This window comes from Cellulomonas hominis, assembly GCF_014201095.1.
Classification (GTDB): Bacteria; Actinomycetota; Actinomycetes; order Actinomycetales; family Cellulomonadaceae; genus Cellulomonas; species Cellulomonas hominis.
The window spans coordinates 4378848-4435427 of record NZ_JACHDN010000001.1 but is presented as its reverse complement, the minus strand read 5'-3'; the positions used below and the strand labels follow the sequence as shown (position 1 = coordinate 4435427).

Annotated in this window: 51 protein-coding genes (2 of these 51 running past the window's edge); 28 read left to right on the top strand and 23 right to left on the bottom strand. The window is 74.9% G+C overall.

The window, feature by feature from the left end:
- Both HNR08_RS21005 and HNR08_RS21000 read left to right on the top strand, forming a co-directional pair.
- A protein-coding gene (locus tag HNR08_RS21005; protein WP_146839883.1) for a quinone-dependent dihydroorotate dehydrogenase crosses the window boundary here: on the top strand, positions 1 to 848 show its 3' portion. Its footprint begins 202 nt before the window's first position; 848 of the gene's 1050 nt are visible here — the last part of the coding sequence; the start codon falls outside the window, past its left edge; its stop codon occupies positions 846 to 848.
- Entirely contained in the window at positions 845 to 1090 is a 246-nt protein-coding gene (locus HNR08_RS21000) for a hypothetical protein (RefSeq protein WP_146839881.1), read from the top strand. The genes HNR08_RS21005 and HNR08_RS21000 overlap by 4 nt, the downstream gene beginning before the upstream one ends.
- Before the next feature lie 19 nt (positions 1091 to 1109).
- Here the strand turns inward: HNR08_RS21000 and yczR are convergent, their stop codons facing one another.
- Positions 1110 to 2585 carry a MocR-like transcription factor YczR gene (yczR, locus tag HNR08_RS20995; protein ID WP_146839880.1) on the bottom strand — a complete coding sequence of 492 codons (1476 nt, stop codon included), beginning with the start codon at positions 2583 to 2585 and terminating at the stop codon, positions 1110 to 1112.
- 61 nt (positions 2586 to 2646) lie between these two features.
- Here yczR and yczE point away from each other — a divergent pair, with 61 nt between their 5' ends.
- The 4 genes from yczE (at position 2647) to HNR08_RS20975 (ending at position 5988) form a co-directional block, all read left to right on the top strand.
- Positions 2647 to 3291, top strand: coding sequence for a membrane protein YczE (gene yczE / locus HNR08_RS20990; protein WP_146839878.1), 645 nt, complete (start codon positions 2647 to 2649; stop codon positions 3289 to 3291).
- Between the two features lie 88 nt (positions 3292 to 3379).
- A complete protein-coding gene (locus HNR08_RS20985) occupies positions 3380 to 3697 on the top strand; it encodes a hypothetical protein (RefSeq protein WP_146839876.1) in 318 nt (105 codons plus the stop codon).
- The gene (locus HNR08_RS22860) at positions 3694 to 5376 is read left to right on the top strand and encodes an alpha/beta hydrolase (protein WP_183835258.1); all 1683 of its coding nucleotides are present in this window, start codon (positions 3694 to 3696) and stop codon (positions 5374 to 5376) included. The genes HNR08_RS20985 and HNR08_RS22860 overlap by 4 nt, the downstream gene beginning before the upstream one ends.
- Positions 5377 to 5427: 51 nt before the next feature.
- On the top strand, positions 5428 to 5988 hold the full coding sequence (locus HNR08_RS20975) for an LppA family lipoprotein (RefSeq protein ID WP_168431080.1): 561 nt from the start codon (positions 5428 to 5430) through the stop codon (positions 5986 to 5988).
- 85 nt (positions 5989 to 6073) lie between these two features.
- Here HNR08_RS20975 and HNR08_RS20970 read toward each other — a convergent pair whose 3' ends face one another.
- Both HNR08_RS20970 and HNR08_RS20965 read right to left on the bottom strand, forming a co-directional pair.
- Entirely contained in the window at positions 6074 to 7084 is a 1011-nt protein-coding gene (locus tag HNR08_RS20970; protein WP_146840893.1) for an aldo/keto reductase family protein, read from the bottom strand.
- 32 nt (positions 7085 to 7116) lie between these two features.
- On the bottom strand, positions 7117 to 7731 hold the full coding sequence (locus tag HNR08_RS20965; RefSeq protein WP_246803232.1) for a DUF3043 domain-containing protein: 615 nt from the start codon (positions 7729 to 7731) through the stop codon (positions 7117 to 7119).
- Positions 7732 to 7763: 32 nt separating this feature from the next.
- On the opposite strand from HNR08_RS20965, the gene HNR08_RS20960 reads away from it, so the two are divergent.
- The gene (locus tag HNR08_RS20960) at positions 7764 to 9143 is read left to right on the top strand and encodes a dipeptidase (protein WP_168432173.1); all 1380 of its coding nucleotides are present in this window, start codon (positions 7764 to 7766) and stop codon (positions 9141 to 9143) included.
- A 67-nt stretch (positions 9144 to 9210) separates the two neighbouring features.
- Here HNR08_RS20960 and HNR08_RS20955 read toward each other — a convergent pair whose 3' ends face one another.
- Positions 9211 to 9810, bottom strand: coding sequence for a DJ-1/PfpI family protein (locus HNR08_RS20955; RefSeq protein WP_146840173.1), 600 nt, complete (start codon positions 9808 to 9810; stop codon positions 9211 to 9213).
- 33 nt (positions 9811 to 9843) lie between these two features.
- A complete protein-coding gene (nadA, locus tag HNR08_RS20950; protein WP_146840171.1) occupies positions 9844 to 11058 on the bottom strand; it encodes a quinolinate synthase NadA in 1215 nt (404 codons plus the stop codon).
- Between the two features lie 71 nt (positions 11059 to 11129).
- On the opposite strand from nadA, the gene HNR08_RS20945 reads away from it, so the two are divergent.
- A complete protein-coding gene (locus HNR08_RS20945; RefSeq protein WP_246803165.1) occupies positions 11130 to 12413 on the top strand; it encodes a glycerate kinase in 1284 nt (427 codons plus the stop codon).
- Between the two features lie 166 nt (positions 12414 to 12579).
- Complete coding sequence (gene erpA, locus HNR08_RS20940) at positions 12580 to 12930, top strand: iron-sulfur cluster insertion protein ErpA (protein ID WP_146840169.1); 351 nt, start codon at positions 12580 to 12582, stop codon at positions 12928 to 12930.
- Positions 12931 to 13008: 78 nt separating this feature from the next.
- On the opposite strand, the gene HNR08_RS20935 is transcribed toward erpA, so the two are convergent.
- Positions 13009 to 14178, bottom strand: a complete 1170-nt coding sequence (locus HNR08_RS20935) for a cysteine desulfurase family protein (RefSeq protein WP_246803164.1) — start codon at positions 14176 to 14178, stop codon at positions 13009 to 13011.
- A gap of 240 nt (positions 14179 to 14418) precedes the next feature.
- Between HNR08_RS20935 and ctaC the strand changes: the two genes are divergently transcribed.
- From ctaC to HNR08_RS20920, 3 genes are all read left to right on the top strand, one after another.
- Positions 14419 to 15309 carry an aa3-type cytochrome oxidase subunit II gene (gene ctaC / locus HNR08_RS20930; RefSeq protein ID WP_146840167.1) on the top strand — a complete coding sequence of 297 codons (891 nt, stop codon included), beginning with the start codon at positions 14419 to 14421 and terminating at the stop codon, positions 15307 to 15309.
- Positions 15309 to 17126, top strand: coding sequence for an aa3-type cytochrome oxidase subunit I (gene ctaD / locus HNR08_RS20925; RefSeq protein ID WP_146840165.1), 1818 nt, complete (start codon positions 15309 to 15311; stop codon positions 17124 to 17126). Before ctaC ends, ctaD begins: the two co-directional genes overlap by 1 nt.
- A gap of 124 nt (positions 17127 to 17250) precedes the next feature.
- Entirely contained in the window at positions 17251 to 17649 is a 399-nt protein-coding gene (locus HNR08_RS20920; RefSeq protein ID WP_146840177.1) for a cytochrome c oxidase subunit 4, read from the top strand.
- Positions 17650 to 17827: 178 nt separating this feature from the next.
- On the opposite strand, the gene HNR08_RS20915 is transcribed toward HNR08_RS20920, so the two are convergent.
- The 5 genes from HNR08_RS20915 to ctaE all read right to left on the bottom strand — a co-directional run bounded on the left by HNR08_RS20915 (position 17828) and on the right by ctaE (position 22907).
- Positions 17828 to 18457: a superoxide dismutase gene (locus tag HNR08_RS20915; RefSeq protein WP_146840163.1), complete on the bottom strand. Its 630-nt coding sequence runs from the start codon at positions 18455 to 18457 to the stop codon at positions 17828 to 17830.
- A 185-nt stretch (positions 18458 to 18642) separates the two neighbouring features.
- A complete protein-coding gene (qcrB, locus tag HNR08_RS20910; RefSeq protein ID WP_146840161.1) occupies positions 18643 to 20394 on the bottom strand; it encodes a cytochrome bc1 complex cytochrome b subunit in 1752 nt (583 codons plus the stop codon).
- Entirely contained in the window at positions 20391 to 21413 is a 1023-nt protein-coding gene (gene qcrA / locus HNR08_RS20905) for a cytochrome bc1 complex Rieske iron-sulfur subunit (RefSeq protein ID WP_146840159.1), read from the bottom strand. Before qcrA ends, qcrB begins: the two co-directional genes overlap by 4 nt.
- Positions 21410 to 22213, bottom strand: coding sequence for a cytochrome bc1 complex diheme cytochrome c subunit (gene qcrC, locus HNR08_RS20900; RefSeq protein ID WP_146840157.1), 804 nt, complete (start codon positions 22211 to 22213; stop codon positions 21410 to 21412). Before qcrC ends, qcrA begins: the two co-directional genes overlap by 4 nt.
- Before the next feature lie 55 nt (positions 22214 to 22268).
- Positions 22269 to 22907, bottom strand: a complete 639-nt coding sequence (ctaE, locus tag HNR08_RS20895) for an aa3-type cytochrome oxidase subunit III (RefSeq protein ID WP_443092584.1) — start codon at positions 22905 to 22907, stop codon at positions 22269 to 22271.
- Positions 22908 to 23121: 214 nt separating this feature from the next.
- On the opposite strand from ctaE, the gene HNR08_RS20890 reads away from it, so the two are divergent.
- Positions 23122 to 23562 carry a response regulator transcription factor gene (locus HNR08_RS20890; protein WP_146840153.1) on the top strand — a complete coding sequence of 147 codons (441 nt, stop codon included), beginning with the start codon at positions 23122 to 23124 and terminating at the stop codon, positions 23560 to 23562.
- Positions 23559 to 24608: an anthranilate phosphoribosyltransferase gene (gene trpD, locus HNR08_RS20885; protein ID WP_146840151.1), complete on the top strand. Its 1050-nt coding sequence runs from the start codon at positions 23559 to 23561 to the stop codon at positions 24606 to 24608. Before HNR08_RS20890 ends, trpD begins: the two co-directional genes overlap by 4 nt.
- A 220-nt stretch (positions 24609 to 24828) precedes the next feature.
- Here the strand turns inward: trpD and HNR08_RS20880 are convergent, their stop codons facing one another.
- Both HNR08_RS20880 and HNR08_RS20875 read right to left on the bottom strand, forming a co-directional pair.
- Positions 24829 to 25110, bottom strand: coding sequence for an Lrp/AsnC family transcriptional regulator (locus HNR08_RS20880; RefSeq protein ID WP_146840149.1), 282 nt, complete (start codon positions 25108 to 25110; stop codon positions 24829 to 24831).
- Between the two features lie 7 nt (positions 25111 to 25117).
- Positions 25118 to 27007: a DEDD exonuclease domain-containing protein gene (locus HNR08_RS20875; RefSeq protein ID WP_146840147.1), complete on the bottom strand. Its 1890-nt coding sequence runs from the start codon at positions 27005 to 27007 to the stop codon at positions 25118 to 25120.
- A 68-nt stretch (positions 27008 to 27075) separates the two neighbouring features.
- Between HNR08_RS20875 and HNR08_RS22500 the strand changes: the two genes are divergently transcribed.
- Entirely contained in the window at positions 27076 to 28362 is a 1287-nt protein-coding gene (locus HNR08_RS22500) for an NYN domain-containing protein (RefSeq protein ID WP_146840145.1), read from the top strand.
- Here the strand turns inward: HNR08_RS22500 and HNR08_RS20865 are convergent.
- Positions 28359 to 29354, bottom strand: coding sequence for an IS481 family transposase (locus tag HNR08_RS20865; RefSeq protein WP_183835256.1), 996 nt, complete (start codon positions 29352 to 29354; stop codon positions 28359 to 28361). The two genes, HNR08_RS22500 and HNR08_RS20865, sit on opposite strands and share 4 nt — an antisense overlap.
- Positions 29355 to 29527: 173 nt before the next feature.
- Positions 29528 to 31339: an AMP-dependent synthetase/ligase gene (locus HNR08_RS20860; protein ID WP_146840710.1), complete on the bottom strand. Its 1812-nt coding sequence runs from the start codon at positions 31337 to 31339 to the stop codon at positions 29528 to 29530.
- 291 nt (positions 31340 to 31630) lie between these two features.
- On the opposite strand from HNR08_RS20860, the gene HNR08_RS20855 reads away from it, so the two are divergent.
- Positions 31631 to 32575, top strand: a complete 945-nt coding sequence (locus HNR08_RS20855) for an ROK family glucokinase (RefSeq protein ID WP_146840709.1) — start codon at positions 31631 to 31633, stop codon at positions 32573 to 32575.
- 44 nt (positions 32576 to 32619) lie between these two features.
- On the opposite strand, the gene HNR08_RS20850 is transcribed toward HNR08_RS20855, so the two are convergent.
- A complete protein-coding gene (locus HNR08_RS20850) occupies positions 32620 to 33255 on the bottom strand; it encodes a hypothetical protein (RefSeq protein ID WP_146840708.1) in 636 nt (211 codons plus the stop codon).
- Positions 33256 to 33341: 86 nt separating this feature from the next.
- Here HNR08_RS20850 and HNR08_RS20845 point away from each other — a divergent pair, with 86 nt between their 5' ends.
- The 3 genes from HNR08_RS20845 to HNR08_RS20835 all read left to right on the top strand — a co-directional run bounded on the left by HNR08_RS20845 (position 33342) and on the right by HNR08_RS20835 (position 36825).
- Positions 33342 to 34118: a lysophospholipid acyltransferase family protein gene (locus tag HNR08_RS20845; RefSeq protein WP_146840711.1), complete on the top strand. Its 777-nt coding sequence runs from the start codon at positions 33342 to 33344 to the stop codon at positions 34116 to 34118.
- 134 nt (positions 34119 to 34252) lie between these two features.
- Positions 34253 to 35473 (top strand): pyrophosphate--fructose-6-phosphate 1-phosphotransferase, encoded by a 1221-nt coding sequence (locus tag HNR08_RS20840; RefSeq protein ID WP_146840707.1) that lies wholly within the window; start codon positions 34253 to 34255, stop codon positions 35471 to 35473.
- Positions 35473 to 36825 carry a class II 3-deoxy-7-phosphoheptulonate synthase gene (locus HNR08_RS20835; RefSeq protein WP_146840706.1) on the top strand — a complete coding sequence of 451 codons (1353 nt, stop codon included), beginning with the start codon at positions 35473 to 35475 and terminating at the stop codon, positions 36823 to 36825. The genes HNR08_RS20840 and HNR08_RS20835 overlap by 1 nt, the downstream gene beginning before the upstream one ends.
- Before the next feature lie 84 nt (positions 36826 to 36909).
- On the opposite strand, the gene pknB is transcribed toward HNR08_RS20835, so the two are convergent.
- The gene (gene pknB / locus HNR08_RS20830) at positions 36910 to 38892 is read right to left on the bottom strand and encodes a Stk1 family PASTA domain-containing Ser/Thr kinase (protein WP_146840705.1); all 1983 of its coding nucleotides are present in this window, start codon (positions 38890 to 38892) and stop codon (positions 36910 to 36912) included.
- A gap of 48 nt (positions 38893 to 38940) precedes the next feature.
- Positions 38941 to 40347 carry a lytic transglycosylase domain-containing protein gene (locus tag HNR08_RS22495; protein WP_183835254.1) on the bottom strand — a complete coding sequence of 469 codons (1407 nt, stop codon included), beginning with the start codon at positions 40345 to 40347 and terminating at the stop codon, positions 38941 to 38943.
- 237 nt (positions 40348 to 40584) lie between these two features.
- On the opposite strand from HNR08_RS22495, the gene HNR08_RS20820 reads away from it, so the two are divergent.
- Positions 40585 to 41010: an Rv2175c family DNA-binding protein gene (locus HNR08_RS20820; protein ID WP_146835336.1), complete on the top strand. Its 426-nt coding sequence runs from the start codon at positions 40585 to 40587 to the stop codon at positions 41008 to 41010.
- Between the two features lie 17 nt (positions 41011 to 41027).
- On the opposite strand, the gene HNR08_RS20815 is transcribed toward HNR08_RS20820, so the two are convergent.
- Complete coding sequence (locus HNR08_RS20815; RefSeq protein ID WP_146835334.1) at positions 41028 to 42146, bottom strand: polyprenyl synthetase family protein; 1119 nt, start codon at positions 42144 to 42146, stop codon at positions 41028 to 41030.
- A gap of 17 nt (positions 42147 to 42163) precedes the next feature.
- Entirely contained in the window at positions 42164 to 42691 is a 528-nt protein-coding gene (locus HNR08_RS20810; protein ID WP_221286400.1) for a hypothetical protein, read from the bottom strand.
- Between the two features lie 127 nt (positions 42692 to 42818).
- Here HNR08_RS20810 and HNR08_RS20805 point away from each other — a divergent pair, with 127 nt between their 5' ends.
- From HNR08_RS20805 to HNR08_RS20795, 3 genes are all read left to right on the top strand, one after another.
- Positions 42819 to 44264: a DUF4192 family protein gene (locus HNR08_RS20805; RefSeq protein ID WP_146835332.1), complete on the top strand. Its 1446-nt coding sequence runs from the start codon at positions 42819 to 42821 to the stop codon at positions 44262 to 44264.
- A 127-nt stretch (positions 44265 to 44391) separates the two neighbouring features.
- Positions 44392 to 44790, top strand: a complete 399-nt coding sequence (locus tag HNR08_RS20800; RefSeq protein ID WP_146835329.1) for a universal stress protein — start codon at positions 44392 to 44394, stop codon at positions 44788 to 44790.
- Between the two features lie 213 nt (positions 44791 to 45003).
- Positions 45004 to 46566 carry an RNA polymerase sigma factor gene (locus tag HNR08_RS20795; RefSeq protein WP_146835326.1) on the top strand — a complete coding sequence of 521 codons (1563 nt, stop codon included), beginning with the start codon at positions 45004 to 45006 and terminating at the stop codon, positions 46564 to 46566.
- 70 nt (positions 46567 to 46636) lie between these two features.
- On the opposite strand, the gene HNR08_RS20790 is transcribed toward HNR08_RS20795, so the two are convergent.
- The gene (locus HNR08_RS20790; protein ID WP_246802988.1) at positions 46637 to 47368 is read right to left on the bottom strand and encodes a TetR/AcrR family transcriptional regulator; all 732 of its coding nucleotides are present in this window, start codon (positions 47366 to 47368) and stop codon (positions 46637 to 46639) included.
- A gap of 99 nt (positions 47369 to 47467) precedes the next feature.
- Here HNR08_RS20790 and HNR08_RS20785 point away from each other — a divergent pair, with 99 nt between their 5' ends.
- Positions 47468 to 48226, top strand: coding sequence for a DUF4386 domain-containing protein (locus tag HNR08_RS20785; protein WP_146835323.1), 759 nt, complete (start codon positions 47468 to 47470; stop codon positions 48224 to 48226).
- Between the two features lie 70 nt (positions 48227 to 48296).
- Here the strand turns inward: HNR08_RS20785 and HNR08_RS20780 are convergent, their stop codons facing one another.
- The gene (locus tag HNR08_RS20780) at positions 48297 to 48527 is read right to left on the bottom strand and encodes a DUF7455 domain-containing protein (RefSeq protein ID WP_246802987.1); all 231 of its coding nucleotides are present in this window, start codon (positions 48525 to 48527) and stop codon (positions 48297 to 48299) included.
- Between the two features lie 135 nt (positions 48528 to 48662).
- Between HNR08_RS20780 and HNR08_RS20775 the strand changes: the two genes are divergently transcribed.
- The 3 genes from HNR08_RS20775 to HNR08_RS20765 all read left to right on the top strand — a co-directional run bounded on the left by HNR08_RS20775 (position 48663) and on the right by HNR08_RS20765 (position 52566).
- Entirely contained in the window at positions 48663 to 50855 is a 2193-nt protein-coding gene (locus HNR08_RS20775; RefSeq protein WP_210737386.1) for a DNA gyrase/topoisomerase IV subunit B, read from the top strand.
- 74 nt (positions 50856 to 50929) lie between these two features.
- Positions 50930 to 51997 carry a GNAT family N-acetyltransferase gene (locus HNR08_RS20770; protein ID WP_146835314.1) on the top strand — a complete coding sequence of 356 codons (1068 nt, stop codon included), beginning with the start codon at positions 50930 to 50932 and terminating at the stop codon, positions 51995 to 51997.
- Positions 51998 to 52086: 89 nt separating this feature from the next.
- Positions 52087 to 52566: a MarR family winged helix-turn-helix transcriptional regulator gene (locus HNR08_RS20765; RefSeq protein WP_146835310.1), complete on the top strand. Its 480-nt coding sequence runs from the start codon at positions 52087 to 52089 to the stop codon at positions 52564 to 52566.
- Between the two features lie 210 nt (positions 52567 to 52776).
- Here the strand turns inward: HNR08_RS20765 and HNR08_RS20760 are convergent, their stop codons facing one another.
- On the bottom strand, positions 52777 to 55290 hold the full coding sequence (locus HNR08_RS20760) for a DNA gyrase/topoisomerase IV subunit A (RefSeq protein WP_146835307.1): 2514 nt from the start codon (positions 55288 to 55290) through the stop codon (positions 52777 to 52779).
- A gap of 106 nt (positions 55291 to 55396) precedes the next feature.
- Between HNR08_RS20760 and HNR08_RS20755 the strand changes: the two genes are divergently transcribed.
- Positions 55397 to 56580, top strand: the start of a protein-coding gene (locus HNR08_RS20755) for a bifunctional acetate--CoA ligase family protein/GNAT family N-acetyltransferase (protein ID WP_146835304.1). It continues 1597 nt past the right edge of the window; 1184 of the gene's 2781 nt are visible here — the first part of the coding sequence; it begins with the start codon at positions 55397 to 55399; its stop codon lies beyond the right edge, outside the window.

Below are 56580 nucleotides of genomic sequence, written 5' to 3'. Positions count from 1 at the left end.
TCGACAAGAACGCCGAGGGGGTCCCGGGGCTGACGATGCTCGGCTTCGGGTTCGTCGAGGTCGGCACGGTCACCGCGTGGCCGCAGCCCGGCAACGAGCGCCCGCGGCTGTGGCGGGTCGTGCCCGACCGCGCGCTGCGGAACCGGATGGGCTTCAACAACGAGGGCGCCGTGGCCGTCGCGAAGCGGCTGAAGCGGCTGCGCTCGACCGCGTCCGGCCGCGCTCTCGTCGTCGGGGTGAACATCGGCAAGACGAAGGTCACCCCGCCGGAGGAGGCCGCCGACGACTACGCGACCAGCGCCGGCCACCTCGCGCCGTACGCCGACTACCTGGTCGTCAACGTGTCCTCCCCGAACACGCCGGGCCTGCGGGACCTGCAGTCGGTGGACGCGCTGCGCCCGATCCTGCAGGCCGCCCGCGCCGCCGCCGACGAGGCCGCGTCCGCCGCGGGCCGCCCGCGGGTGCCGCTGCTCGTCAAGATCGCACCGGACCTCGCGGACGCGGACGTCGACGCCGTGGCGGACCTGGTCGCCGAGCTCGGCCTGGACGGCGTGGTCGCCGTGAACACGACGATCGCGCACGACCTCGGCGAGGGCGGGCTGTCCGGCCCGCCGCTGCTCGACCGCGGGCTCGTCGTCGTCGCCCGGCTGCGGCACCGGCTCGGCGCGGGCCCCGTCGTCATCGGCGTCGGCGGCATCACCAGCCCGGCGGACGCCCGCGCGTACCTCGCAGCCGGAGCCGACCTGGTGCAGGGCTACACCGGCTTCATCTACGAGGGCCCGTTCTGGGCGTCCCGGGTCGGCAAGGCCCTCGGGCGCGACGCCGCGACACGGAGGGCGGCCCGGTGACGGCGCTGCGGCCGCAGTGGGCCTGGGAGCTCACCGGCGCGCGGGGCGAGGTGCTCGACCGGCCGTTGTCGCCCGTGTTCCCGACACGGTTCGACGCCGAGGAGTGGCTGGGGCTGCAGTGGCGCGCGCTCCGGGACCAGGGCGTGCACGGCGCCGGGCTGCGCAACGACGGAGCGGCGGTGCCGCCGGTGCACGACCTCACGGGCGTGCCGGAGCAGATGACCTGGTCCGCCCGGGCCTGACGGGCGCACGGGCCGGGGCTCAGACCAGCGCGCCCGGGGCCGCCAGGGCGAGCCCCGCGCCGGCGCCCGCACCCGCGCCCGCACCCCGCCCCAGCGCCGACCACGCCAGCGCGAGCCCGTCGACGGCCCGCCGCAGGTCGGCTGGGTCGGACGTGTAGGGCACGCGCAGCCGGTCCTCCAGCCCGCCGTCCACCCCGAACGCCGGCCCGGGGGCGACCCGCACGCCGTGCGCCAGCGCGAGCGCGCTCAGCGCCGACGACACCGGCGCCCCGAGGTCCACCCACAGCGACTGCCCGCCGGCGGGCACGGTGAACCGCCACTCCGGCAGCGCCGCGGCCAGCAGCGCCGCGAGCAGGTCCCGGCCGTCCCGCAGCCACGCGCGCCGCTCGGCCACGGGGTGCGCGCCGAGCGCGAGGAGCTCCGCCGCGACGAGCTGGTCGAGCACCGCCGTGCCGAGGTCCGCGGTGCGCCGGGCGAGCGCGAGCCGGGTGACCAGGTCGGCCGGCCCGCGCAGCCAGCCGACCCGCAGCCCGCCCCAGTGGCTCTTCGACATCGACCCGATCGCGACGACGCGCGGGTTGCGCCCGTCGCCGGCCCAGGGCGCGGGCTCGGGCCCGTCGAGCGTGAGGTCGGTCAGCGCCTCGTCGCCGACGACGACGGTGCCGGTCCGCCGGGCCAGGTCCCGCACCCGGGCCCGGCCGGCGGCGTCGAGGGTGGCGCCGGTCGGGTTGTGGTGGTCGGGGATGAGGTAGACGAGGCGCGGCGCGACCTGGTGGACGGTGGACTCCAGCAGGTCCAGGTCGGTGCCGCCGGGTCCGGTCGGCACGGGGACGGGCCGTGCTCCGGTGGCACGGACCGCCTCGATGGCGTGGGGGTACGTCGGCTGCTCGACCACCACCCGGTCGCCCGGGCCGGCGTGCGCGCCGAGCAGCAGCGCGATGGCGTGCTGCGCCCCGGTGGTGATGAGCACCTGGTCCGGCGACGTGGGCGTCCCGCGGGCGGTGTACCGGTCGGCGACGGCCTGCCGGAGCACGTCGAGGCCGAGCGGGGCGTACCCGTGCCCGGCGTGCGCGGGCAGGGCCTCGAGCGCGCGGGCGGCGGCGCCGTGCAGGTCGCGCGGCGCGGCGCACGCGGCGATCGTCAGGTCCACGACGCCGTCCGCGGCGAGCGGCCGGTGCACGGGGAGCGCCGAGCGCGCGGCGGCCCCCGCGGGGAGCGCGGTGACGGTCCCGGAGCCCTGCCGGCTCACCAGGTACCCCTCGTCGCGCAGCACCCCGTACGCTCCGGAGGTCGTCGTGCGGGACACACCGAGGGCGGCCGCGAGCTCCCGCTCCCCGGGCACGCGGGTGGCGAGAGGCAGGTCCCCGGCGAGCACCGCCCGGCGCATCGCGTCGGCCAGGGCGGCGTACGCCGGGCCGGGACGCCGCCACTGCCCGAGCGCGGCGGCCAGGCCGGTGCCGGCGATCCGGCGGTGGACGAGGAGCGCAGCAGCCATGAGGCCACTCTTGCGCAAGTGGCTGTCGAAAGGAAGGCCAGTGGCACCCCAGGATGAGGCCATGCCGTACACCCTCACCCGGACACCCCGACCCCGCACCGACGGGCCGGCGCCCGTCCGCCGGGGCGCCCAGCTGCTCGGCGGCCTCGTGCTCTACTCCCTCTCGATCGGGATGCTCGTGCACTCCGGGCTCGGCAACATGCCCTGGGACGTGCTGAGCCAGGGGGTCGCCCGGCAGCTCGGCTGGACGCTCGGCACGGCCACCGTCGTGCTGAGCGTCGTGGTGCTCGCGTGCTGGTGGCCGCTGCGGCAGCGCCCGGGCATCGGGACCGTCGCCAACGTCCTGGTGATCGGCGCGCTCGTCGACCCGTGCCTGGCGCTGCTGGACCTGCTGCCCGACCCGCTGCCGCTCGCCGCACGGATCGCGCTCGTCGTCGGCGGCATCGGCCTGAACGCGCTCGCGAGCGGCCTGTACATCGGCGCGCGGCTCGGGCCGGGGCCGCGAGACGGCCTCATGACGGGGATCGTCGCCCGCACGGGCTGGCCGACCGGGGCGGTGCGCGGGTGCATCGAGGTGGGCGTCGTCGCCGTGGGCTGGGTGCTCGGCGGAACCGTCGGGTTCGGCACGCTCGCGTACGCGCTCGGCATCGGGCCGCTCATCCACTGGCTGCTCCCGCGCCTCACCGTGCCCGCCGCGGAGCGCTGAACCGGGCCTGTGGACAACCGCCGGGAGCGACGCTGCCGCCCCTACGATCGAGGCAGCCGAGCCACCACGCGGAGCAGGGGATGCAGCAGTGACCGAGGTCCAGATGACGCCGGCCGACGTGCGGACGTCGGCCGCCAGGATCGGCGCGGCCGAGGACGCGGTCCGCGCCGCCTCCCACCCCCGTCACGCCGCGGACGTCGCGGCGGCGCTGGCCGGGAGCGCCAGCGCCGGGTCCGCCGCCCGGGTCGCGGAGCGCTGGTCGGCGGAGGTTTCGTCGTGGGCCGCCTCGGCCGCGGCCCAGTCCGCCCGGATGTCGGCCGCCGTCGACGACACGCAGGCACGGGACGGGGATGTCGCGGCGCGGCTGCAGCGCATGGCGTCGCGGCTCGGGGCGACGGCGCAGTGACGAGCATCGCCACCGTCCTCGCCTGGGACGTCGACGCGCTCGACCGCGCCGCCGACGCGCTCGCCGCCGAGCGCTCGCGACTCGTCGGCCTGCAGGACGAGCTCGACGACGGCGCGCCACCCGGGACCTGGTCCGGGCCGGCGAGCGGCGCCGCCCGTGCCGCGCACGGCCGGCTCGTGAACCGGCTGACCGGCACCGTGGCCGAGGTCTCCGCCGTCGCGGCCGCGGTGGACGCCGCCGCCGCGTCGCTGCGCGAGGCCACGGCGGATCTGCGGAGCATGCTCGACTGGGCGCAGCGGAACGGCTACGCCGTGGACCGCGCGTCCGGGCGGGTCGACGACCAGGGCTGCCACCCGGACGACGTCGCCGCGGACCGCGCGCTCGTCGCGACGGAGGTCGCCGAGCGCCTCCGCCAGGCGCTGCTGACCGCCACGCACGCCGACGCGCAGCTCGCCGGCGTGCTCGACCGGGTCGCGTCGGGCGCGCTCGACGCGGGCGGCGGGTCGCTGGACGAGGCCGCGGCGGCCGGTGCCGCGGACGGCGCGCTCGGCGTCCGGCCCGCCCCGCTCGACGGCAGCCCCGCCGAGGCGAACGCGTGGTGGGAGTCGCTGACCGACGACGAGCAGCAGCAGGTGCTCGCCGAGCACCCCGAGTGGCTGGGCAGCACGGACGGCATCCCGGCCTCCGTCCGGGACCAGGCGAACCGGGCGCTGATCGGGGTGTACCGGGCGGAGCTCGAGGCCGAGGAGGCGCGGCTGCGGGCGGCGCTCGACGGGAACCTGTTCGGCGGGTCGTTCACGAGCGACGACGCCGCGCTCGAGGTGGTGCGGGAGAAGCTGGCGGGGCTGGACCGGGTGGAGCAGGTGCTCAAGCGGGGCTCCCGCCAGCTGCTGGTTCTGGACATCACGGGATCGCGCCAGCTCATGGCGGCGGTCGCGGTCGGTGACGTGGACACCGCCGACCACGTCGCCGTGTTCACGCCCGGCTTCACGACGACGGTCGCCGGAAGCCTGACGAGCTACGACTCGTCGATGGCCGAGCTTCGCGCCGTCGCCCGGGCGGAGGCCCGCAAGTACGGGGACGGCGGGACGGTCGCGACGGTCTCCTGGCTGGGGTACGAGGCCCCGCAGTGGGACGAGTGGCACGACCTCGGCGGCCGGTTCGTCACGAGTGACAGCTCGGCGCAGGCGGGCGCGGCGTCGCTCGCGGACTTCTACCGGGGCATCGACGCGTCGCGGGCGCAGGACCCGCACCTGACAGCGCTCGGGCACTCGTACGGATCGACCACCACGGGCATCGCCCTGCAGCAGCAGACGGGCGTGGACGCGGCGGTCGTGTTCGGCTCACCGGGGCTCGGGACCTCGCACGTCGAGGACCTCGACGTGCCGGGCGGCCAGGTCTTCCGGATCGAGGCGCGGCGCGACGTCGTCGCGGACCTCGGGCACTTCGGCGTGGACCCGTCCCACGTCGACGGGATCACCGGCCTGTCGGCCCGCGAGGCCGTCCTGGACGGGACGACCTACCGCGAGTCGACGGGGCACAGCCAGTACCTCTCGCAGGACACGACGAGCCAGCACAACATCGCGGCGGTGGTGGCTGGTGCGCCGGACCGTATGGTGCTGGACGCCGGCCGCGGCGCCGGGGACCTGCTGAGCTGGCCCGTGCCGGGGACGTACTGAGGCACGAGGGGGGACCGGACCGACGGTGGAGGACATGTGAGGACGCGGCTGGTGCCCGCGCTCGTCGCCCTGGCAGCGGTGCTGTCCGGGTGCACGGGAGGTGGCGAGGACGGATCGAGCGAGAGCCCGGGGAGTCAGGAGCAGGTGGAGACGGTGGACGCACGGCCGCAGATGGAGGACGTCCTCGACCGCTACGAGGCCATGGAGCGCGAGATGATCGCGGCCCTCGAGACGGAGCTGCCGGGCTTGACCTGGCAGATGGACACCGAGGACATCGGGATGACGCGGTCGCTCTGCATCGAGGCGGGACTCGGTGACGACGCCGAGGAGGTCGACCTCGCCACCCTCTGGGCGGGCGGCACCCTCGACCCGGCGAGCTGGCACCGCGCGGTCGAGATCGTGCAGGAGGTCGGCGACCGGTACGGCTTCACCGAGAAGTCCACCGTCGTGGACCGCGCCGACGACCTCGAGGTGGTCGGCGAGGACGAGTACGGCGGCCGGTACCGGTTCGGGATGGCGGTGAACACGATCCTGCTGGTCCGGACGGGCTGCCACGTGTGGGCGGAGCTGCCGGACGAGGACTACCAGCGCCCGTCACCGCTGGACGGCTGACCGACCCGCTGACCGACCCGCGACGCCCGCCGGGCCGGTCCACCCCGTGCGGGGGCGGCCGGCCCGGCGGGTGCCGGCGGCGGCCTCAGCGCGTGGCAGGGGAGGACTTCGCCGTCTCCGCCGGGTCCGAGATCACCGCGTCGCCGAGGATCTCGTCGATCCGCGTCATGAGCTCCGCGGGGATCTCCACGCCGGACGCCTTGACGTTCTCCACGACCTGCTCCGGGCGGGACGCCCCGATGATCGCGGCGGCGACGTTGGCGTTCTGCAGCACCCACGCGACGGCGAGCTGCGCGAGCGACAGGCCGAGCTCGTCGGCGACGGGGCGCAGCTGCTGCACCCGCTCGAGCACGTTCGGGCGGTCGAGGAACGACTGCACCATGCGCGCGCCGCCCTTCTCGTCCGTGGCCCGGGAGCCGGCCGGCAGCGGCTGGCCCGGCAGGTACTTGCCGGTCAGCACGCCCTGCGCGACGGGGGACCAGACGATCTGCGACAGCCCGAGCTCCTCGGACGCCGGGACGACCTCGCCCTCGATGACCCGCCACAGCGCGGAGTACTGCGGCTGGTTCGACACGAGGCGGAAGCCGAGGTCCTGGGCGAGGGCCTGGCCGGCGCGGATCTGGTCCGCGGTCCACTCGGAGACGCCGATGTACAGCGCCTTGCCCTGGCGGACGACGTCGGCGAACGCCTGCATCGTCTCCTCGAGCGGCGTCGCGTGGTCGTAGCGGTGCGCCTGGTAGAGGTCGACGTAGTCGGTCTGCAGGCGGGTCAGGGAGCCGTCGATGGACTCCATGATGTGCTTGCGGGACAGGCCGGTGTCGTTCGGGCCCTTGGGGCCGGTCGGCCAGTAGACCTTCGTGAAGATCTCCAGCGACTGCCGGCGCTCGCCCTTCAGGGCCTCGCCGAGCACGGTCTCCGCGGCGGTGTTGGCGTAGACGTCCGCGGTGTCGAAGGAGGTGATGCCGTTGTCGAGCGCAGCCCGGACGCAGGCGGTCGCGGCGTCGTTCTCGACCTGAGAGCCGTGCGTGAGCCAGTTGCCGTAGGTGATCTCGGAGATCTTGAGGCCGGAGCGGCCCAGGTGGCGGTAGTTGACCATGCCACCCACCCTAGGACGCCGGGCGGGGTGCTCTACTCCGGGTACTCGCCGTGCTTCACCTGCGGCTTGGGCAGGCGGGCGCGGCGGATCTGGAACACCCGGGTGACGGAGTACATCATCAGGCCGCGCTGGATCGCGTCGTCGCCGAACTTCGCGATCAGCCGCTTGCGCAGCCTCCGCCACATGATGACGACGTCCACGACCATCGCGACGATGAAGAGGTACAGCACCACCAGACCGAGGAACGCGACGTCCGGGTTCCACGAGGTCAGGATCATGTTGGCGAGCAGCATGACGATCGCCACCGGCAGGAACAGCTCGCCGAGGCTCCAGCGGGCGTCCACGTAGTTGCGGACGTACCGGCGGACGGCGCCCTTGTCCTTCGCGGGGAGGTACTTCTCGTCGCCGGTCTGCATGGCGGCGTACTGCCGGTCGCGCTCGACGCGCTGCGCCGCGCGGGCCTCCTTGCCCGCGGCCTTGCGGTCCGTGGGCACGAGCGGGCGGCGGTTGGCGGCCTCGGCGACCTTCCGCTTGGGGGTGGGGCGGCCCTTGCCCGACCCGGGGACCTCGGCCATGCCGGGGGTCTCCTCGGTCAGGGGCTCCTGGGTGGTCCCGGCGGTGCTGCCGTCCTTGCTGCGTCCGAACACCCCACCAGGGTAGTCGAGTAGCGTGCGGGTCTGTGACAGAGCCGACGTCCCCCGCCCTCCCGTCCGTGCCCGACCTGCGGTCCCGCGTCCAGGAGGCCTTCGCCGGCGTCCGCGCCGACCTCGAGGCCCTGGTCCGCGTCCCGAGCGTCTCGAACGCCGACTTCGACCAGGCGCACGTCGCCGCCAGCGCGGAGCACGTCGCGCGCCTGCTGCGCGAGGCCGGGCTGCCGGAGGTCCAGGTCCTCTCGGTCGGGCGCCCCGACGGCACCCCCGGCGCGCCCGCGGTCGTCGCCCGCCGCCCCGCGCCCGCCGGCGCCCCGACCGTCCTGCTCTACGCGCACCACGACGTGCAGCCGCCCGGCGCCCGGGAGGACTGGGACACCGACCCGTTCGAGCCCACCGAGCGCGACGGCCGCCTGTACGGGCGCGGCGCGGCGGACGACAAGGCCGGCGTGGTGGCGCACCTCGGCGCGCTGCGGGTGCTCGGCGACGAGCTCGGCGTCGGCGTCACGGTGTTCGTCGAGGGCGAGGAGGAGGTCGGCTCGCCGTCCTTCACCCGGTTCCTGCACACCTACCGCGACCTGCTGGCGGCGGACGTCATCGTCGTCGCGGACTCGTCGAACTGGAAGGTCGGCGTCCCCGGCCTGACCACGTCGCTGCGCGGGCTGGTGGACCTCGACGTCGAGGTCGCCGTGCTGGACCACGCGGTGCACTCCGGCATGTTCGGCGGCCCCGTGCTCGACGCCGTGACGCTGCTGTCCCGGCTGATCGCCACGCTGCACGACGACGCGGGCGACGTGGCCGTGCCCGGTCTGGTCACCGCGCCCGACCCGGCGGTCGACTACGACGAGGACGCGTTCCGCGCCGACGCCTCCGTGCTGGACGGGGTGCGGCTGGCCGGCACCGGACCGATCACCGCGCGGCTGTGGACCCGCCCGACGATCGCGGTCATCGGCCTGGACGCCCCGCGCGTCGCCACCGCGAGCAACACGATCGCCCCGAGGGCCACCGCGAAGCTCTCGATGCGGATCGCCCCCGGGCAGGACCCCGCGGCTGCCCTGGCGGCGCTGCGCGCGCACCTGGAGGGCAACGCGCCGTTCGGCGCGCGGGTCACCGTGCGGGACGGGGAGCTGGGCAAGCCGTTCCAGGCGCCGGCCGACTCCGCGGCGATGCGCGCGGCCCGGCAGGCGTTCGCGGACGCGTGGGGCACCGAGCCGGTCGACATCGGCATCGGGGGGTCGATCCCGTTCATCGCCGACCTGCTCGAGGTGTACCCCGACGCGGCGATCCTGGTGACGGGCGTCGAGGACCCGGACTCCCGCGCCCACGGCGCCAACGAGTCGGTGCACCTCGCGGAGCTGGAGAAGGTCGTCCTCGCGGAGGCCCTCCTCCTGTCCCGCCTGGCCGTCTGACCGCCCGAACCGCCCGCACGCGCCCGCACCGGGCGCGGCGCAGGCGGCCGTCGGGTGGTGCGGGACGTCAGACCGGCGGGGCCGGGTCGTACTGGATGCCGCGTCGGACGGCGCGGGCCATCTCGCGGGACTCCAGGCGCGCCACGAGGTGCAGCGCCATGTCGATGCCGGCGGACACCCCGGCCGACGTGACGACGTCGCCGTCGTCGACGAAGCGCGCCTCCGTGTCGACCAGGACGCTCGGGTCGAGATCGGCGAGCTCGTCGACGGCGGCCCAGTGCGTCGTGGCGGGCCGGCCGGCGAGCAGCCCCGCCGCGGCGTAGACCAGCGCGCCCGTGCACACCGACGTCATGAGCGCGGTGTCCCGGCGCATCTCCCGCACCCAGGCCAGGTGCTCGTGGTCCCGGGTCAGCGGGCGGGTGCCCTGGCCGCCGGGGTGCACCAGCACGTGCAGCGGGCCGACCTCGTCGCGGGAGGTGTCGGGGAGCAGCCGGAGGCCCTTCGCGCACCGCACCCCGGCACCGTCCGCGGAGAAGGTCACGACCTCGGGGCGCAGCACGGAGTGCGCGGCCCACCAGGTCAGCACGTCGAACGGCCCGACGACGTCGAGCTCCTCGGCGTCGTCGAACACGACGATCCCGACCCGCAGCGGGCTTCCCGTGCTCATCGGGTCCTCCTCTCGGCGGCGGACCGCCCGGCCTCAGTACCCGGGCAGCGCGAGCATCTGGTCGAGCGCCACGCGCGCCCAGTGGGCGTCGTCGGCGTCGACCACGATGCGGTTGACGACCCGCCCGTCCCGCAGCGACTCCATCGCCCACACGAGGTGCGGCAGGTCGATCCGGTTCATGGTGGAGCAGAAGCAGACGGTCGAGTCGAGGTACGAGATCCGCTTGTCCGGGTGGGCGGCGGCCAGGCGGCGCACCAGGTTGAGCTCGGTCCCGATGGCCCAGGCCGACCCGGCGGGCGCGGCGTCGAGCGCCTTGATGATGTACTCCGTCGACCCGACCATGTCGGCGCCGGTGACGACCTCGTGCCGGCACTCCGGGTGGACCAGGACGGTGACGTCGGGGACGGCCGCGCGGACGTCGACGAGGTTCTGCGCGCTGAACCGGCCGTGCACCGAGCAGTGCCCGCGCCACAGGATCATCCGGGCGTCGCGCAGCTCCTGCGTCGTGAGGCCGCCGTTCGGCTTCCGCGGGTCGAACACCACGCACCGGTCGAGGGGGATGCCGAGCTGCAGCACCGCGGTGTTCCGGCCCAGGTGCTGGTCCGGCATGAACAGCACCTTGCCGGTGCCGTCGACGCCGCCCACCTGGTCGAACGCCCAGCGCAGCGCGACGTGCGCGTTGGAGGACGTGCAGACGGTGCCGCCGTGCCGGCCGGTGAACGCCTTGATGGCCGCCGTCGAGTTCATGTAGGTCACCGGCACGGTGTCCTCGGCGACGCCGGCCTCGACCAGCACGTCCCACGCGTCCTCGACCTGGTCGATCGCCGCCATGTCCGCCATCGAGCAGCCGGCCGCCATGTCCGGCAGCACGACCTGCTGGGCGTCGGACGTGAGGATGTCCGCCGACTCGGCCATGAAGTGCACGCCGCAGAACAGGATGAACTCGGCGTCGGGCCGGGCGGCGGCCTCGCGCGCGAGCTTGAAGGAGTCGCCGGTGACGTCGGCGAAGTCGATGACCTCGTCGCGCTGGTAGTGGTGGCCCAGCACGAAGGCCCGGTCGCCGAGGGCGGCCCGGGCGGCGCGGGCGCGCTCCACCAGGTCGGGGTCGGAGGCGGCGGGCAGGCCGCCGGCGCACTCGACGCCGCGCTCGGACGCGAGGTCCCGGCCCTGGCCGAGCAGCAGCAGGGCGGACGACGCGGGCTCGGTGAAGGTGGTCTCGGGGGCGAGGAGAGTCACGCGCAGGATCATCCCACAGGGCTCCCGCGCGCTGACCAGGACCTCCGCTCCGCGGTCCCGCCGGCGCGTGCGAGGATCGCCGCGTGCACGTCCTCGTCGCCCCCGGCCGGTTCGACGCGCGCCCGGACGACGGCCCCGCCCGTCCCCGCGGCGTGCCCGCCGGCGACCCGTGGCCCGCGCTGACGGCCCCCGAGGCGGTCGCGGCGATCACCGCCGGCTGGCGGGAGGGGGCGCCCGGCGACACCCTCGTGCCGCTGCCGCTCTCGGACGGCGGGCCCGGTCTCGTGGACGCGGTGCGGGCGGCCCGCGGCGGGGACCTGCTCTCGGTGACGACGACGGACGCGCACGACGCGGTCGTCCCGGGTGCGGTGCTCGTCGTGCACGAGCCGTCGGGGGCGCGCACCGTGTACGTCGACGGCGCGCTCGCCCTCGGGGCGGCCGACCCCGGGGCCGTGCCCGTCACCGCGACCACGTCGACGGGGCTCGGGACGCTCGTGGCGGCGGCGCTGGACACCGGTGCCGGGCGGGTGGTGATCGGGCTCGGCGGGCGGCGGACCGTGGCGCACGACGGCGGCGCGGGGCTGCTCGCGGCGCTCGGCGTCGGCGCGGCGACGGGCGGGCTCGCGGGCGGCGCGGGCGACCTGCGCGGCCTGGCGGAGCTGCGGGAGGCGCTCGCGGGGCGGGACCTGGTGGCCCTGCACGCGCACGACCTCCCGCTGCTCGGGCTCGCCGGGGTGTCGGCGGACCTCGCGGAGTCCGGGCGCGCGGACGCGGAGGCGGCGCAGGACGCGGAGCGGGCGATGGCGGCGTTCGTGCACGCGGCCGGAGCGGCGGCGGAGGCCGGCAGGCCCGCGCGGCGGGACCTGCTGGCGGGCGGTGCGGGCGCGGGAGCGGGAGCGGGCGCGGGCGCGGGCGCGGGCAGCGCCGGTCGCTCCGGAGCGGCTCGCGCGCCCGGGTCGCGCGCGGCCCTCGTCCCGGGCTCCGGCGCCGGCGGGGGAGCGGCGTTCGCGCTCGGGCTGCTCGGCGCGCGGCTGGTCGAGGGCGCGGCGTGGGTCGCGGACGCCGTGGGCCTGGCCGCGCGGGTGGCCGAGGCCGACCTGGTCGTCACCGGCGCGGGCGTGCTGGACTCCGCCGGGCTGGAGCACGGCGTCGTCGGGGCGGTCGCCCGGGCCGCGCTGCCGCTCGGGGTCCCGGCCGTGGCGCTGGCCGCGCAGCTGCGCACCGGTCGCCGGGACTGGGGCGCCGCGGGGCTGGCGGGCGGGTTCGCGGTGCTGGAGCACCCGGACGACGCGCAGCGGTGGCGGGCCGACCCGGCCGCGGCGCTCCGCGGGCGCGTCCCGCGGGTGGCCCGCACGTGGTCCCGATGACGGCCGGGGATCGGTCGGGTCCTGTGCGCGTCCCGTGGTGCACCCGGGGTGCGGGCGTACATTGGGGAACAGATCACGTGGGGTCGCGGTTGTGCCTGGCGTGACCGCCCCGCGGCACGCGTGCGCGCGCGCCGGCGACCGACAGCGAGACCCGTCAGGAGACACCATGAGCGAGACCACCGAGACCGCGACGCACGGCGTCGTGCTCACCGACGTCGCGGCCGACAAGGTGCGCAGCCTGCTCGAGCAGGAGGGGCGCGACGACCTGCGCCTGCGCATCGCGGTGCAGCCCGGCGGGTGCTCGGGCCTGATCTACCAGCTCTACTTCGACGAGCGGGTGCTCGACGGCGACGCCCTGCGCGACTTCGACGGCGTCGAGGTCGTCGTGGACCGCATGAGCGTCCCGTACCTCGAGGGCGCGACGATCGACTTCGCGGACACGATCGAGAAGCAGGGCTTCACGATCGACAACCCGAACGCCGGCAGCAGCTGCGCCTGCGGCGGCTCGTTCAGCTGACCGCGGCCACGGCCTGACGCGAGGAGCCCCGGACCGGTGCGGTCCGGGGCTCCTGCGCGTCCGGGTCTGCGTGCGGGGTCAGAGGTCGCCCGCCCCCGCGGCGCGGCGGAGGTCCGCGACCACCCCCGGGAGCACCGCGCAGAACCGGTCCACGTCCGCGGCCGTCGTGCCGCGGGGGAGCGAGAGCCGCACGTTCCCCTGGCTGAGCAGCCCCATCGCGGCGAGCACGTGGCTGGGCGTCTCGGTCGCCGACGTGCACGCGGACCCGGACGCGACGGCGAACCCGGCCCGGTCCAGCGCCGTCACGACCGCCTCCCCGTCGACGTAGAGGCAGGAGAACGTCAGCACGTGCGGCAGCCGCTCGGCGTGCGCGGCGGGGCCGGCCACGTCGACCAGCCGGATGCCGGCCACGCGCGAGCGCACCCGGTCCACCAGCGCCGCCCGGTCGTCGTCCCCGGCCCGCACCCGCGCGTCGGCGTGCTGCAGCGCCACCGCGGCGGCCAGGGCCGCGGGGACGGCGACCCCGCCGGGGAACCAGCGGTCCTCGTCGGCCGGGCCGACGGGGGAGCGGCGCACGCCGGCGCGGGTGACGAGCACCGCGACCCCGGGCGGCGCGCCGACGTCGCCGGGGTCGAGCGTGAGGACGTCCCACGCCGCGCCGACCGGCACGTGCCCGAACGACGACCCGGCGTCGACCAGCAGCGGCACCCCGGCCGCGCGGGCGGCGGCGTGCGCCTCGGCGACGGGCTGCCGGGTGCCGACCTCGCCGTTGGCGTGCTGCAGGGCGGCGAGCGACACGCCCGGTGCGGCGACGGCCTCCGCGAAGGCCGCGAGGTCCACCTGGCCCGAGCGGTCGACGGGCACCGTCACCCGGGTCCCGCCGCCGGACTCGCTCGCCGCCAGGTCGGCGGCGTCGAGGACGGCCATCCGCTCGACCGCGGACGCGACGACCGTGCCGCCGACCCGCCGCCGACCGCGGGCGACCGTGCGCACGGCCCCGTGCAGCGCGGCGGTGTGCGAGGGCGCGAGGTCGACCTCCTCGGTGCGCGCGCCCACCAGGGCGGCCACGGCCTCGCGGGCGCCGTCGAGCAGGGCCCGGGCGCGCCGCCCCTCGGAGTGCAGCCGCCGCGGGTCCGCCCAGCCCTCGTCGAGCGCCGCGAGGTACGCCTCCCGGGCCGCGGGGAGCACGGGCGCGCGCCCGGCGGAGTCGAGGACGACGCGGGCGGTCGGCAGCGGGGCGGCGGTCACGTCAGGCACGGTATCCGCCCAGGACAGGGCAAGCCCGGCCCCCCCGGGGGTCAACGGGGAGTGATCCAGATGACACTCCGTCATCTCGTCGGCCGGAAACGCGGTTCTCGGGCCACGAGCGGCCGGTCCGCGCGCTACGCTGCACGGGATCGAGGACGAAGGTCCTAGGTGACTTCCCTGTCGGACGGCAGACGCCCGGAAGGCGTCGCGGGCGACGGGGACCGAAGTGGAAGGCCCCCGGTGCGCTCGCAGACCCCCCGCCGCCCGAGGCGGACCCGACTGGCCGTCGCGGGACTCGCGACCGTCGTCGCGCTCGCGCTCGCCGGATGCTCGCCCGAGGTCCAGCGCGGCTGGCTCCCCGGCGACTCCGACAACGAGATCACGAACCAGACCGGCCGGATCACCAACCTCTGGGTGGGTTCCTGGGTCGCCGCCCTGCTGGTCGGCATCCTGGTCTGGGGCCTGATCATCTGGTGCGTCGCGGTCTACCGGAAGCGCAAGGACGACGACCAGCTCCCCGTGCAGCTCCGGTACCACGTGCCGCTCGAGATCATGTACGTGATCCTGCCGATCATCATGGTCGGCGTGCTGTTCTACTACACGGCGCGCGACATGACGGAGATCCAGGACACCTCGGCGGAGCCCGACCTGACCGTCCAGGTCATCGGCAAGCAGTGGAGCTGGGACTTCAACTACGTCGACGACGACGTGTACGACACCGGCCAGCACGCGCAGGAGGTCGGCGCGACCGGCGTCCTCGCCGAGCAGCCCACCCTGTACCTGCCCGTCGGGGAGCGCGTCGAGTTCGTGCTCGACTCCCGCGACGTCATCCACTCGTTCTGGGTGCCGGCCTTCCTCTACAAGCAGGACATGATCCCGGGGCGGACCAACACCTTCCAGGTCGTGCCGCAGGTGGAAGGCGAGTACGTCGGCAAGTGCGCCGAGCTGTGCGGCGAGGAGCACTCGTCGATGCTGTTCAACGTGAAGGTCGTGTCGCGCGACGAGTACGACGCGCACATCGAGGACCTGCGGGACGCCGGCCAGGACGGGCAGCTGGGTCTCGAGTACAACCGCCTGCAGGACGTCCGGGTGACCGGTGAGGGTCCCGAGGGCGAAGAGGGAGAGAGCTGATGGCCGCCACCGTCGAGGTCGTGCCGGGGCTCGCCCCCGGGCGCCAGACCCTGGGCCGCACGATCGTCAAGTGGGTCACGTCGACCGACCACAAGACGATCGGCTACATGTACATGATCGCCGCGTTCGTGTGGTTCGCGATCGGCGGCCTCATGGCGCTGCTGATCCGCGCCGAGCTGTTCGAGCCCGGCATCCAGGTCGTGCAGAGCAAGGAGCAGTACAACCAGCTCTTCACGATGCACGGCACGATCATGCTGCTGCTGTTCGCGACCCCGCTGTTCTCCGCGTTCGCGAACATCATCATGCCGCTGCAGATCGGTGCCCCGGACGTCGCGTTCCCGCGGCTCAACGCGTTCTCGTTCTGGCTGTACCTGTTCGGCGGCCTGATCGCCGCCGCCGGGTTCCTCACCCCGCAGGGCGCGGCCTCGTTCGGGTGGTTCGCGTACGCGCCGCTGTCGAACTCCGTGTACTCGCCGGGCGCCGGCGGCGACCTGTGGGTGTTCGGCCTCGCGCTGACCGGTTTCGGCACGATCCTCGGCGCGGTCAACTTCATCACCACGATCGTCACGATGCGCGCGCCCGGCATGACGATGTTCCGGATGCCGATCTTCACCTGGAACACGCTCATCACGAGCCTGCTCGTGCTCATGGCGTTCCCGCCGCTGGCCGCCGCGCTGTTCGCGCTGGGCGCCGACCGCCGGCTCGGGGCGCAGGTGTTCAACCCCGAGAACGGCGGCGCCATCCTCTGGCAGCACCTGTTCTGGTTCTTCGGGCACCCCGAGGTCTACATCATCGCCCTGCCGTTCTTCGGCATCGCGACCGAGATCCTGCCGGTGTTCAGCCGCAAGCCGGTGTTCGGCTACAAGGGCCTGGTGTACGCGACCATCGCGATCGCCGCCCTGTCCGTCACCGTGTGGGCGCACCACATGTACGTCACCGGCGCGGTCCTGCTGCCGTTCTTCTCGCTCATGACGATGCTCATCGCGGTGCCGACCGGCGTGAAGTTCTTCAACTGGATCGGCACGATGTGGCGCGGGAAGCTCACGTTCGAGACGCCGATGCTCTGGACGATCGGCTTCCTCACGACGTTCCTGTTCGGCGGCCTGACGGGCATCATCCTGTCCAGCCCGGCCCTCGACTTCCACGTCTCCGACACGTACTTCGTGGTGGCGCACTTCCACTACGTCGTGTTCGGCACGGTCGTGTTCATGATGTTCGGCGGCATGTACTACTGGTGGCCGAAGTTCACGGGCCGGATGCTCAACGAGCGGCTCGGGAAGATCCACTTCTGGCTGCTGTTCATCGGCTTCCACATGACGTTCCTCATCCAGCACTGGCTGGGTGCGGAGGGCATGCCGCGCCGGTACGCCGACTACTCGCCGGAGGACGGGTTCACCTGGATGAACCAGCTCTCCACGGTCGGCTCGATGATCCTGGCGATCTCCACGCTGCCGTTCCTGTGGAACGTCTACATCACCTGGCGCCGCGCGCCGAAGGTCACCGTGGACGACCCGTGGGGCTACGGCCAGTCCCTGGAGTGGGCGACGTCCTGCCCGCCGCCGCGGCACAACTTCACCTCGCTGCCGCGCATCCGCTCGGAGCGCCCGGCGTTCGACCTGCACCACCCCGAGGTCGCGGCCATGGACCACGTCGAGCCCGAGCCGGGCTTCTTCGACTGGGAGGCCGAGCGCACCGGTGAGCAGGGCGTGGCCCGCGACCGCGCGCAGCACGGCGGCGGCCAGGAGGAGCAGTCCAGCGCGACGATCGTGGACGACCGCCCGCGCGGCACCGACGAGGACGAGGAGGGCCGCAAGTGAGCTCACCCCACGAAATCACTCGCTTCGCTCCCGATTCCGAGGGGACCCCGAGATGAGCAGGCTCGACGAGTTCGGCGGCACCCGGCCGTCGCTGACGGGCAGCGGCGAGCGCCCGCGGCACGCGATGAAGGTGGAGCCCTACCTGTTCCTGGGCGGGATCCTGTTCTTCATCCCGATCGGCCTCATCTACGCCTGGTGGAGCGACGGCGAGCCCGTCGGCACCGTGGGCATCCCGCTGGTCGGGGGCCTGGTCGGCATGATCGGCGGCTACCTGCTGCTGCTCTCGCGCCGCATCGACGCCCGCCCGGAGGACGACCCGGAGGCGCTCATCGCCGAGGGCGCCGGCGACCAGGGCGTGTTCAGCCCGTGGAGCTGGTGGCCCATCACGATCGCCGCGGCGGGGGCCATCGTGTTCCTCGGCATGGCGATCGGGTGGTGGCTGCTGTACGTGGGCGTGGCGCTCGGCGTCATCGGCCTGGTCGGCTGGGTCTTCGAGTTCTCCCGCGGGCAGCACGCGCACTGACCCCGGGTCGGCACGCGAGGGGCCGGGCACCGTCACGGTGCCCGGCCCCTGCGTCGTCTGCCGGCCCGTCCTGGCGACGTGGCCCTGCAGGCGACGGCCTGCCGGACCGGGACCGCGCACGCGCCGAGGGCCGGCCACCCCGACGGGGTGACCGGCCCTCGGCCCGTGCGCGGGCGGTTCAGAGCGACGGGACGATCAGCCCCGCGGTCTGGGTGCGGGCGCGGGTGAAGCGCTCGCCGGCGTCGGCCCAGTTCACGATGTTCCACCACGCCTTGACGTAGTCCGCCTTGACGTTGACGTAGTCGAGGTAGAACGCGTGCTCCCACATGTCGAGCACGACGATCGGCACGATGCCGAGCGGGATGTTGCCCTGCTGGTCGTACAGCTGCACGATGACGAGCTTCTCGCCGATCGAGTCCCACGCGAGGATCGACCAGCCGGAGCCCATGATCGTGGTGGCGTTCGCCGTGAAGTGCGCCTGGAACTTGTCGAACGACCCGAAGAACTCGTCGATCGCCGCGGCCAGCTCGCCGACCGGCTTGTCGCCGCCGTCCGGGGAGAGGTTCTGCCAGAACACCGAGTGGTTCACGTGGCCGCCGAGGTTGAAGGCCAGCGTCTTCTCCAGGCCCGCGACGGCGCCGAGGTCGCCGGACTCCCGGGCCGCGGCGAGCTTCTCCAGCGTCGTGTTCGCGCCGGCCACGTACGTCGCGTGGTGCTTGTCGTGGTGCAGCTCCATGATGCGGCCGGAGATGTGCGGCTCGAGCGCCGCGTAGTCGTAGGGCAGGTCCGGAAGGGTGTAGTCGGCCATCAGTGCCTCTCCGTGCTCGGGTCGCGGCTTCGGCTGCCGCGACGACGTCCAACGCAGGTGCACCCGCGGGTGCACCTGCCATCTGTCGTACCACGACGGGATCGCGGCGGCCCGTCGGGAACGACCGCGCCCACCCGGTCCAACGACCGGGTGGGCGCGATGATTCCCCAGGTCAAGCCCGGGTTTCAGTGCGTCGAGGTGCCCTCGGTGTCCTCGGTGTCGGCCGCGAGGTGCCGGGCCCCGGACGCGCCGGCCCCGATCGCCTCGTGCTCGTCGTGCGCCGCGGGGAGGGCGTCGTGCCCGCCGTGCGACTGCGCCGCGAGCAGCTCCGCCGGCGTGACCGGCTCGACGCGGTCCTCGTAGAACACGCGGGACAGCCGCTGGCGCAGCCGGTCGGACCGGTAGCCCTTGCGGCGCACGCCGCGCGAGTCCTCGGCCGGCTCGATCTCGATCGGCCGCCGCGGCTCGTGCTGCACCCGCAGCCACCGCTCGTGGGCGTCGAGGGGCTTGTGCACCTCGATGTACTCGCCGGACGCGAACCGGACGATGCGCCCGGTCTCGTGGCCGTGCAGCACCAGCTCCCGGTCCTTGCGCTGCAGCGCCAGGCAGATGCGCTTGGTCACCCAGAACGCGATCGCCGGGCCGACGAACAGCAGCACCCGGAACGTCCACGTGATGTCGTTGATCGACAGGTGGAAGTGCGTCGCGATCAGGTCGTTCGAGCCGGCCAGGATGAGGATGAAGAACGCCGTCAGGAACGAGACGCCGAACGCGGTGCGGAACGGCGCGTTGCGCGGACGGTCCAGCACGTGGTGCTCGCGCTTGTCGCCGGTGGCCAGCGACTCGATGAAGGGCCACAGCGCCAGCGTCGTGAACAGCAGGCCGGGGATGACCACGCCGGGGATGAGGATGTTCATCGACACCGTGTACTGGCCGATGACGAACTCCCAGCCCGGCATCAGGCGCAGGCCGCCCTCGAGGAACAGCATGTACCAGTCGGGCTGCGCGCCCGCGGACACGACGCCCGGGTCGAACGGGCCGTAGTTCCAGACCGGGTTGATCGTCATCGTCGCGGCCATCAGCGCGATGACCGAGAACACGATGAAGAAGAAGCCGCCGGCCTTCGCGACGTACACCGGGAACAGCGGGTAGCCGACGACGTTCTTGTCCGACCGGCCCGAGCCCGGGTACTGCGTGTGCTTGTGCAGCACGACGAACAGCAGGTGCAGGCCGATGAGCGCGAGGATCAGCGCCGGCACCAGCAGCACGTGCACGGTGAACAGGCGCGGGATCAGGTCGGTGCCCGGGAACTCGCCGCCGAACAGCGCGAACGAGATGTACGAGCCGAGGATCGGGATCGCGCGGGCCACGCCGTCCGCGATGCGCAGGCCGTTGCCGGACAGCACGTCGTCGGGGAGCGAGTAGCCGGAGAAGCCGGCGAGAAGGCCCAGGATCATCAGCGTGAAGCCGACGAGCCAGTTGAGCTCGCGCGGCTTGCGGAAGGCGCCGGTGAAGAACACGCGCATCATGTGCGTGACGATCGCCGCCATGAAGATCAGCGCGGCCCAGTGGTGGATCTGCCGCATGAGCAGGCCGCCGCGCACCTCGAACGACAGCCGCAGCGTCGAGGCGAACGCCTCGGACATCTGCACGCCGTCCATCGCGGCCCAGGGGCCGTGGTAGTGCACCTCGTTCATGGAGGGCACGAAGAACATCGTGAGGAACGTGCCCGAGATGAGCAGCACGATGAACGCGTACAGCGCGATCTCGCCGAGCAGGAACGACCAGTGGTCGGGGAAGATCTTGCGGGCGAACTCCTTGACCGCGACGCCGATGCCGGTGCGCTGGTCCAGGTAGTCCGCGGTCGCCCCGGCGGCGCGGGCGCCGGCCGTCGGCGGCGCGCCTGCCGCGCGGGTGGGGGAGTCGACGGTGCTCATGTCAGGCGCTCCCAGAAGGACGGGCCGATAGGTTCGCTGAAGCCGTCCTGCGCGACGAGGTAGCCCTCGTCGTCCACGGTGATCGGCAGCTGGGGCAGCGGGCGGTGCGCGGGGCCGAACACGACCTTGGCGCCGTCGGCGGCGTCGAAGGTCGACTGGTGGCACGGGCACAGGATGTGGTGCGTCTGCTGCTCGTACAGGGCGACGGGGCACCCGACGTGGGTGCAGATCTTCGAGAACGCGACGATGCCGTCGTACGACCAGCCCTCGCCCTGCTCGGACTTGATGTCGCGCGGGTCCATGCGGATCAGCAGGACGACGGCCTTGGCCTTCTCGTTGAGCGGGTGCTCGGCCTCGTCCAGCTTGTCCGGGATGACGTGGAACACCGAGCCGATGGTGACGTCGGCCGCCTTGATGGGCCGGCCGCTCGGGTCGATGGTCAGGCGGGTGCCGCGGCGCCACATCGTGTGCTTCGAGCGCGCCACGTTCCAGTCGCCACCGAGGTTGCCGACCAGCGGCACCGCGATGGCGAGCGGGAACAGCGCGAGCGAGGTCACCATGGCGCCCTTGAGCACGCCGCGACGGCCGATCGCGGAGTCCTTCGCGCCGGCCTTCAGCGCCTCGACGGCCGCGGCCCGGTTGGGCTCGGACGTGCGGACGCTGTGCCGCTCCTCGGACTGCTCGCGGTCGTTCATCAGGGCCTTGGCCCAGTGCACGGCGGCGACGCCGATGCCCGCGAGGCCCAGGAACAGCCCCAGGCCCAGCAGCAGGTTGGACAGCCGCATGCTGCCGACCGTCTCGCCCGGGGGGACCAGCGCGTACGCGACGATCGCGCCGATGGTGCCGAGGATCGAGACGGTGAACAGCACGACGACCTGGCGCTCGGCGCGCTTGTTCGCCTTCGGGTCGGTGTCGCCGCGGCGCTCGTGGTGCTCGGGGTGGCCCGGGTCCTCGAAGCGCTCGGGCAGGGTGCCGTCCGCGCGCGTCGTCACGTCGGTGCCGGTGTTGTCGTTGCTCACGAGGACTTCGCTCCGATCCAGACGGCCGCGCCGATCAGCAGGCCGATGCCGACGACCCAGGCCCACAGGCCCTCGCTGACCGGGCCCAGCGAGCCGAGGGACAGGCCGCCGGGCGACCCGTCACGCTGCTCGTCGAGGTAGGCGATGATGTCCCGCTTCTCCTCGGGGGTGATGTTCGCGTCGTTGAAGACCGGCATCGACTGCGGGCCGGTGAGCATCGCCTCGTAGATGTGCGTCGGGCTGGTCTCGTCCAGCGCCGGGGCCCACTTGCCCTGGGACAGCGCGCCGCCCGCGCCGACCGCGTTGTGGCACATCGCGCAGTTGGTGCGGAACAGGGCCATGCCGTTCGCCGCGTCCCCCTGGCTCGGGTCGACCATGTCCTCGGTCGGGATCGCCGGTCCGGCGCCCAGCGAGGCCACGAAGGCCGCGAGCTGGTTGATCTGCTCCTGGTCGAACTGCGCGGGCTTGGCCTGGATCTGCGCGCCGTTCATCTGGGCCGGCATGCGGCCGGTGCCGACCTGGAAGTCGACCGCCGCGGCGCCCACGCCGATGAGGGACGGGCCGCCGGCGCCGCCGTCGACGGCCTCGCGGCCCTCGGCGGTCGGGCCGTGGCAGGTGGCGCAGTTGGCCTGGAACAGCTTCTGGCCGGCGGCGATGTCGCTGTCGCTGGCAGCCGCGGGCGCCGCGTCGGCGCTGGCGGGCTGGGCGATCGCGTACACCGCACCGGTCAGCAGCAGCGCCAGCAGGAGCAGCACGACCGGCGCGAACCGGTGGTGCCTGCGGGCGGCAAGTGCCTTCACGGATGGATCCTCGTCTCGGGCGTGCGGGGGGCGTTGCGGGGGCGGCGGGGGTTCGTCACTTGATCAGGTAGATCGTCGCGAACAGCGCGATCCACACGACGTCGACGAAGTGCCAGTAGTAGGAGGTGACGATGGCCGTGGTGGCCTCGTGGTGGCCGAACCGCTTGGCCGTGAACGAGCGGCCGAGCAGGAACAGGAACGCGATCAGGCCGCCGACCACGTGCAGGCCGTGGAAGCCGGTCGTCAGGTAGAACACCGAGCCGTACGGGCTGGACGAGATGGTCAGGCCCTCGTGGACCAGCTCGGCGTACTCGAAGATCTGGCCGCCGATGAAGAAGGCGCCCATGACGTAGGTCAGGGTCATCCACTCGTTCATGCCCCAGCCGCGGACGTTGAGGACCGAACCGGAACGCACGGGCTGGAACCGCTCGGCGGCCCACACGCCCATCTGGCAGGTGACCGACGACAGCAGCAGCACCGTCGTGTTGATCGCCGCGAAGGTGATGTTGAGCTTCTCGGTCTGCACCGCCCACTCCTCGGGCACCGTCGCCCGGAGCGTGAAGTACATGGCGAACAGGCCCGCGAAGAACATCAGCTCCGACGCCAGCCACACGATGGTGCCCACCGACACCGGGTTGGGTCGGTTGACGCTCACACGTGGAGCGGAGGCGGGGGCAGCCGTTGCGGTCGTCACGCACGTCAGTATGGCCGAAAACGGCTCCGCATGGGTCTCAAGTCCTAGGGAGTCGCCGAGGTTTCTGTCACATCGTCACCTCGATCGGCGTGATCCCGGGGTGATCCCGGGGCGTCGGCGGGCGTCGGCGCCGCCTGCGCGGGTCGGCGTGCCAAGATGCAGGGCAGGGACGCGCGCGACACGTCCCGACCCCCCGCACGAGTGAAGGACCATCATGGCCGCTGACCGCCTCACGTCCGGTGACACCGCCGGGGCCTCCGACGCCCCGGGCCCGCGCATCCTGCTCTACAGCGACGACGTCGACACCCGCGCCCAGGTGCGGCTCGGCGTGGGCCGCCGGCTCGGGCGCGGCGCCCCGGACATCGAGTGGGTCGAGGCCGCCACGGCGCACGCCGCGCTGGAGCAGGCGGAGGCCGGCGGGTACGACCTGTTCGTGTTCGACGGCGAGGCCGCCAAGGTCGGCGGCATGGCGCTCGCCCGGCAGGTCAAGGACGAGGTCTTCGGCTGCCCGCCGGTGCTCGTGCTGACCGGCCGTCCGCAGGACGCCTGGCTCGCCGCGTGGTCCGACGCCGACGCCGTCGTGTCCCAGCCGCTCGACCCCATCGAGCTGCAGGCCGCCGTCGCCGGGCTGCTCTCCGGCGCCCCCGCGGCATGACCGAGGCGGTCACCTGGTCCGACCTGCTGACGACGCTCGTCGGCCGGCAGGACCTGTCCGAGGCGCAGACCGCCTGGGCGATGGACCAGATCATGTCCGGCGAGGCCTCGCCGGCGCGGGTCGCCGGGTTCCTCGTCGGGCTGCGCGCCAAGGGCGAGACCGTCACCGAGCTCACCGCCCTCGCGGACACGATGCTCGCGCACGCCCTGCGGTTCGAGGTCCCGGGCCGCGCGGTGGACATCGTCGGCACCGGCGGCGACCGGGCGCACACCGTCAACGTGTCCACGATGGCCTCGCTCGTCGTCGCGGGCACAGGCGTCCGGGTGGTCAAGCACGGCAACCGGGCCGCGTCCTCGTCGTCCGGCTCCGCGGACGTGCTGGAGGCCCTCGGCATCCGGCTCGACCAGAGCGTGGAGCGCGTCGCCGCGCTGGCCTCCGAGGTCGGCATCACCTTCTGCTTCGCGCTCACGTTCCACCCGGCGATGCGGCACGTGGCCGTCGCGCGCCGCGAGCTCGGCATCGGGACGGTGTTCAACTTCCTCGGCCCGCTGACCAACCCCGCACAGCCCGCGGCCGCGGCCATCGGGGTCGCCGACCCGCGGATGGCCGGGCTGGTCGCCGGCGTGCTCGCGCGCCGCGGCACCGAGGCGCTGGTGTTCCGGGGCGACGACGGGCTGGACGAGCTCGCGCCGACCGGGACCTCCCACATCTGGCACGTCACGGGCGGGGAGGTCTCCGAGCACGTGCTCGACCCCGTCGCCGACCTCGGCCTCACCCGGCTCACCGTCGCGGACCTGCGCGGCGCGGACGCCGAGTTCAACGCGGGCGTGGCCCGGGCCGTGCTGGCGGGGGAGCCGGTCGCCTCGCGCGAGACGGTGCTGCTCAACGCCGCGGCCGCGCTGGTGGCGGACGGGTCGCTGCCCGGCACGGGCGCGGACGGCGGCGGCCTGGTCCCGCGCCTGCGCGCGGGCCTGGGTCACGCGGCGCGCTCGGTGGACGAGGGCTCGGCGGCGGACGTCCTGGCGCGCTGGCGCGCCGCGAGCTGACGCGGGCGCTGGCGCGCCGCAGGCTGACCCGCGCGCTGGCGCGCCGGGAACCCCGTGCCCCGCGCTGCAGGCACCCGCCGAGACCGCCCCGAACCGGCCGTCGAGAGTGCAGCACATGCTGCCTTCGCCGGTCCGGGACCCGCAGTTCCTGCAACCTCGACGCGCGGGCGTGGGCCCGGCGGCGGGACGGCAGCGCCGCGGCCGCGTGCGCGGCCGCGGGTCAGTCCTCGATGCCGAGGGCGAAGGCCTGCTCGAGGTCGTGCTGCGAGTACGTCCGGAAGGCGATGTACGTCTGCGTGCGGACCACGCCGTCCACCTTGCTGACCCGGTCCGCGATGATGTCGGCGAGCTCCTCGTGCTCCCGGACGCGGACCATGGCGATGAGGTCGACCTCGCCGGTGACGGAGTACACCTCGCTCACGCCGGGGATCTCGGCGATGGCGGCGGCGACCTCCGGGATGCGGGCGGCGTCGGTGTCGATGAGCACGATGGCGGTCAGCATGGCGCCATCATGCCGCGCCGGCGGCACCCCCGGCGGCACCCCTCGCCGCACCCGCGGCGCCCGGGCCGCCCCGCCCGGCCGCCGCTCCCTCGAACCGCGCGTCCCGCGCCGCGACGCCGCCGGCGTCCCCGTCGTCCGCGGCCGTCCGCCACCCCGCGTCGTGCGCGCCCACGGCCGCCGCCGGGTCGGTGCGGGCCTGCGCGGACCGCACGGGGTACGCCCACGGCGTGCTGACGCCGACGATCCGCACCCCGGGCCGCCCGAGCCACGCGAGCACGAGGTCGGCCTCCTCCGGGTGGCCGGCGGGCGCGGGCGCGACGGGCGGCGGCACGTGCTCGCCGGTGACGCGCAGCGAGTCGATCGCGGGGGACGGGTCGGTGCGCGGCGGGACGAGCGCGGTGCCGGCGAGCCGCCCGTGCCGCACGAGCACCACCTCCCACCCGCCGGCGTCGGTGCGCCGGGCGGCGACGAGCTCGGCGCACGCGGCGAGCGGGGCGAGGCGCTGCGACCGGGCGGATCCGCGCAGGAACGCCGCGAGCCGGTCCCGGACCCCGCCCGCCTCCTCGAACCGCTCCTGGCGGGCGAGCGCGCCGAGCCGGGCGGCGTGCGCGTCCACCACCTCGGCCGGGTCGGCGGTCATGGCGGCCCGCACCCGGTCGACCACGTCCGCGTACTCCGCGGCCGCCTCGGGCCGCACGCACGGCGCGGGGCAGCGGCCGATCTCGGCGAGGTGGCACGCGCTCGCCCCGGCGGCGGGCACGAGCGGCAGCCGGGCGGTGCACCGGCGCAGCGCGAACGCGTCGTGCAGCGCCTCGACGGCGGCCTGCGCGGCGGCCTGGGACGCGAACGGCCCGATGTGCGTGGCGTCGTCGCGGACCTCCCGGACGACGGACAGCCGCGGGTACGCCTCGGCGGTGAGCCGCACCCAGGGCATCCGCTCGGGGGCGCGGGACCGCCGGTTGTACCGGGGGGAGTGCTCGGCGATGAGCCGGAGCTCGCGCACCTGCGCCTCGAGCGGGGTCGCGCACACCACGGGGGTCACGGCCTGGGCGATCCGGACCATCTCCCGCATGCGGGAGCGCTTCTCGGCCGCCGTGAAGTACGAGCGGACCCGCTTGCGCAGCGACGTGGACGTGCCGACGTACAGCACCTCGTCGTGCGGCCCGCGGAACAGGTACACGCCCGGGGCGTCGGGCAGGCCGTCGGCCAGGTGCCGCTTGCGCCGCACGTCGGCCGGCACCGCGTCGGCGGCGGTCGCCAGGTCCTCGAGGTGCGTGATGCCGAGCGGGGCGAGCCGGCTCAGCAGCGCGTGCAGCACGTCGACGGTCGCGCGGGCGTCGGCGAGCGCGCGGTGCTCCGGGACGGTCGTGGCGTGGAACAGGGCGGCCAGGGTGCCGAGCTTGTGGTTGGGGGCCTCGTCGCGGGTGACGACCCGCCGGGCCAGCCGGACGGTGTCCACGACCGCGAAGCCGGGCCAGGCGTGCCCCGTCGCGGCGGCGGCGGCCTTGAGGAACCCGACGTCGAACGGCGCGTTGTGCGCCACGAGCACGGCACCGCGCGCGAACTCGAGGAACGCGGGGAGCACCGCCTCGATGCGGGGCGCCCCGATCACCATGGCCGTGGTGATGCCCGTGAGCACCTGGATCTGCGCGGGCACCGGGCCGCCCGGGTCCACGAGCGTCTGGAACTCCCCGAGCACCTCGCCGCCGCGCACCTTGACCGCGCCGATCTCGGTGATGGCCGACGTGCCGGGGGCGGAGCCGGTGGTCTCCAGGTCGACGACGACGAACGTGACGTCGGACAGCGGGGTCCCGATGTCGTCGAGCGTGACCTGCACGGGCCGCCCGGGGGCGGGGTGCACGAGGTCGACGCGCGGCGGGAGGGACCGTGGAGCCATGCCCGGCACGCTAGCCGCGGGGTCCGACACCCGGACCGGGGCCGCGTCCGCCCCGTAGGGTGGCGCGCATGTCCGCCCCCGTCCCCGCCGCCACCCGCGCCGCCGTGGTCCGGCTGGCGGCGGAGGTGCTCGGGGCGCTCGACCCCGCCGCCGTGCCGGCCCCACTCGCGGCGGTGCGCCGGTTCGCCCCGCGCCGCCGGGCCGAGGCGGGCGCCGGGCCGCTCTGGGCGGCCGTCGAGGGGGACGACGCGTTCCGCGCGCGCGTGGCCCGGGCGTGGTCGCAGGCGCACCCCGAGGGCGCGGCCGAGGTGCTCGCGGGCGGCACCGGCGACGCGGCCGCGACGGGGGAGCGCCCCGACCTCGCGGCCGGCCTGGTGCTGCTCCGCCCGGACGGCTGGCAGGACCGGCTGGCCGCGCTCGCCCCGGCCCCCGAGCCGGACGCCGGGCCGGAGGCGCCCGCCGCGCCCGCCGAGGACCCCGCCGCCGGCCTGCACCGCCTCGCCGCCCGCCTCGCCGCCGAGTCCGAGCGCGCCGACGCCGCCGAGGCCGAGGCCGCCGCGCTGCGCAAGGAGCTGCGCCGGCTGCGGTCGGACGCGGACCGGGCCCGCGCGGAGGCCCGCCGCGCCGCGGAGCACGCCGCGGAGGTCGCCGCCGCCGCCGAGCGGGTGCACGCCGAGACCGCCCGGGTGCGCGCCGCCGCGGACGAGGACCGCCGCCGAGCCGACGACCTCGCCCGCACGGCCCGCCAGGACGCCGCGGTGCTCCGGGAACTCGCCGAGGTCCGGGTGCGCCTGCTGCTCGACACGCTGGTCGAGGCGGGCTCGGCCTTGCGCGAGGAGCTGGCGCTGCCGCCCGCGGGCCGGATGCCCGCCGACCTGGTCGCCCCGGCGCCGGGCCCCGGCGCCGGACCCCGCGGGACGTCGCGCGGCCGGTCCGCCGACGACCCGGCCCTGCTGGACGAGCTGCTGGCGATGCCGCGCGCGCACCTGCTGGTCGACGGCTACAACGCGTCGAAGCTCGCGTGGCCGGACCAGACGCTCGCCGAGCAGCGCCGGCGCCTGACCGAGCGGCTGGCGAACCTCGCCGGGCGCACGGGGGCCGAGGTGACGTGCTGCTTCGACGGCCGGGACGCCCCGCCCGCCGAGCGCGCCCCCTCGGCACCGCGTGGGGTGCGGGTGCTGTTCTCGCAGGGGGAGATCGCGGACGACCTGCTGCGCCGGCTGGTGCGCGCCGAGCCCGCGGGCCGGGTCGTGGTGGCCGTCACCAGCGACCGGGCGCTGGGCACGGACCTCGAGGCCGCGGGCGCGCGCGTGCTGCCGTCGGCCACGCTGATCGGCCGGCTCGGGCGCGTCTAGGTGTGATGTCCAGGGAGGTTGGTCAGTCGGGTGATCGGTGGCCGGCCGCCGATGGCGGAGTGGGCGCGGTGGTGATTGTAGAAGTGCAGCCAGCCGGGAAGGGCCGCGCGGCGCTGGTCTTCTGAGCCGTAGAACCGGGCGTAGGCCCACCCGTCGGCCAGGGTGCGGTGGAAGCGTTCGATCTTGCCGTTGGTCTGGGGCCGGTAGGGGCGGGTGCGCTTGGCGGTGATCCCGAGGTCTGCGCAGCCCTCGCGCCAGGCGTGGGACATGTAGGCCGAGCCATTGTCGGACAGGACGCGCTCGACGATCACGCCGTGGTCGGCGAACCAGGCCGTGGCGCGTTGCAGGACCCCGATCGCGGTCGTTGCCTTCTCGTCGGCGTGGATCTCGATGTAGGCGACGCGGGAGTGGTCATCGATCACGGTGTGCAGGAACGCGGTGCCGATGTTCGGGTGGCCCTTGCTGGTGCGGCCGGTGCGCACCGCGGTGGCGGCCTTGTTCTTGTCACCTTGCTGCTTGCCGACATAGCGCCAGCCGCCGCCGTCGGGGATGTTGCCGAACTTGGTCACATCGACGTGGATCAACGCGCCGGGGTGGTCGTGCTCGTAGCGGCGCAGCGGCTCGCCGGTGACCCGGTCGATCCGAGACAGCCGGTTGATCCGGCAGCGGACCAGGACCGCGTGGACCGTGGACGCCGGCATGCCCAGGCGACCGGCGATCTGGACCGGGCCGAGCCGGTGACGCCAGCGCAGCGCCACGATCTGACGCTTGACGCGCTCGGGCGTCCTGCTCGGACTGCGGTGCGGGCGGCAGCTGCGGTCACTCATCCCCGCTGGCCCCTCGGCCCGGTAGCGAGCGGCCCACTTCGCTGCGGTTCGAGGACTGACCATGAACATCTTCGCCGCGCTCGAGCAGGTCCAGCCCTGCTCGACGACCAGGCGCGCCAAGCGGAGCCGGGTCTTGGGAGTCAGCGTCGCGTTAGCGTGGGACACGAAGGCCTCCAGGGTGTGAAGCGGTTCTCGACAGCTCCACTTCACAACTGGGGGCCTTCACCTGTCAGGCCGACTCACCGCCGCCAAGCGGGACAACCTCCCTGGACATCACATCTAGGCACGGCGAGCGGCGGCCGGCACGCCCCCGCGCCGGCCGCCGCTCGCGCGCCCCGTCAGCCCGCCTGGTCCCCGGAGTAGATCGCCTCGACGTCCGTGGCGTAGTCCTTCAGCACGTGCGTGCGCCGGACGCTGAGCTTGGGCGTGAGGTGCCCGCTGGCGATCGTCAGGTCGCGCTCGAGGATCCGGTACCGGCGGATGGACTCGGCCCGGGACACCGCGCGGTTCGCCCGCTCGACGCCCTGGTCGATCGACGCGAGCACCTCGGGGTCGCGCGCCGCCTCCGCGACGGTCAGCGGCTCCCGCCCGTGCGCCGCGCACCAGCCGGGCAGGCCCTCGGCGTCGAGCGTGACGAGCGCCCCGATGAACGGCCGGCCGTCGCCGACGACGACCACCTGGCTGATCAGCGGGTGCGCGCGCAGCCGGTCCTCCAGCACGGCGGGCGCGACGTTCTTGCCGCCCGCGGTGACGATGATCTCCTTCTTGCGCCCGGTGATCCGCAGGTAGCCGTCCGCGTCGAGCGACCCGAGGTCCCCGGTGCGGAACCAGCCGTCGTCGAAGGCCTCCTCGGTCGCGACGGGGTTGCCGTGGTACCTCCGGAACACCTGCGGCCCGCGGACCTCGACCTCGCCGTCCGCGGCGATCCGCACCGACGTGCCCGGCAGCGGGGGGCCGACGGTGCCGATCCGCGTCTTGCCGGGCAGGTTCACCGTGGCCGGCGCGGTGGTCTCGGTCAGGCCGTAGCCCTCCAGCACCCGCACGCCGATGCCGCGGAAGAAGTGCCCGAGCCGCTCGCCCAGCGGGGCCCCGCCGGAGATCGCCCACTCGACGCGCCCGCCCATGGCGTCCCGCAGCTTGTGGAACACCAGCTTGTCGGCCACGGCGTGCTGCACCCGCAGCCCCAGCCCGGGACGGCCGTCGTCCAGCGCCCGCGAGTACGCGATGGCGGTCCGCGCCGCCCACTGGAAGATGCGGCGCTTCCCGCTCGCGGCGGCCTTCTGCTCGGCCGAGTTGTAGACCTTCTCGAACACCCGTGGCACCGACAGGATGAACGTCGGCCGGAACTCGCCGAGGTCCTGCAGCAGCTGCTTGGTGTCCGGCGTGTGCCCGAGGACGGACCCGGCGGGCATGCACAGCACCTCGACGAACCGCGCGAACACGTGCGCGAGCGGCATGAACAGCAGCGTCCGGGACCCGGGGGTCGCGACGACCTCGTGCAGGCCCTCGACCGCGTTGCGCGCGAGGACCGAGAAGTTGCCGTGCGTGAGCTCGACGCCCTTCGGCCGCCCGGTGGTGCCGGACGTGTAGATGAGCGTCGCCAGGTCGTCCCGGCCCGCGAGGCGCCGCCGGCGGTCGATCTCCGCGTCGGGGACGTCGGCGCCCGCGGCGGCGAGCCGGTCCACGGCGCCCTCGTCGATGACGAGCACCTCGCGCAGCAGCGGCGCCTCGGGGCGCACCTCCGCGACGGTGGCGGCGTGCTCGGCCGACTCGACCACCAGCAGGGTGACGGCGGCGTCCGTGAGGATCCAGTGCACCTGCTCGGCGGACGAGGTCTCGTAGACGGGCACGGGGACGGCGCCGGCGCTCCACAGGGCCCAGTCGAGCAGCGTCCACTCGTACCGGGTCCGCGACATGATCCCGACCCGGTCGCCGGGCGCCACGCCGGCGGCCACGAAGCCGCGGGCGACGTCGCGGACACGGCGGTCGAACGCGCGGGCGCTGACGGTGTGCCACGTCGTGCCGCCGCCGGGCGTCTTGTACTCGATGAGCGGGCCGTCGCCGGTCTCGGCCACGCGGGCGGACAGCAGGTCGAGCAGGTTCTCCCGCGGACCTGCGTCGACGAGCAGGGGGGTGCTGAACTCCTCCATGATCCTGGCTCCATTGTCAGAGGTCGGAAGGTGTCGGCAGCATAAGGGACTTTCGTCCTAGTCGCAGGGGTCCGGCGCGCCGGTCACCCGTCCGAGCGCGCGGGGTCCGCCGCACCGGTGTGGGAGCGCGTGCAGGGTTTGTCCGGAACGCGCGCTAGCGTGGGGTCGCACACGCGCGCGACGCTGCCGCCGAACCGGCGCCGCAGCGGTCGGTCCGGCCGGGTGGTACCGGTCGCAGCGCCGGTGCGCCATCGTGCGAGACGCACAACCACGACGCGGAAGCGGGGAGAGATGCACGCCATCGGTGTGGACATCGGCGGGACGAAGATCGCCGCCGGTGTGGTCGACGAGGACGGCCGGATCATCGCCAAGACCCGGCGCGACACCGACCCCCGCGACTCCGCGAGCGTCGACCGCGGCGTGATCGAGGCGTGCCAGGAGCTCGCCGAGAAGCACGACGTCGGCGCCATCGGCCTCGCCGCCCCCGGCTTCATCGCCGCGGACCAGACCACGGTGCTGTTCACCCCGAACCTGCCGTGGCGCGAGCACCCGCTGCGCGACATCGTCGCCAAGGAGCTCGGCGAGGACGTGCAGATCGTCGTCGAGAACGACGCCAACGCCGCCGGCTGGGCCGAGTTCGCGTTCGGCGCGGCCCGCGACGTGCAGGACATGCTGCTGCTCACCATCGGCACCGGCCTCGGCGGGGCGCTCGTCGTCGGCGGCAACCTCATCCGCGGCGCCTGGGGCGTGGCGGCCGAGGTCGGCCACATGCGCGTCGTCCCCGGCGGCCACTACTGCGACTGCGGGCACGAGGGCTGCTGGGAGCAGTACGCCTCGGGCAGCGCCCTGGTGCGCGACGCCCAGGCGGCGCTCATCACGCAGCCGGAGCGCGGCATGCGCCTGCTGGAGCTCGCGGGCGGCGACGCCGACGAGCTGACCGGCCCGCAGGTCACCCAGGCCGCGCAGGAGGGCGACCCGCTCGCCGTCGAGCTGCTGGCCGAGCTCGGCCGGTGGATCGGGGAGGGCTCCGCGTCCGTCGCGGCCCTGCTCGACCCGGCGATCGTCGTCATCGGCGGCGGCGTCAGCGCGGCCGGCGACCTGCTGCTCGCCCCGGCGCGCAACGCGTTCCTCGACCAGCTCTCGGCGCGCGGGCACCGGCCCGAGGCCACCTTCGCCCTCGCCTCGATGGGCAACGACGCGGGCATCGTCGGCGCGGCCGACCTCGCCCGCCGCTGACGGCACCCCGCCCGCGACGCACCCCGCGGCTCGGGCGGCCGGTCTCAGACGACCGCGCCGTCCGAGTCGTCGTCGCCGCCCTCGCCCCGCCGGTGGGGCATCCGCCACAGCAGCACGACGAGGCCCAGCAGGAACACCGCCACGGACGCCTGCAGGAGCGCCGGCGGCGCGTCCCGCCACGCGATCAGCACGACCAGCCACAGCACCGGCATGCCGCCCACGGCGAACCACGCCATCGTCAGCAGCGGGTCGCCGCCGAGCACGGGGCCCGGGTCCGGCGGCTGGAAGTGCTCCGCCTCGTCGACCCGCCGCTCGGCGTCGTCGATCTGGTCGGTGGCGTCCCAGTCGCGCCCGGAGAGCTCGCGGGGGACCTCCGGTGCGTCCGGCGCGTCGTCGCCGGACCCCGGCCGGGCGGGCCGCACGACCCGCCGGTCGTTGACCCACGGCGCGACGGGGTAGGTTACGGCGGGACCGGACGACGTCCGCGGGTCGTCCTGGCCTGCGGCGCCGGAGGTCTCGGTCCCGTCCGCCGGGTCCGGCCCGCCCTGCAGCTCCGCGACGATCGCGGCCCACTGCTCGTCGGAGACCGGGGGCCCGGAGGGCCCGGGAGCGCGCGCCTCGTCGCGCTCGTCGCCGTCCGGGGACGAGTCGTCGGCGGGTCGGTCGGGACGCGGGGCCATGGCAGCACTCTAGAGTCGGTCGGACCGAGGGGCGCGGGAGTCCCGCGGTGACGAGGGCGAGAGGTGGCAGGTTGTTCTACTGGTTGATGAAGCGGGTGCTGATCGGCCCGCTGCTGCACCTGCTGTTCCGCCCCTGGGTGCGCGGGGCCGAGCACGTGCCGAGCAGCGGCGCGGCGATCCTCGCCAGCAACCACCTGGCCGTGATCGACTCGTTCTTCCTGCCCCTGGTGCTGGACCGCGAGATCGTCTTCATCGGCAAGAACGAGTACTTCACCGGCCGCGGCCTCAAGGGCCGGCTCACCGCGGGCTTCATGCGCGGCGTCGGCACCATCCCGGTCGACCGCTCCGGCGGCAAGGCGTCCGAGGCGGCGCTGCGCACCGGCCTCAACCGGCTGGAGGAGGGCAAGCTCTTCGGCATCTACCCGGAGGGCACCCGCAGCCCCGACGGCCGGCTCTACCGCGGCAAGACCGGCGTGGCCCGCCTGGCGCTCGAGTCCGGCGCCCCGGTCATCCCCGTCGCGATGGTGGACACCGACAAGGCCCAGCCGCTCGGCCAGCGCCTGCCGCGCCCGCGCCGGATCGGCGTCGTCATCGGCGAGCCGCTCGACTTCAGCCGGTACCAGGGCATGGAGAACGACCGGTTCATCCTGCGCTCGGTCACCGACGAGATCATGTACTCCCTCATGAGCCTGTCCGGCCAGGAGTACGTCGACATCTACGCCGCCACGCAGAAGGCGCGCATCGCCACCGGGCACCCGGCGGCCACCGGCCCGAGCGCCCCGGAGCCCACCGCCCCGGGCGGCCGCGCCGTGCCCGATGTCCAGCCTCCGGTCCCGCCGGAGGAGGACGCCCCGGCTCAGTAGGATGAGCCCGTCCGCCGCGCCCGGTGCGCGGCGGCACCCCGGACCTCGGTCCTGGTTCCGGGTCTCGTGCGTCGCGTTCAGTGGCGCGCGGGCTGGGGACCCCCAGCCGTGCTGATCAACGAGAGGTGTGTCTCATGTCGGTTCGTCGCGTCGCGCTCCTGACCGCGGGTGGCTTCGCTCCGTGCCTGTCCTCGGCCGTCGGTGGCCTCATCGAGCGGTACACCGAGATCGCCCCCGAGGTGGAGATCATCGCGTACGAGCACGGCTACTACGGGCTGCTCCGCGGGGACAAGATCGTCATCGGCCCCGAGGCGCGCGCCCAGGCCGGCATCCTGCACCGGTTCGGCGGCTCGCCGATCGGCAACTCCCGCGTCAAGCTCACCAACGCGGCGGACTGCGTCAAGCGCGGGCTGGTCGCCGAGGGCCAGGACCCGCTGCAGGTCGCGGCCGACCAGCTCAAGGCCGACGGCGTCGACGTGCTGCACACCATCGGCGGCGACGACACCAACACCACCGCGGCCGACCTCGCCGCGTACCTGGCGGAGAACGACTACGGCCTGACCGTCGTCGGCCTGCCGAAGACCATCGACAACGACGTGGTGCCGATCAAGCAGTCGCTGGGCGCCTGGACCGCCGCCGAGGAGGCCGCCGGCTTCGCCGCGAACGTCATCGGCGAGCACCGCTCCGGCCCGCGCATGCTCATCGTGCACGAGGTCATGGGTCGGCACTGCGGGTGGCTGACCGCCGCCGCCGCCTCGGAGTACCGCAAGTGGCTCGACGCCCAGGAGTGGGCCCCGGCCCTCGGCCTGACGCGCGAGCGCTGGGACATCCACGCCGTGTTCCTGCCCGAGCTCGCCATCGACATCGACGCCGAGGCCGCGCGCCTCAAGGCGATCATGGACGAGCAGGGCAACGTCAACATCTTCCTGTCCGAGGGCGCGGGCATGCACGAGATCGTCGAGCAGCTCGAGGCGTCCGGCGCCGAGGTGCCGCGCGACCCGTTCGGCCACGTCAAGCTCGACACGATCAACCCGGGCCAGTGGTTCGCGAAGCAGTTCGCGGAGAAGCTCGGCGCCGAGAAGGTCATGGTCCAGAAGTCCGGCTACTACTCGCGCGCCGCGGCCGCGAACGCCGAGGACCTGCGCCTCATCAAGTCGATGACCGACCTGGCCGTCGAGTGCGCCCTGCGCGGCGAGGCCGGCGTCATCGGCCACGACGAGGAGGACGGCGACCGCCTCAAGGCCATCGCGTTCCCGCGGATCGCCGGCGGCAAGGCGTTCGACGTCTCGCAGCCGTGGTTCGGCGCGCTCCTGAAGGGCATCGGGCAGCCCCTGGTGCCCGCAGCGGCCCACTGATGAGCGTCGAGGCCGACCCGACGGTGCTCCAGGGCCTGGAGCACTGGCGGACCCTGCCCGTCACGCAGCAGCCCGCCTGGCCCGACGCGGACGCCCTCGCCCGCGTCGGCGCCCGGCTGGCCGGCCTGCCCCCGCTCGTGTTCGCGGGGGAGGCCGACGCGCTGCGCGGCCAGCTCGCGGCCGCCGGCCGGGGCGAGGCGTTCCTGCTGCAGGGCGGCGACTGCGCCGAGACGTTCGCGGAGGCCACGGCCGACAACATCCGCGGCAAGATCATGACCGTCCTGCAGATGGCCGTCGTGCTCACGTACGGCGCCAGCCTGCCGGTCATCAAGATGGGCCGGATGGCGGGGCAGTACGCCAAGCCGCGCTCGTCCGAGACCGAGACCCGGGACGGCGTCACGCTGCCCGCGTTCCGGGGCGACATCATCAACGGCTTCGAGTTCACCCCCGAGGCCCGCACGCCGGACCCGGAGCGGCTGCTCGACGCCTACCACACGTCCGCGTCGACGCTGAACCTCATCCGCGCGTTCACCACCGGGGGCTTCGCGTCGCTGCTGCGGGTGCACGAGTGGAACCGGGGCTTCACCGCCAACCCGGCGTACGCCCGGTACGAGGAGATCGCCGCGGAGATCGACCGCGCGATCCGGTTCATGGCCGCGTGCGGGGCGGACTTCGACGCCCTGCGGACCGTGGACTTCTACTCGAGCCACGAGGGGCTGCTGCTCGACTACGAGCGGCCCCTCACCCGGATCGACTCGCGGACCGGCCTGCCGTACGACTGCTCGGCGCACTTCCTGTGGATCGGGGAGCGCACGCGGCAGCTCGACGGGGCGCACGTGGACTACTTCTCCCGCGTGCACAACCCCCTCGGCATCAAGCTCGGCCCGACCTCGACGGCGGACGACGCGCTGCGGCTGATCGACAAGCTCAACCCCAGCGCCGAGGCCGGCCGGATCACGTTCATCACCCGCATGGGGGCGAGCAAGATCCGCGACCTGCTGCCGACGCTGGTCGAGAAGGTCACGGCCGACGGCCGCCCCGTCACGTGGGTGTGCGACCCGATGCACGGCAACGGCATCACCTCGGCGTCCGGGTACAAGACCCGCCGGTTCTCCGACGTCATGGACGAGGTCGCCGGGTTCTTCGAGGTGCACCGCGCGCTCGGCACCGTGCCGGGCGGGCTGCACATCGAGCTCACCGGGGACGACGTCACCGAGGTGCTCGGCGGCGCGGAGGAGATCGACGACGCCGGGCTGGCCCGCCGGTACGAGACGCTCGTCGACCCGCGGCTGAACCACCAGCAGTCGCTGGAGCTCGCGTTCCAGGTGGTGGAGCTGCTCCGCCGGAGCTGAGCGCGGCGGCCGGGCCCGCACGCACGACGGCGCCCGTCTCCCCTCGCGGGAGGCGGGCGCCGTGGCGTCCGGGCGGTGTGCGGGTCAGACCACCGTGAGGCGGACCGTGGTGCCCTTCGGCACGGCCTCGCCGGCGACGACGCTCTGGTCGCGCACGGTGCCGAAGATGCCGCCGAGGACGTTCTGCCGCTCGGCCTTGAGGCCCAGCGCCTCCAGGGCGGCAGCCGCCTCGTCGTACTGCTTCCCGCGGAGGTTCGGCATCTCGACGGTCTCCGGGCCCTTGGACACGGTCAGGGTGACGGTGTCCGTCCGGTGCCCGGGGGTGCCGCCCACGGGGTCCTGCGAGATGACCAGGCCGGCCTCGAGGTCGTCGCTGAACGCCTCCACGACGGCCACCTTCAGCCCCAGACCGTCCAGGGTCGCGGTCGCCTCCTCGAGCGTCGCCCGGGTCACCGACACGATCGTCACGGGCTCGGGCCCGTCGGACAGCGTCAGGGTCACCGTGGACCCGCGCACCACCTGGGACCCGGCGCCCACAGGGTTGCCGGCCTTGTCCGTCGCCGCGAGGACCTCGCCGATCGCCGCGACGTCGTCGTAGTGGTCACCCTCGGCGACGACCGACTCGACGCCGATCGAGTCCAGCACCGCGGCGGCCTCGTCCTGCATCGTCTTCACCAGGTCCGCGGGCACCTCGACGAAGTCCGGCCCGCGCGAGACGTGGAGCGTGACCGTCCCGTCCTTGCGGACCCGGTCGCCGTCGCCGGGGTCGGCGGAGATGACCGTGCCCGCGACGACCGTGTCGTGGAACTGCTCCGCGGGGTCCGCGGTCAGCCCCTCGTCCTCGAGCGCCGCCACGGCGGCGTCCTGCGTGAGGCCGGAGACCTCCGGCACCGTCGTGTAGGCGCCCGGGCCGACCTGGGTGTACCACCACGCCCCGCCGCCGACCAGGCCGACGAGCAGGACGGCGGCGAGCACCCACCAGCGCCGCCGGCGGGACCGCCGGGCGGGTACCGGTGTGCCGGGAGCGGACGCGGTGACGACGCCGATGGGCAGCGCCACGGTGCGGCCGGGCGCCTCGATCCGGGTGGTGGCGTCGGCGGGTGCCGGGTCCTCGTCCCCGGGTGCCGCGGCCGCGGGGGCGTCGTCGGGGTCGGTGGCCTGGGGGAGCGCGACGGCGGGCGCCACGTCCGCGCGGCGCGCCAGTGTGGCGGGGTCCAGGGCGGTGCGGGTCCGCCGGAGCAGGGCGAGCGCGGCGGCGGCGTCGGCGGGCCGGTCGTCGGGCTCGCGCGCGGCAAGGGCGGCGACGAGCTCGTCCACCTCGACCGGCAGCCAGGACGCGGCGTCGGACGGCGCGGGCACGTCGGAGTTCACGTGCTGGAACGCGATCTGGATGGGCGTCTCGCCGGTGAACGGCTGGGCGCCGGTGAGCATCTCGTACAGCAGCACGCCCGCGGCGTACACGTCGGTCCGGGCGTCGCTGGTCCCGTGCACCACGAGCTCCGGCGCGAGGTAGGCGACCGTGCCGAACACCGTGCCGGTCGTCGTCGAGGTGACCTCGGTGACCGCCCGGGCCAGCCCGAAGTCCGCGACCTTGATCCGGCCGTCCGACGCCAGCAGCACGTTCTCGGGCTTGACGTCCCGGTGCACCAGGCCGGCGCGGTGCGCGGCGGCGAGCGCGTCCAGCACCCGCTCGGCCACGTCGAGCGCCTCGCCGACGGTGAGGGACCCGCGCTCGGCGAGGTGCCGGCGCAGGTTCACGCCGTCGACGTACTCCATCGTGAGGTAGGAGGTCTCGCCGTCGACGCCCTGGTCGTAGACGCCGACGAGCCCCGGGTGCGTCAGCCGTGCGGCCGCCCGCGCCTCCCGCCGGAACCGCGCCACGAAGTCCGCGCCCGCGGCGCCCTCGGCGAGGTGCGGGTGCATGACCTTGAGCGCGACGTCCCGGTCCAGGCGCCGGTCCACCGCGAGGTACACCGTGGCCATGCCGCCGCGCGCGATGCGCGACACGACCTCGTAGCGCCCGTCGACCAGCTGGCCGACGAGCGGATCGGTGACGGTTGCTCCCACGGGCGGAAGTCTACGGGCGCGGGGTGGGGGAGCCCGGGAGGCCCGCGCTCAGTAGCGCGCCATCAGCGTCTGGACGTTCGCGACGTACCGCCGGGTGTCGCTGAACATGCCGTTCCGCTTCACGGAGCCGGCGCCCTGGTAGTACGAGGCGATGGCCGTCGGCAGGTCCGGCGACGTCTTCACGAGCTGGCGCAGGATCGCGACGCCGGCCACCACGTTGTCGTCCGGGTCCAGCAGGTTGAGGTCGCGCCCCACGAGCTGCGAGGCCCACTCGCCGGAGGTCGGGATGACCTGCATCGTGCCGATCGCGTTGGCCGGGGACACGGCGGTCTGGTCGAAGCCGGACTCCTGGGTGGCGATCGCCTGCGCGAGGGCCGGGTCGACGCCCATGGTGCGGGCGGTCGCGGCGACCTTGGCCTGCATCGCGCTCTTGGAGGGGACGCCCATGGCGAGGAGCGTGGCCTTGTTCGCGTTGGCGGAGGCGACGACGCTCGGCGCGTAGGTGCGGCCGAGGAACGTGTTGCCGACCAGCGTGGTGCCCGACGTCGCGGCGGCGGCCGTGGCGGTGGCGCCGGTGCCGGGGATGCTCAGGGTCTGGCCGACGCGGATGAACGCGCGGGAGTCGAGCCCGTTGGCGGCGACGACGGCGGAGACGGTGGTGCCGTACTTCTTCGCGATGGCCGAGACGGTCTCGCCGGAGGCGACGGTGTGGGACCCGCCGGTGGCGGCTGCGGGGGCGGCTGCGGTGGCCGGGGCGGTGGCGCCGGTGCCGGGGATGCTGAGGGTCTGGCCGACGCGGATGAACGCGCGGGAGTCGAGCCCGTTGGCGGCGACGACGGCGGAGACGGTGGTGCCGTACTTCTTCGCGATGGCCGAGACGGTCTCGCCGGAGGCGACGGTGTGGGACCCGCCGGTGGCGGCGGGCGCGGCTGCGGTGGCCGGGGCGGTGGCGCCGGTGCCGGGGATGCTCAGGGTCTGGCCGACGCGGATGAACGCGCGGGAGTCGAGCCCGTTGGCGGCGACGACGGCGGAGACGGTGGTGCCGTACTTCTTCGCGATGGCCGAGACGGTCTCGCCGGAGGCGACGGTGTGCGACCCGCCGGTGGCGGCGGGCGCGGCTGCGGCTGCGGGAGCCGCGGCGGTTCCGGACGTCGGGATGGTGAGGCGCTGGCCCTCGCGGATGAAGGCGCGCGCGTCGAGGCCGTTGGCCGAGCGCACCGCGGACACCGTCGTGCCGTGGCGGGCGGCGATGTGGCTGACGGTGTCGCCCGAGCGCACCGTGTGCTGCTCGTCCGCGTGCGCGACGCCGCCGGTGGCGGTCACGGCGACGGCGGCGATGGCGATCGCGCCGGTCCCGGTCGCGAGCCGGCGGCCGCGGCGCCCGGGCGTGCGGGCCGGGGTGCCGTCCTGGCGGAGGTCGGCCTGGTCCGTGAGGGCGAGGGCGGGCTGCGTCATGGTGGGGACCCCTGTGCTGAGAGCGCGTGGTGCTGGAGTGGTGCGCGTGACGTGTGTGACTGATGTGACTGAAGTGACCAGTGCGACGGTAGCCCACGGGCGCGGGGGTGGGAAGCGGGCGGGTGATATGTCCGTTTGACCAGTGCTTTCCGGGCGCCGGCATCACACCCGCGGGGGAGCAGGGTGCGCCGAGCGGGCGAACGGCCCCCGGCCGCCGGGCTCGGTACGCTGGCCCGCGTGACTGCGCAGCCCCAGCCCGATGACCTGGTCGACTCCTGGCTGACCGTGCCCGACGTGGCCGACGAGCTCGGCATCGACGCCGGCAAGGTCCGCCGCCTCCTCAAGGAGCGCCGCCTCGTGGGCGTGCGCCGGGGCGAGCCCCCGGTGCTGAGCGTCCCGGCCGCCTTCCTGGTGCCGGTGGACGCCGCGAACCCGGTGGCCGACCCGCACGGCGACGCCGACGACGACGCCCCGGTCGCGCGCGCGGCCGTGCTCGCGTCCCTGCAGGGCACGCTGTCCGTGCTCGGGGACACCGGGTTCTCCGACGCGGAGGCGATCGTCTGGCTGTTCACGCCGGACGAGTCGCTGCCGGGCCGGCCGGTCGACGCCCTGCGGGCCGGCCACAAGACCGAGGTGCGCCGCCGGGCGCAGGCCCAGCTCTAGGTCCGGGCCTGGCCGGCTCAGGCGCGGCGGTCGACCGCCGCGTGGGCCAGGCGGACCAGCATGTCCCGGCCGTCCTCGGCCAGCGGCGCGGCGGCGAGCGCGGCGAACGCCCGGTCGCCGAGCCCCGCGATCAGATCCTCCACCTCGGCGACCGCGCCGCTGCCGGCGATCCGGTCGGCGAGCGCCCGGCAGGAGGCGTCGTCGAGGCCGCGGTCCCCGAGCCCGGCGTGCAGCGCGTCCGCGAGCTCCGCGTCGCCCGTCGCGACCGCGCGGCCCATCGCCCGCGCGACGAGCACGGTGCGCTTGCCCTCGCGGAGGTCGTCGCCCGCCGGCTTGCCCGTGGCCTCCGGGTCGCCGAACACCCCGAGCAGGTCGTCGCGGAGCTGGAAGGCCTCGCCGAGCGGCAGGCCGTACTCGCGGATCGACTCGAGCGCCACCTCGTCCGCCCCGGCGAGCACCGCGCCCAGCAGCAGGGGGTTCTCCACGGAGTAGCGGGCGGTCTTCGCGACGATGACCTCGCGAGCGCGCGCCTCGTCCGCCGCCGGGTCGTCGCCCCACGGGAGCACCTGGGCGAGCAGGTCGAGGTACTGGCCGACGGTCACCTCGGTGCGCATCCGCTCGAACACCGCGTGCGCGCGGGCGCGGCGCCCTGGGTCGAGGTCGGCGACGGCGTGCACGAACTCGCGCTCGCTCGCCACCAGCGCCAGGTCGCCGAGCAGGATCGCCGCGGACTCCCCGAACCGGCGGGGGTCGCCGGACCACTTCTCGTCGGCGTGCAGCGCGGCGAACCGGCGGTGCGCGGACGGGCGGCCCCGGCGGGTGTCGGAGTCGTCCATCACGTCGTCGTGGAACAGCGCCGCAGCCTGGAACAGCTCGAGCGCGGCGCCGACGCGCAGCACCACGTCGGCCTCCGTGGACCCGGGCGCCCCGCCGTGCGCGCGCCAGGACCAGTAGCAGAACGCGGCGCGGAGCCGCTTGCCGCCGCCGAGCATCCGGCCGAGCTCGTCGGCCAGCGGCGCCGCGCCCGCGCCCGACGCGGCGAGCTCGGGGACCAGCCCCTCCACGTGCGCCGTCAGCAGGGCGTCGACCCGGGTCCGGAGATCCTCGACGTCGACCAGGGCGGGGGCGGGGCTCACGCCGCGAGCCTAGGGCCTCACAGGCGGACCGACCCGCCCAGCGTCAGCGTCCGGATGCCGTCGCGGTCCAGCACCCCGAGCGTCAGGAGCTCGGTGCCGTCGCTGCCGCGGACGAACGTCGACGAGGCCGCCAGCCCGGACGACGCGGCGTCCAGGACGGTCTCCGCGAAGCCCGCCGCAGCCAGCTGGTCGCGCACCGCCTGCACCAGGTCCGCGGTGGCGAGCGGGGTGCGCAGGTTGAGGCTGATGACCGTCAGACCGGTCGCGGCGTCGGTCTCGGCGCTGGACACGAGGATCTCGCTGCCCTCGGGCGGGGCGACGAGGTCGGACGGGAACCCGGGGGCCAGCCCGCCGACGGCCGAGCCGGTCGACGACGGGCTCGGCAGCAGCGACTCCGTCGGCGACGGTGCCGTCAGGTCCGGGGCGGCGGTGGACGTGGCCGTCGGTGCGGGCCCGTCGCTGTCCGCCGAGCACGACGCGGTGGCGAGGACGGCGGCCACGACGAGGGGCGTGAGGCGGAGGACCGTGCGGGGGCGGGCGAGCACGCCGACACAGTAGCGCCGCTCCACGAGCGGTCACCGAGTCCTCCACAGGGTCGGACGGCGTGCGTGGTCCCCAGGCCGGCGGCCGGGGCACTCACGGCGGAGTGCGGGGCGCGCTGGGGTGGTCGGCATGACGACGCAGACGACCGCCAGCACCCGGCCCGACCTCGCCACCACCCCGCCCGGCCCCGCCGCCCCGCCCGACCCCGGCACGTGCCCCGACCGCGGTCCTGCCCGCGGTGCGGCGCGCACCCTGCTCGCCCGGCTCCCGCGCGAGCTCCGGTTCCGGCCGCGCGACTGCGTGCTCGCGGTCGCGCTGCGCGGACCGGACCGGACGCCCGGGCTCATCGCCCGCATCGCCCTGCCCGACCTGCTGTGCCCCTCGGGGCCGGAGCTGCTCGGCCGGCTCGCCGGGCACCTGGTGGCCGACGGCGCGAGCGAGGTCGTCGTGGTCGTGTGCTGCGACGGGCCGGACCCGCGGCGCCCGGACGAGGGGCTGCGCGCCGACCCCGGCGCGACCGCGAGCCGCGCGGCCGCCGCGGCGTGCGCCGCCCTCGAGGACGTCGGACCGCTCGCCGTGTGGCTCGTGACCGGGGACCGCTACCTCGGGCTCGGCTGCCGGGACGCCCGCTGCTGCCCGCCGGCCGGCCGGCCGCTCGCCGACCTGGGGGACCCCGACCCGTGGGGGACCGCCCCGCCGGAGGTGCTCCGGTCCCGGGACGACGTGGGCGTGGTTCCCCGGGCCACGGCGGGGCGACGGCGGTCCGCGGCGGCCGCGCGGTCGCGCTGGGCCGATGCCCGGCGGCGGGCGGTGGGGTCCGCGGACGTGCTGGCGTGGCGGCAGCGCTCGCTGCAGACGTGGCGCACCGCGCTGGCCGCGGCGCTGGAGGCGGGCCCGGACGAGCCTGCCGACCTCGGCCCGGCACAGGTCGGGCGGATCGAGGCCGCGCTCGACGACACCGCCCTGCGGGACGCGGTCGTCCTGACCCTCGTGGCGCCGGACGAGGAGCTCGCGGACGCCCTCGTCCGGCACGCGCCGCTGGGCCCGTCGGGCCCGTGGGACGAGGAGGGCCTCGACGACGAGGACGAGCCCGGCGACCCGGACGACCCGGACGACCCGGAGGAGGTCGTCCCGCGCGCGACCGTGCCGGCGTGGCCGCCGGTCGGCGGGCGGCGGGTGCCGGACGGGCGGGGCGCGCCCGACCCGGTCGACGGTGCACCCGACGGCGGGCGGCACCGCGGCGCGTGGCGGCGCGAGGCGGGCGCGGTGTCGGCCGGCGTGCGCCGCGCGCTCGACACCCTCGTCGAGCCGCGCCGCGCGCGGGAGCCCGACGAGGCGCTCGTCGACGCGGCGTGCCAGGTGCTCGAGGCGGTGGCCGCCCACGGCCGCGCCGGCCGGCAGGCGCCGGCACTGACCGTGCTGGCGCTGCTGGCGTGGTGGTGCGGGGACGGCGTGCGCGCCCGCGTGCTGGTCGAGCAGGCGCTGGCGCACGACCCGGGGCACCGGCTCGCCGAGCTGCTCGACCGGGCGCTCGCGCTCGGCCTGCCGCCGGGCTGGCTGCGTCGTGGCTGCTGAGCGCGTCGCGGTCGGTCGTGCCGACGGAGGCGTTCCGGTACGGTCGGACCACGGTCCACGGCAGCACCCGCGCGACGGCGCACCGGTGGCCCGCCGCAGACGTCGAGCACACGCGCGAGGAGCACCCATGAGCATCGTGGTCGGGTACCTGGCGACGGTCGAGGGGCGTGCCGCCCTCACCGCCGCGACGGGGGAGGCGGTCCGCCGCTCGGAGCCGCTCGTCGTGGTCGTGAGCGAGCGCGGCGACGAGAGCGACGAGCACAAGGCGGAGCTGGCCGCGGCGCTCGACGAGGCGCGCGGGTCCCTCGAGTCCCGGGGGATCCCGCACGACGTCCGGGTGATCGCCGGCGGCCGCGACGTGGCCGAGGACCTCATCGCCACGGCGGAGGAGACCGGCGCGACGCTCATCGTGATCGGCCTGCGGCGGCGCAGCCCCGTCGGCAAGCTGATCCTCGGCGCCAACGCGCAGCGCATCCTGCTCGACTCCCCGTGCCCCGTGCTCGCGGTCAAGCCCGACCCGAGCTGACCACCCCCGCCCGGGGACACGCCCGGGCCACCGGGGGTGTCGCGCGGGGAATCCTGGGGCGGTCCCGCGCGTTGAGCACATCTGACAGGGTCACCTGCCGCGCCGACCAGGGCCTCGCCACCCGCCGGCGATGCTCCGCCGTGGGCGCGGCCGGTACAATATCGAGGTACCCGATGCGCCGAACCGGGTCCCTTTGCTGCCGAAAGGTCATTCGTGACGCCCCAGACTTCCACCCCCACCCTTCCGCGTGAGTTCGAGCACCCCGCCCTGCAGGACCTCGTCCGCCGCGGGCGCACCAGCGGGAGCGTCGACGCCGCCGCCCTGCGCTCGGCGTGCGAGGCCGCCCAGGTGGAGGACGCCAAGCGGCTGAAGGCCGTCGTGCGCGGTCTGGCCAACGCCGGGATCACGGTGTCCGAGCCGACCGCCGCGGCCCCGCGCGTCGCTGCCGCGACCACCGCGAAGGCCCGCCCGTCCGCGAAAGCCGTCGTGGCCGAGGACGGCGAGGAGGCCGCCGCGAAGCCCGCCGCCAAGAAGCGCGCCGCCGCGAAGCCCGCCGCCAAGAAGGCCGTCGCCGGCAAGGCCGCCACCGCCAAGCCGGTCAAGGGGTCGAAGGCCAAGGGCGACGACGAGGTGGACGAGGAGGACGTGGACCTCGAGGACGTCGAGATCGACGACGCCGACCTCGAGGCCGGCGACGACGCCACCGACGCCGAGGACACCACCGAGGAGCCGGAGGCCGAGGACGCCGCCGCCAAGCCGGCCGCACCGGGCGCGAAGTCCGAGGACGAGACCGAGGACACCGGCTTCGTCGTGTCCGACCGCGACGAGGACGACGCCCCGGCGCAGCAGGTCGTCACCGCCGGCGCCACGGCCGACCCGGTCAAGGACTACCTCAAGCAGATCGGCAAGGTCGCGCTGCTGAACGCCGAGCAGGAGGTCGAGCTCGCCAAGCGCATCGAGGCCGGCCTGTTCGCCGAGGAGCGCCTCGCGGCGATCGGCGGCGAGCTCGAGCCGAAGGCCCGCCGCGAGCTGCAGTGGATCGCGCAGGACGGCCGTCGCGCCAAGAACCACCTGCTCGAGGCCAACCTCCGCCTGGTCGTCTCGCTCGCGAAGCGGTACACCGGCCGCGGCATGCTGTTCCTGGACCTCATCCAGGAGGGCAACCTCGGTCTGATCCGCGCGGTCGAGAAGTTCGACTACACCAAGGGCTACAAGTTCTCGACGTACGCCACCTGGTGGATCCGGCAGGCGATCACCCGCGCGATGGCCGACCAGGCCCGCACCATCCGCATCCCGGTGCACATGGTCGAGGTCATCAACAAGCTCGCGCGCGTCCAGCGGCAGATGCTGCAGGACCTCGGCCGGGAGCCCACGCCGGAGGAGCTCGCCAAGGAGCTCGACATGACCCCCGAGAAGGTCGTCGAGGTCCAGAAGTACGGCCGCGAGCCCATCTCGCTGCACACCCCGCTCGGTGAGGACGGCGACTCCGAGTTCGGTGACCTCATCGAGGACTCCGAGGCCGTGGTGCCCGCCGACGCGGTGAGCTTCACCCTGCTGCAGGAGCAGCTGCACCAGGTCCTCGACACGCTGTCCGAGCGCGAGGCCGGCGTGGTGTCCATGCGGTTCGGCCTCACCGACGGCCAGCCGAAGACCCTGGACGAGATCGGCAAGGTCTACGGCGTGACCCGCGAGCGGATCCGCCAGATCGAGTCGAAGACCATGTCCAAGCTGCGGCACCCCAGCCGCTCGCAGGTCCTGCGCGACTACCTGGACTGAGCCGGCGCGACCGGTGCCGACGGGCCCGCCTCCCACCCCGGGAGGCGGGCCCGTCCGCGTCGTTCCGGGGCTACGCGGGTCGCTCGGCGTCGCGCGGGTACCCCGGCGAGCTCCAGCCGCCCCGGTGGAGGCGCTCGGCGCCGTCGAGCACCAGGTCGAGCCCGAACGCGAACTCGAACTCGTCGTCGCAGCCGCGCCCGACGCCGGACAGGTCCCCGCGCGTCGCCGCGACCGCGATCTCCAGGACGTGCGGGAAGCGGCGGGCGAACTCCGCCGCCATCGCCTGCTGCGCCTCCGGGTCCAGCGGCGGTGCGTCCGGGTCGACGGGCTCCTCGAACAGCTCGGGGCTGAATCCCCAGATGCGGTTCCCCAGCGCGTGCATGACGTGGTGGGTCAGGTCGATGGAGAAGCCGCCCGCGCGGAACGCCCCCGCGACCGAGTCCATGTGGCCGAGCACCGCCGCGGTGCGCCGGGTCCGCGACTCGATCGCCTGCCGCGCCCACGGGTGCCGCAGCACCGCACGCCGCGCCGACAGGACCCGCTGGCGCACGTCGTCCTTCCACGGGGCAGCGGGGTCGGGCGGGTCGAACTCGGCGATCACGAGGTCGACCATGCCGTCGACCAGCTCCTCCTTGTCCGCGACGTGCTTGTACAGCGCCATCGGGACGACGCCGAGCTCCTGGGCGAGCCGGCGCATGCTCACCGCGGCGAGCCCGACCTCGTCGGCGAGGTCGACGGCCGCGCGCAGGACCCGGTCCCGGTTCAGCGGGGCGCGTCGGCCGCCGCGCGGCTGCGTGGTCACCGTGCTGCCTCCTCGGATCTTGACAGGTGGACACCGTACACCTAGCGTCCCGGCATGAGGTGTACGCCGTACACCCGGAACCGTCCCGAGGAGCGCGCCATGACCCGCACGACGCCGACGCCCACCCCGACGCCGGCACCCCGCGGACCCGCGGCGGCCACGAGGCGGGCCGCCCGGGTGGCCGGTGTGCTGTACCTGCTGACCTTCGTCACCTCGATCCCGACGCTGCGGCTGTACGCGCCGCTGCGGGAGGAGGGCGACCTCCTCCTCGGCGGGGGCGCCGCCACCGGCGTCACGGCCGGCGCGCTCCTCGAGGTGCTGCTCGCCCTCGCGTGCGTCGGGACCGCGGTGGTGCTGTACCCGGTGACCCGGCGGCACGGCGAGACGGCCGCCCTCGGGTTCGTCGCCTCGCGCCTCGTGGAGGCCGGGCTGATCCTCGTCGGGGCGGTGGCCGTGCTGTCGGTGGTCACGCTGCACCGGGACCCGGGCGGGCCGGACCCCGCGGCGCTGCGGGCGGGCGGCGACGCCCTCACCGTCGTGCACGACTGGACGTTCCTGCTCGGCCAGAGTCTGATGCCGGTGCTGAACGCCCTGTTCCTCGGCACCGTGCTCTACCGGTCCGGGCTGGTGCCCCGGGTCATCCCGGCGATCGGTCTGGCGGGTGCACCGCTCCTGCTCGCCTCGGACCTCGCGATCGTCGCGGGGGTCTACGCGCAGGGCACCGCGCCCGCCGCGCTCGCCGCGCTGCCGATCGCCGCGTGGGAGCTCGCGCTCGGCGTGTGGCTGGTCGTCCGCGGCTTCCGCCCCGTGCCGGTCCCGGCCGGCACGGCACCGGTCGCGGAGCCGGTCGCGCGGTAGCGGGGGTCCCGCGGACGCAGGACGGCCCCGGACCTCGCGCGAGGTCCGGGGCCGTCCCGTGTCGGAGGGGTCAGCGCGCCGCCGCAGCCCCCGCGCCGTGCTCGGCGAGGAGCTTGTCCGTCTCGTCCTGGACGTGCGTCGCGACCTGCGAGTACTTCGGCGCGTGCTCGCGCGCGTGGTGCGCGCAGAACAGGAGCTCGCCCACGGGCAGGTGCACGCGGACGTAGGCCTGAGCACCGCAGCGGTCGCAGCGGTCGGCTGCGGTCAGCGGGGTCGTCGTGCTCTCGATAGTCCCAGTCACGTTGTCATACAACCATCTGCGCGCCGGATCCTTCCCGTCGGGAGCGGGTGGTTCGCTCCGGGCGAAGCGGATGTCACCCGGCGCTCACATCCCCGCAACACGACCGGCACACACGCGCCGCGCGAGCGGTCCGGCATGGTGCCGCAGGACTGTCCGGGGGAGCGATTAGGCTTCGGCACCGTGTCGACCGCATCCGCCGAGTCCAGCTACACCGCCCGCCACCTGTCCGTGCTGGAGGGCCTCGAGGCCGTCCGCAAGCGCCCGGGCATGTACATCGGGTCCACGGACTCCCGCGGCCTCATGCACTGCCTCTGGGAGATCATCGACAACTCCGTCGACGAGGCCCTCGCCGGGCACGGCGACAGGATCGACGTCGTGCTGCACGCCGACTCCTCGGTGGAGGTGCGCGACCAGGGTCGCGGCATCCCCGTGGACGTCGAGCCCAAGACGGGCCTGACCGGCGTCGAGGTCGTGCTCACCAAGCTGCACGCGGGCGGCAAGTTCGGCGGCGGCTCCTACGGCGCGTCGGGCGGCCTGCACGGCGTCGGCGCCTCGGTGGTGAACGCGCTGTCGTCGCGGCTGGACGTCGAGGTCGACCGCGGGGGCAGGACGCACCGGATGACGTTCCACCGGGGCGAGCCGGGCGTGTTCGACGACGCCGCGGGCCGGACGCCGGAGTCGCCGTTCGAGCCGTTCGTCGCCCGCTCGCAGCTCGACGTCGTCGGCAAGGTCGCGAAGGGCCGCACCGGCACCCGCATCCGGTACTGGGCGGACCGGAACATCTTCCCGACCTCGGCGGTGTTCTCGTACGACGAGCTCGTGACGCGCGCGCGGCAGACCAGCTTCCTGGTGCCGGGGCTGACGATCACCGTCCGCGACGAGCGCGGCCTGCCGGGCACCCCGGGCGCCGAGGGCCCGCACGAGGAGGTGTTCCGGCACGACGGCGGCACGGTCGACTTCGCCGACTTCCTGGCGCCCGACGCGCCGGTCACCGACACCTGGCAGCTGACCGGCTCCGGCTCGTTCAGCGAGACGGTGCCCGTGCTGGACGCCCGCGGGCACATGACGCCGCAGGAGGTGCAGCGCGAGTGCGAGGTCGACGTGGCGCTGCGCTGGGGCACGGGGTACGACACCGAGGTCCGCACGTTCGTCAACATCATCGCGACGCCGAAGGGCGGGTCGCACCTCGCGGGCTTCGAGACGGCGCTGCTGCGCACGCTCCGCAAGCAGGTCGACGCCAACGCCCGCCGGCTGAAGATCTCCGCCAAGGACGGCAGCGACCGCATCGAGAAGGACGACGTGCTCGCGGGCCTCACCGCGGTCGTCACCGTCCGCCTCGCCGAGCCGCAGTTCGAGGGCCAGACCAAGGAGGTGCTCGGCACCGCCCCGGTGCGCGCCATCGTGGCGAAGGTCGTCGACACCCAGCTCGCGGCGATCCTCACGTCCAGCAAGCGCGAGCACAAGGCGCAGTCCGCCGCGCTGCTCGACAAGGTCGTGGGGGAGATGCGCGCCCGGGTGTCCGCCCGGAAGCAGAAGGAGATCTCCCGCCGGAAGACCGCGCTGGAGTCGTCCTCGCTGCCCGCGAAGCTCGCCGACTGCCGCAGCGACGACGTCGAGCGCTCGGAGCTGTTCATCGTGGAGGGCGACAGCGCGCTCGGCACCGCGAAGCTCGCCCGGTCCTCGGACTTCCAGGCGCTGCTGCCCATCCGCGGCAAGATCCTCAACGTCCAGAAGGCCTCGATCTCGGACATGCTGCGCAACGCCGAGTGCGCCGCGATCATCCAGGTGATCGGCGCCGGCTCGGGCCGGACGTTCGACCTCGACGCCGCGCGCTACGGGAAGATCGTGCTGATGACCGACGCCGACGTCGACGGCGCGCACATCCGCACCCTGCTGCTCACGCTGTTCTTCCGGTACATGCGCCCGCTGGTCGAGGCCGGCCGGGTGTACGCCGCCGTGCCGCCGCTGCACCGCATCGAGGTGATCGGCGCCGGCAGCCGGAAGAACGAGTACATCTACACGTACTCGGAGGCCGAGCTCGCCGCGACGCTGAAGAAGCTCGACCGGGCGGGCAAGCGCTACAAGGACGACATCCAGCGCTACAAGGGCCTCGGCGAGATGGACGCGGACCAGCTCTCCGAGACCACGATGGACCCCCGGCACCGCACGCTGCGCCGGGTGACGCTGCCGGCGGCGGAGAGCGCGGACGCGATGGTCCGGCGCGCCGAGGAGACCTTCGAGCTGCTGATGGGCTCGGACGTCGCGCCGCGCAAGGACTTCATCGTCGCGGGCGCCGCCTCCCTGGACGCGAGCCAGATCGACGCCTGACCCCCGGGCGCCCGGCCGCCGCGCCGCGCGGAATGCGCGTGACACCGCGCGGCGCGTGGGGCACGGTGGAGCGCATGTGCCCGCACCCCGACGCGCCCGACCACGCCGCCCCCGCGACGCCCGCCGCGCCGCTGTCCGTCCGCGCCGCTGCGCCCGCGACGCTCCCGGAGCCGGACCCGGCGGCCACCGGCCTGACCTGGCGGCCGCTCGACCGGGCGGACGTCCCGGCCCTCGCCGCGCTGGTCGCACGGGTGGAGGAGCACGACGCCCAGCCGTACCGGACCAGCGAGGTCGAGGTCCACGAGTGGCTCGACGGCGACTGGAAGGACCCGGCCGCGGACGCCCGGCTCGGCGTGGACGCCGACGGCGAGCTCCGGGCCTGGATCGCCGTCGAGGCGCCCCCGGGCGGGGTGCGGCTGGTGCGCGCGTACCTGTCGGGCGGCGTGGACCCCGCCTGGCGGGGCCGGGGGATCGGGCGGGCGCTCGTCGCCTGGGCCACGGCGCGGGCGCGGCAGAAGCTCGCGGCGTCGGAGGCGGACGTCCCGGGCCGGATCGCCGCGTTCCTCGAGGACCACCGCAGCGACGCGATCGCGCTGTACGCCGCGGCCGGGTTCAGCCCGATCCGCTACTACACCGACATGCGCCGCGACCTCGCCGAGCCGCTGCCCGAGGTGCGTGACCCCGAGGGCGTCCGGATCGTGCCGTGGTCCCCGGAGCTCGACGACGCGGTGCGGCTCGCGCACAACGAGGCGTTCGCGGACCACTGGGGCAGCGAGCCGCGCACGCCGGAGACCTGGGTGCAGGGGCGGTCGATGTTCGCCCCGCAGTGGAGCCACGTGGCGGTGGACGTCGCCACCGGCGAGGTCGCCGGGTACGCGATCTCGGGGCGGTACGAGCAGGACTGGCCCGTGGCCGGCTACTCGTCCGGGTACACCGAGCTGCTGGGCGTCCGGCGCGCGTGGCGCGGGAAGGGCGTCGCGGTGGCGCTGCTCCGGGCGACGATGGCGTCGTACCGCGCGGACGGCGTCGAGTACGCGGAGCTGGACGTGGACACCGCGAACCCGTCCGGCGCGCACGGCCTGTACGCCGCGCTCGGGTACCAGGTGACGCACGGGTCGCTCATGACCTCGATCGAGCTCTGAGGCGGCGCCGCAGGTCGGTGCGGCGCGCCCACCCCGCGCGGGTGACATTCCGCCCGTCCGCGCGCTGACGTGGCCCTACGCTGTGCCCCATGACGGTGGCGCAGGGGGACGGGCAGAGCCAGGTGCAGGAGGACGCGACCTGGCGGATGTACCTCGGGTTCGCCCGCGAGTTCTTCACCGCGCTCGAGCGCGGGCTCGGCGCGGAGGCGGGCGTGTCGGTCGCGGACCTCGAGCTGCTGGAGCCGCTGCTGGCCGCCGGCGAGCCCGGCCTGCGTGCCAAGGACCTCGCCGCGGCGGCCGAGTGGCAGGACAGCCGGGTCTCGCACCAGCTGCGCCGCATGGAGCTCCGCGGCCTGGTCACCCGCAGCCGGGACCGGCAGGACGCGCGCGGCACCGTGGTCGGGCTGACCGACGCCGGGGCGGCGGCCGCGCGGGTCGCGCAGGGCACCCGGCGCACGCTGGTCCGGGACCTGCTGATCGGGCCGCTGGACGACGACCAGGTGCGGTCCCTGGAGGACATCTCCGCGCGCGTGCGCGCCCGGGTCGCGGAGGCGGGCCTCGCCCGCTGACGTCGAGCCGCCCGCCCGTCGCGGGTCCGAGCCTGCCCGCGCGGACGGCCCGCGCCCGCCGAGTCGTCCGCGCCCGGCGAGCCGTCCCCTCTCGCCGAGATCGGTCCGCGGCGCCGAGATCGGTCGCTCTGGCGACCGATCTCGGTCGGGGCGTCCGATCTCGGCGGGCGGCGGTGGCGCGGGCCGGGGGTGGCGTGGTGGGCCGGGCGGTCAGCCGATCGCCAGCGGCGGCGCCGCCAGCGGCAGCCCCGAGCCGTCGCGGCGGTCGTCCGGCGCCGGCAGGTCCACCGGCTGGCCCGCGGACCCCGTGGCGCGCGCGGGACCCGGACCGGCCCAGGCGAGGAACAGCGCGTCCTCGCCCTTGAGGAACCGGTGCGCCCGGACCCCGCCGGTCGCGCGGCCCTTGCCCGGGAACCGGCTGAACGGCGTGACCTTCGCGGTGCCGGCCTGGGTGCCCGGCAGGGCGTCGGAGGTGCCGGCGACGGTCACGACGACCGGCTCGTCCTCGCCGGAGGACGGGAACCCGGCCGCCAGCGCGCCGAAGTGCACGACGCGCTGCCCCGCGGCGAGCTTGATGCCCGCCATGCCGCCCGCGGGCCGCCCCTGCGGCCGGACGGACCCCGCGGGGAAGTGCAGCAGGGCGGCGTCCGAGGCGATGAACACCAGCTCGTCGTCGTCGGAGACCGTCGCGCAGCCGACGACCTCGTCGCCGTCCTTGAGCGCCACGACCTCCCAGGAGTCCCGGTTCGCGGGCGCCTCGCCGGACGTGACGCGCTTGACCACGCCCTGCGCGGTGCCGAGCGCGAGCGTCGGCGCGTCGGCGGTCACGGGGACCAGGCCGACGACGCGCTCGCCCTTGTCGAGGGCGAGCAGCTCGGTCAGCGGCAGGCCGCCGGACAGGTTCGGGGCGCCGTCGGTCGGCGGCAGCGCGGGCAGGTCGAGCACGGAGACCCGCCGCACCACGCCGCGCGACGTCAGCACGCCGACCTCGCCGCGCACGCTGGTCGGGACGGTGCCCGCGAGCACGTCGTGCCGGTCGCGGTGCGCGCCGGGCGCCGGGCGCAGGGCCACGTCCGTGCCGCCGGTCCGCGCGACGAGGCCGGTCGCGGACAGCAGCGCGTAGCAGGGCGCGTCCTCGATCTCGAGCGACAGGGCGGGGGCGGCGGCGCGCGCGCCCCGGCCGGACGTCGGCGCGCCCTCGGCGGCGGTCACCGACCCGCCGGCGGACTCCAGCAGGATCGTCCGCCGCGGGGTGCCGTAGGTCGCGGCGACCTCGGCCATCTCGTCGGAGACGGTGGCGCGGAGCAGGGCGTCGTCGGCGAGGATCGCCTCCAGCGCGGCGATCTGCTCGGCGAGCTCGTCGCGCTCCTTCTCCAGCTCGATCCGGGAGAACCGGGTCAGGCGGCGCAGCCGCAGCTCGAGGATGTACTCGGCCTGCGGCTCGGACAGGTCGAACACGTCGCGCAGCCGGGTGCGCGCGGTCTCCGCGTCGTCCGAGGACCGGATGACCTGGATGACCTCGTCGATGTCGAGGATCGCGACCAGCAGGCCCTCGACCAGGTGCAGCCGCTCCCGCTTGCGGTCCAGGCGGTACCGGGACCGGCGCTCGACGACCCGGATCCGGTGCTCGACCCACACCTCCAGCAGCTCGCGCAGGCCGAGGGTGCGGGGCTGGCCGTCCACGAGGGCGACGTTGTTGATGGAGAACGAGTCCTCGAGCGGCGTGTGCCGGTACAGCTGCTCCAGCACGGCCTCGGGGTTGAAGCCCGTCTTGACCTCGATGACCAGGCGCAGGCCGTGCTGCCGGTCGGTGAGGTCCAGGGCGTCCGAGATGCCGGAGAGCTTCTTGGCCTGCACGCCCTCCTTGATCTTCTCGATGACCTTCTCCGGACCGACCGTGTACGGCAGCTCGGTGATGACGATGCCCTTGCGGCGCGGCGTGACGTTCTCGATGCGCGCGGTGGCCCGGGTCTTGAACGCCCCGCGGCCGGTGCGGTACGCGTCGCGGACGCCGTCCAGGCCGATGATCTTGCCGCCCGAGGGCAGGTCGGGGCCGGGGACGAACCGCATGAGCTCGTCGAGCGTGGCCTGCGGGTGCAGCACCAGGTGCCGGGCCGCCGCGACCACCTCGACGAGGTTGTGCGGCGCCATGTTGGTGGCCATGCCGACGGCGATGCCGGACGCCCCGTTGACGAGCAGGTTCGGGATGGCCGCGGGCAGCACGGCCGGCTGGGTCAGCTTGTTGTCGTAGTTCGGGACGAAGTCGACGACGTCCTCGTCCAGCCCGGCGGTCATCGCGAGGGCCGCGGGCGCCATCCGGGCCTCGGTGTAGCGGGGGGCGGCCGGGCCGTCGTCGAGGGAGCCGAAGTTGCCGTGCCCGTCGACCAGGGGGAGCCGCAGCGAGAACGGCTGCGCCATCCGCACCATCGCGTCGTAGATCGCCGTGTCGCCGTGCGGGTGCAGCTTGCCCATCACCTCGCCGACGACGCGCGCCGACTTCACGTGCGCGCGGTCCGGGCGCAGGCCCATGTCGTGCATCTGGAACAGGATGCGGCGCTGCACCGGCTTGAGTCCGTCGCGGGCGTCCGGGAGCGCGCGCGAGTAGATGACGGAGTACGCGTACTCGAGGAACGAGCCCTCCATCTCGGTCGCGACGTCGATGTCGACGATGCGCTCGACGACGTCCCCGGGCGGGACGTCGGGGGTGCTGCTGCGGCGCGCCATGCGGATGCTGCTCCCGGGATCGTGGTGGGTGACGGCCCATTGTCCCCGCCCGTGGCCCGTGCCGACGACCACGACGCGCGGGGGTGCTCCGGATAGGCTCGTCCCCATGGCCGAGCTCACCGGGGACGCGCACGGCGTGGTGGGCTACCCCGAGCACTGGGAGGCCGACGTCGTGCTCCGGGACGGCAGCACGACGCACGTGCGGCCGATCCGGCCCGAGGACGCCGAGGCGCTGCAGGCCTTCCACGTCGCGCAGTCCGAGGCGTCGATCTTCTTCCGGTTCTTCGCGCCGCTGGAGCGGCTGCCCGACCGGGACCTGGCCCGGTTCACGACCGTGGACCACGACGACCGGGTGGCCCTGGTCGCGGTCACGCAGGACGACGAGATCATCGGCGTCGCTCGGTACGACAAGGTGGCGCCGGACGAGGCGGAGGTCGCCTTCAACATCGCGGACTCCCGGCACGGCCGCGGCCTGGGCTCCGTGCTGCTGGAGCACCTGGCCGCGGCGGCGCGCGAGCGCGGGGTGCGCCGGTTCACCGCGGAGGTGCTGCCGCAGAACGGCCGGATGATCGCCGTGTTCCGCGAGGCCGGGTACTCGCTGCGGCAGCGGCTCGAGGACGGCGTCGTGACCGTCGAGTTCGACATCGACCCCACCGACCGGTCGCTCGCGGTGATGACGGCGCGCGAGCACACCGCCGAGGCCCGCAGCGTGCAGGGGCTGCTGTCCGCCCGCAGCGTGCTGCTGCTCGCGTCCGCCGAGTCGCCGGCGGGGTCGCTGCCGGACCTGCAGGCGGCGCGGGTGCTCGCGGGCCTCGCCACCGGCGGCGTGCACGGCGCGGGGGAGCCGGAGCACCGGACCGGCGCGGTGACCCGGCCCGGCGGGCCGGCGGAGCCGGTGCAGGTGCACGTCGTCGGCCGCGCCCCGGAGCCGGGCACGCCCGCGCACGTGCGCCACTGGCCGGACCTGGCGTCCGTGCCCGGCCCGGTCGACCTGGCGGTGCTCGCGCTGCCCGGCGCCGAGGCGGTGCTCGCGGTGCGCTCGCTCGGGCGGCTCGGCGTGCGCGGCGTGGTCGTGCTGTCCGACGGCTTCGCCGAGACGGGCGCCACCGGGCTCGCCCTGCAGCGGGCGCTGCTGCGGACGTCGCACGCCGCGGGCATGCGCGTCATCGGCCCGGTGTCCTACGGCGTCCTCGCGCACGCGGCGGGCGGGCTGCTCAACGCCTCGCTGACCGAGGACCCGCCGCCGCCCGGGCGGATCGGCCTGTTCTGCCAGTCCGCGCCCACCGCGGT

Coding starts and splice junctions, on each gene's coding strand:
- yczR (WP_146839880.1), bottom strand. CDS start 2,585: ATGGCTGCTGCGCTCCTCGTCCACCGCCGGATCGCCGGCACCGGCCTG.
- yczE (WP_146839878.1), top strand. CDS start 2,647: ATGCCGTACACCCTCACCCGGACACCCCGACCCCGCACCGACGGGCCG.
- HNR08_RS20970 (WP_146840893.1), bottom strand. CDS start 7,084: ATGGTCAACTACCGCCACCTGGGCCGCTCCGGCCTCAAGATCTCCGAG.
- HNR08_RS20955 (WP_146840173.1), bottom strand. CDS start 9,810: ATGAGCACGGGAAGCCCGCTGCGGGTCGGGATCGTCGTGTTCGACGAC.
- nadA (WP_146840171.1), bottom strand. CDS start 11,058: ATGATCCTGCGCGTGACTCTCCTCGCCCCCGAGACCACCTTCACCGAG.
- erpA (WP_146840169.1), top strand. CDS start 12,580: ATGAGCGAGACCACCGAGACCGCGACGCACGGCGTCGTGCTCACCGAC.
- ctaD (WP_146840165.1), top strand. CDS start 15,309: ATGGCCGCCACCGTCGAGGTCGTGCCGGGGCTCGCCCCCGGGCGCCAG.
- HNR08_RS20920 (WP_146840177.1), top strand. CDS start 17,251: ATGAAGGTGGAGCCCTACCTGTTCCTGGGCGGGATCCTGTTCTTCATC.
- HNR08_RS20915 (WP_146840163.1), bottom strand. CDS start 18,457: ATGGCCGACTACACCCTTCCGGACCTGCCCTACGACTACGCGGCGCTC.
- qcrB (WP_146840161.1), bottom strand. CDS start 20,394: ATGAGCACCGTCGACTCCCCCACCCGCGCGGCAGGCGCGCCGCCGACG.
- HNR08_RS20890 (WP_146840153.1), top strand. CDS start 23,122: ATGGCCGCTGACCGCCTCACGTCCGGTGACACCGCCGGGGCCTCCGAC.
- trpD (WP_146840151.1), top strand. CDS start 23,559: ATGACCGAGGCGGTCACCTGGTCCGACCTGCTGACGACGCTCGTCGGC.
- HNR08_RS20880 (WP_146840149.1), bottom strand. CDS start 25,110: ATGCTGACCGCCATCGTGCTCATCGACACCGACGCCGCCCGCATCCCG.
- HNR08_RS20875 (WP_146840147.1), bottom strand. CDS start 27,007: ATGGCTCCACGGTCCCTCCCGCCGCGCGTCGACCTCGTGCACCCCGCC.
- HNR08_RS22500 (WP_146840145.1), top strand. CDS start 27,076: ATGTCCGCCCCCGTCCCCGCCGCCACCCGCGCCGCCGTGGTCCGGCTG.
- HNR08_RS20860 (WP_146840710.1), bottom strand. CDS start 31,339: ATGGAGGAGTTCAGCACCCCCCTGCTCGTCGACGCAGGTCCGCGGGAG.
- HNR08_RS20855 (WP_146840709.1), top strand. CDS start 31,631: ATGCACGCCATCGGTGTGGACATCGGCGGGACGAAGATCGCCGCCGGT.
- HNR08_RS20850 (WP_146840708.1), bottom strand. CDS start 33,255: ATGGCCCCGCGTCCCGACCGACCCGCCGACGACTCGTCCCCGGACGGC.
- HNR08_RS20845 (WP_146840711.1), top strand. CDS start 33,342: ATGAAGCGGGTGCTGATCGGCCCGCTGCTGCACCTGCTGTTCCGCCCC.
- HNR08_RS20840 (WP_146840707.1), top strand. CDS start 34,253: ATGTCGGTTCGTCGCGTCGCGCTCCTGACCGCGGGTGGCTTCGCTCCG.
- HNR08_RS20835 (WP_146840706.1), top strand. CDS start 35,473: ATGAGCGTCGAGGCCGACCCGACGGTGCTCCAGGGCCTGGAGCACTGG.
- HNR08_RS22495 (WP_183835254.1), bottom strand. CDS start 40,347: ATGACGCAGCCCGCCCTCGCCCTCACGGACCAGGCCGACCTCCGCCAG.
- HNR08_RS20805 (WP_146835332.1), top strand. CDS start 42,819: ATGACGACGCAGACGACCGCCAGCACCCGGCCCGACCTCGCCACCACC.
- HNR08_RS20800 (WP_146835329.1), top strand. CDS start 44,392: ATGAGCATCGTGGTCGGGTACCTGGCGACGGTCGAGGGGCGTGCCGCC.
- HNR08_RS20785 (WP_146835323.1), top strand. CDS start 47,468: ATGACCCGCACGACGCCGACGCCCACCCCGACGCCGGCACCCCGCGGA.
- HNR08_RS20775 (WP_210737386.1), top strand. CDS start 48,663: ATGGTGCCGCAGGACTGTCCGGGGGAGCGATTAGGCTTCGGCACCGTG.
- HNR08_RS20770 (WP_146835314.1), top strand. CDS start 50,930: ATGTGCCCGCACCCCGACGCGCCCGACCACGCCGCCCCCGCGACGCCC.
- HNR08_RS20765 (WP_146835310.1), top strand. CDS start 52,087: ATGACGGTGGCGCAGGGGGACGGGCAGAGCCAGGTGCAGGAGGACGCG.
- HNR08_RS20760 (WP_146835307.1), bottom strand. CDS start 55,290: ATGGCGCGCCGCAGCAGCACCCCCGACGTCCCGCCCGGGGACGTCGTC.